General features: G+C 45.6%; 46 protein-coding genes and 1 pseudogene (1 of these 47 running past the window's edge). 17 read left to right on the forward strand and 30 right to left on the reverse strand.

What is annotated here, in order from left to right:
* Nucleotides 1-3,882 (reverse strand): hypothetical protein (locus LCF57_RS24140; protein WP_226002927.1); only part of this gene is annotated, 3,882 nt, incomplete at its 3' end.
* A gap of 188 nt (nt 3,883-4,070) precedes the next feature.
* On the opposite strand from LCF57_RS24140, the gene fabV reads away from it, so the two are divergent.
* Both fabV and LCF57_RS24150 read left to right on the forward strand, forming a co-directional pair.
* Nucleotides 4,071-5,258: an enoyl-ACP reductase FabV gene (gene fabV, locus LCF57_RS24145; protein ID WP_226002928.1), complete on the forward strand. Its 1,188-nt coding sequence runs from the start codon at nt 4,071-4,073 to the stop codon at nt 5,256-5,258.
* A 297-nt stretch (nt 5,259-5,555) separates the two neighbouring features.
* On the forward strand, nt 5,556-5,708 hold the full coding sequence (locus LCF57_RS24150) for a DUF1540 domain-containing protein (RefSeq protein ID WP_081752092.1): 153 nt from the start codon (nt 5,556-5,558) through the stop codon (nt 5,706-5,708).
* A gap of 198 nt (nt 5,709-5,906) precedes the next feature.
* Here LCF57_RS24150 and LCF57_RS24155 read toward each other — a convergent pair whose 3' ends face one another.
* The 6 genes from LCF57_RS24155 to papA all read right to left on the reverse strand — a co-directional run bounded on the left by LCF57_RS24155 (nt 5,907) and on the right by papA (nt 12,704).
* Nucleotides 5,907-6,866: a DUF5643 domain-containing protein gene (locus tag LCF57_RS24155; RefSeq protein WP_226002929.1), complete on the reverse strand. Its 960-nt coding sequence runs from the start codon at nt 6,864-6,866 to the stop codon at nt 5,907-5,909.
* Between the two features lie 30 nt (nt 6,867-6,896).
* Entirely contained in the window at nt 6,897-8,114 is a 1,218-nt protein-coding gene (locus LCF57_RS24160; RefSeq protein ID WP_226002930.1) for a DUF4179 domain-containing protein, read from the reverse strand.
* Nucleotides 8,089-8,679 (reverse strand): RNA polymerase sigma factor, encoded by a 591-nt coding sequence (locus tag LCF57_RS24165; protein WP_226002931.1) that lies wholly within the window; start codon nt 8,677-8,679, stop codon nt 8,089-8,091. The genes LCF57_RS24160 and LCF57_RS24165 overlap by 26 nt, the downstream gene beginning before the upstream one ends.
* Before the next feature lie 500 nt (nt 8,680-9,179).
* The gene (locus LCF57_RS24170) at nt 9,180-10,910 is read right to left on the reverse strand and encodes an ABC transporter ATP-binding protein (protein ID WP_226002932.1); all 1,731 of its coding nucleotides are present in this window, start codon (nt 10,908-10,910) and stop codon (nt 9,180-9,182) included.
* Nucleotides 10,911-11,012: 102 nt separating this feature from the next.
* A complete protein-coding gene (gene papB / locus LCF57_RS24175) occupies nt 11,013-12,419 on the reverse strand; it encodes a PapB family radical SAM/SPASM ranthipeptide maturase (RefSeq protein WP_226002933.1) in 1,407 nt (468 codons plus the stop codon).
* Nucleotides 12,420-12,554: 135 nt separating this feature from the next.
* The gene (gene papA, locus LCF57_RS24180; RefSeq protein WP_226002934.1) at nt 12,555-12,704 is read right to left on the reverse strand and encodes a freyrasin family ranthipeptide; all 150 of its coding nucleotides are present in this window, start codon (nt 12,702-12,704) and stop codon (nt 12,555-12,557) included.
* 432 nt (nt 12,705-13,136) lie between these two features.
* On the opposite strand from papA, the gene LCF57_RS24185 reads away from it, so the two are divergent.
* From LCF57_RS24185 to LCF57_RS24210, 7 genes and pseudogenes are all read left to right on the forward strand, one after another.
* A complete protein-coding gene (locus tag LCF57_RS24185; protein ID WP_226002987.1) occupies nt 13,137-13,439 on the forward strand; it encodes a helix-turn-helix domain-containing protein in 303 nt (100 codons plus the stop codon).
* Nucleotides 13,440-13,600: 161 nt separating this feature from the next.
* Nucleotides 13,601-13,926, forward strand: a pseudogene (locus tag LCF57_RS24190) (transposase); the annotation flags it as partial.
* A 29-nt stretch (nt 13,927-13,955) separates the two neighbouring features.
* Complete coding sequence (locus LCF57_RS27745; protein WP_264083796.1) at nt 13,956-14,084, forward strand: hypothetical protein; 129 nt, start codon at nt 13,956-13,958, stop codon at nt 14,082-14,084.
* A gap of 233 nt (nt 14,085-14,317) precedes the next feature.
* Nucleotides 14,318-15,244 carry an ABC transporter ATP-binding protein gene (locus LCF57_RS24195; RefSeq protein ID WP_226002935.1) on the forward strand — a complete coding sequence of 309 codons (927 nt, stop codon included), beginning with the start codon at nt 14,318-14,320 and terminating at the stop codon, nt 15,242-15,244.
* Nucleotides 15,237-15,947 carry an ABC transporter permease gene (locus LCF57_RS24200; protein WP_226002936.1) on the forward strand — a complete coding sequence of 237 codons (711 nt, stop codon included), beginning with the start codon at nt 15,237-15,239 and terminating at the stop codon, nt 15,945-15,947. Before LCF57_RS24195 ends, LCF57_RS24200 begins: the two co-directional genes overlap by 8 nt.
* Nucleotides 15,904-16,713 carry an ABC transporter permease gene (locus tag LCF57_RS24205; protein ID WP_226002937.1) on the forward strand — a complete coding sequence of 270 codons (810 nt, stop codon included), beginning with the start codon at nt 15,904-15,906 and terminating at the stop codon, nt 16,711-16,713. Before LCF57_RS24200 ends, LCF57_RS24205 begins: the two co-directional genes overlap by 44 nt.
* Nucleotides 16,714-16,924: 211 nt before the next feature.
* Nucleotides 16,925-17,197 carry a hypothetical protein gene (locus LCF57_RS24210; RefSeq protein WP_226002938.1) on the forward strand — a complete coding sequence of 91 codons (273 nt, stop codon included), beginning with the start codon at nt 16,925-16,927 and terminating at the stop codon, nt 17,195-17,197.
* A 154-nt stretch (nt 17,198-17,351) separates the two neighbouring features.
* Here the strand turns inward: LCF57_RS24210 and LCF57_RS24215 are convergent, their stop codons facing one another.
* Nucleotides 17,352-17,579, reverse strand: coding sequence for a hypothetical protein (locus LCF57_RS24215; RefSeq protein WP_226002939.1), 228 nt, complete (start codon nt 17,577-17,579; stop codon nt 17,352-17,354).
* A gap of 84 nt (nt 17,580-17,663) precedes the next feature.
* A complete protein-coding gene (locus LCF57_RS24220) occupies nt 17,664-18,035 on the reverse strand; it encodes a DUF4190 domain-containing protein (RefSeq protein ID WP_226002940.1) in 372 nt (123 codons plus the stop codon).
* Nucleotides 18,036-18,298: 263 nt separating this feature from the next.
* On the opposite strand from LCF57_RS24220, the gene LCF57_RS24225 reads away from it, so the two are divergent.
* The gene (locus LCF57_RS24225) at nt 18,299-18,886 is read left to right on the forward strand and encodes a hypothetical protein (RefSeq protein ID WP_226002941.1); all 588 of its coding nucleotides are present in this window, start codon (nt 18,299-18,301) and stop codon (nt 18,884-18,886) included.
* Between the two features lie 8 nt (nt 18,887-18,894).
* Here LCF57_RS24225 and LCF57_RS24230 read toward each other — a convergent pair whose 3' ends face one another.
* The 5 genes from LCF57_RS24230 to LCF57_RS24250 all read right to left on the reverse strand — a co-directional run bounded on the left by LCF57_RS24230 (nt 18,895) and on the right by LCF57_RS24250 (nt 29,758).
* Nucleotides 18,895-19,245 (reverse strand): hypothetical protein, encoded by a 351-nt coding sequence (locus LCF57_RS24230; protein ID WP_226002942.1) that lies wholly within the window; start codon nt 19,243-19,245, stop codon nt 18,895-18,897.
* A 183-nt stretch (nt 19,246-19,428) separates the two neighbouring features.
* On the reverse strand, nt 19,429-24,930 hold the full coding sequence (locus tag LCF57_RS24235; RefSeq protein WP_226002943.1) for a S8 family serine peptidase: 5,502 nt from the start codon (nt 24,928-24,930) through the stop codon (nt 19,429-19,431).
* A 521-nt stretch (nt 24,931-25,451) separates the two neighbouring features.
* Entirely contained in the window at nt 25,452-27,062 is a 1,611-nt protein-coding gene (locus tag LCF57_RS24240; protein WP_226002944.1) for a S8 family serine peptidase, read from the reverse strand.
* Nucleotides 27,063-27,581: 519 nt separating this feature from the next.
* The gene (locus LCF57_RS24245) at nt 27,582-29,399 is read right to left on the reverse strand and encodes a SulP family inorganic anion transporter (RefSeq protein WP_226002945.1); all 1,818 of its coding nucleotides are present in this window, start codon (nt 29,397-29,399) and stop codon (nt 27,582-27,584) included.
* 29 nt (nt 29,400-29,428) lie between these two features.
* Complete coding sequence (locus tag LCF57_RS24250; protein ID WP_007431533.1) at nt 29,429-29,758, reverse strand: ArsR/SmtB family transcription factor; 330 nt, start codon at nt 29,756-29,758, stop codon at nt 29,429-29,431.
* A 546-nt stretch (nt 29,759-30,304) separates the two neighbouring features.
* On the opposite strand from LCF57_RS24250, the gene LCF57_RS24255 reads away from it, so the two are divergent.
* From LCF57_RS24255 to LCF57_RS24265, 3 genes are all read left to right on the forward strand, one after another.
* On the forward strand, nt 30,305-31,762 hold the full coding sequence (locus LCF57_RS24255) for an RtcB family protein (protein WP_226002988.1): 1,458 nt from the start codon (nt 30,305-30,307) through the stop codon (nt 31,760-31,762).
* Between the two features lies 1 nt (nt 31,763).
* Nucleotides 31,764-33,044, forward strand: a complete 1,281-nt coding sequence (locus tag LCF57_RS24260) for an ATP-binding protein (RefSeq protein WP_226002946.1) — start codon at nt 31,764-31,766, stop codon at nt 33,042-33,044.
* Nucleotides 33,045-33,306: 262 nt separating this feature from the next.
* A complete protein-coding gene (locus LCF57_RS24265) occupies nt 33,307-34,464 on the forward strand; it encodes an MFS transporter (RefSeq protein ID WP_226002947.1) in 1,158 nt (385 codons plus the stop codon).
* A gap of 103 nt (nt 34,465-34,567) precedes the next feature.
* Here LCF57_RS24265 and LCF57_RS24270 read toward each other — a convergent pair whose 3' ends face one another.
* Genes LCF57_RS24270 through LCF57_RS24280 form a run of 3 tightly spaced genes read right to left on the reverse strand, consistent with a single transcriptional unit; the run spans nt 34,568 to nt 36,897 of the window.
* Complete coding sequence (locus LCF57_RS24270; protein ID WP_226002948.1) at nt 34,568-35,320, reverse strand: amino acid ABC transporter ATP-binding protein; 753 nt, start codon at nt 35,318-35,320, stop codon at nt 34,568-34,570.
* Between the two features lie 14 nt (nt 35,321-35,334).
* Complete coding sequence (locus tag LCF57_RS24275; protein ID WP_226002949.1) at nt 35,335-36,003, reverse strand: amino acid ABC transporter permease; 669 nt, start codon at nt 36,001-36,003, stop codon at nt 35,335-35,337.
* A gap of 42 nt (nt 36,004-36,045) precedes the next feature.
* On the reverse strand, nt 36,046-36,897 hold the full coding sequence (locus tag LCF57_RS24280) for an amino acid ABC transporter substrate-binding protein (protein WP_226002950.1): 852 nt from the start codon (nt 36,895-36,897) through the stop codon (nt 36,046-36,048).
* A gap of 300 nt (nt 36,898-37,197) precedes the next feature.
* Here LCF57_RS24280 and LCF57_RS24285 point away from each other — a divergent pair, with 300 nt between their 5' ends.
* Nucleotides 37,198-38,499 carry an MFS transporter gene (locus LCF57_RS24285; RefSeq protein ID WP_226002951.1) on the forward strand — a complete coding sequence of 434 codons (1,302 nt, stop codon included), beginning with the start codon at nt 37,198-37,200 and terminating at the stop codon, nt 38,497-38,499.
* A gap of 129 nt (nt 38,500-38,628) precedes the next feature.
* On the opposite strand, the gene LCF57_RS24290 is transcribed toward LCF57_RS24285, so the two are convergent.
* Nucleotides 38,629-38,886 (reverse strand): GlsB/YeaQ/YmgE family stress response membrane protein, encoded by a 258-nt coding sequence (locus LCF57_RS24290; protein ID WP_023989828.1) that lies wholly within the window; start codon nt 38,884-38,886, stop codon nt 38,629-38,631.
* Between the two features lie 297 nt (nt 38,887-39,183).
* On the opposite strand from LCF57_RS24290, the gene LCF57_RS24295 reads away from it, so the two are divergent.
* Nucleotides 39,184-39,447: a YkgJ family cysteine cluster protein gene (locus LCF57_RS24295; protein WP_226002989.1), complete on the forward strand. Its 264-nt coding sequence runs from the start codon at nt 39,184-39,186 to the stop codon at nt 39,445-39,447.
* 36 nt (nt 39,448-39,483) lie between these two features.
* Entirely contained in the window at nt 39,484-40,440 is a 957-nt protein-coding gene (locus tag LCF57_RS24300) for an acetylxylan esterase (RefSeq protein WP_226002952.1), read from the forward strand.
* Between the two features lie 154 nt (nt 40,441-40,594).
* On the opposite strand, the gene LCF57_RS24305 is transcribed toward LCF57_RS24300, so the two are convergent.
* Complete coding sequence (locus LCF57_RS24305; protein WP_226002953.1) at nt 40,595-40,918, reverse strand: DUF3817 domain-containing protein; 324 nt, start codon at nt 40,916-40,918, stop codon at nt 40,595-40,597.
* A gap of 149 nt (nt 40,919-41,067) precedes the next feature.
* Between LCF57_RS24305 and LCF57_RS24310 the strand changes: the two genes are divergently transcribed.
* Nucleotides 41,068-42,072 carry an LLM class flavin-dependent oxidoreductase gene (locus LCF57_RS24310; protein ID WP_226002954.1) on the forward strand — a complete coding sequence of 335 codons (1,005 nt, stop codon included), beginning with the start codon at nt 41,068-41,070 and terminating at the stop codon, nt 42,070-42,072.
* A 349-nt stretch (nt 42,073-42,421) separates the two neighbouring features.
* Here the strand turns inward: LCF57_RS24310 and LCF57_RS24315 are convergent, their stop codons facing one another.
* The 11 genes from LCF57_RS24315 to LCF57_RS24365 all read right to left on the reverse strand — a co-directional run.
* Nucleotides 42,422-44,008 (reverse strand): cellulase family glycosylhydrolase, encoded by a 1,587-nt coding sequence (locus tag LCF57_RS24315; RefSeq protein ID WP_226002955.1) that lies wholly within the window; start codon nt 44,006-44,008, stop codon nt 42,422-42,424.
* Between the two features lie 395 nt (nt 44,009-44,403).
* The gene (locus tag LCF57_RS24320; RefSeq protein WP_226002956.1) at nt 44,404-44,655 is read right to left on the reverse strand and encodes a hypothetical protein; all 252 of its coding nucleotides are present in this window, start codon (nt 44,653-44,655) and stop codon (nt 44,404-44,406) included.
* A gap of 189 nt (nt 44,656-44,844) precedes the next feature.
* Nucleotides 44,845-45,426, reverse strand: a complete 582-nt coding sequence (clpP, locus tag LCF57_RS24325; protein ID WP_226002957.1) for an ATP-dependent Clp endopeptidase proteolytic subunit ClpP — start codon at nt 45,424-45,426, stop codon at nt 44,845-44,847.
* Between the two features lie 20 nt (nt 45,427-45,446).
* The gene (locus LCF57_RS24330; RefSeq protein WP_226002958.1) at nt 45,447-46,220 is read right to left on the reverse strand and encodes an RNA polymerase sigma factor; all 774 of its coding nucleotides are present in this window, start codon (nt 46,218-46,220) and stop codon (nt 45,447-45,449) included.
* 207 nt (nt 46,221-46,427) lie between these two features.
* Nucleotides 46,428-47,348 carry a DUF2167 domain-containing protein gene (locus LCF57_RS24335; RefSeq protein ID WP_318840794.1) on the reverse strand — a complete coding sequence of 307 codons (921 nt, stop codon included), beginning with the start codon at nt 47,346-47,348 and terminating at the stop codon, nt 46,428-46,430.
* Nucleotides 47,349-48,117: 769 nt separating this feature from the next.
* Complete coding sequence (locus LCF57_RS24340; protein WP_226002959.1) at nt 48,118-48,471, reverse strand: hypothetical protein; 354 nt, start codon at nt 48,469-48,471, stop codon at nt 48,118-48,120.
* A gap of 57 nt (nt 48,472-48,528) precedes the next feature.
* Nucleotides 48,529-48,921, reverse strand: a complete 393-nt coding sequence (locus LCF57_RS24345; protein ID WP_226002960.1) for a hypothetical protein — start codon at nt 48,919-48,921, stop codon at nt 48,529-48,531.
* A gap of 34 nt (nt 48,922-48,955) precedes the next feature.
* The gene (locus LCF57_RS24350; RefSeq protein WP_226002961.1) at nt 48,956-49,519 is read right to left on the reverse strand and encodes a DUF4291 domain-containing protein; all 564 of its coding nucleotides are present in this window, start codon (nt 49,517-49,519) and stop codon (nt 48,956-48,958) included.
* 86 nt (nt 49,520-49,605) lie between these two features.
* The gene (locus LCF57_RS24355) at nt 49,606-57,087 is read right to left on the reverse strand and encodes an RHS repeat-associated core domain-containing protein (protein WP_226002962.1); all 7,482 of its coding nucleotides are present in this window, start codon (nt 57,085-57,087) and stop codon (nt 49,606-49,608) included.
* 32 nt (nt 57,088-57,119) lie between these two features.
* Nucleotides 57,120-57,593, reverse strand: coding sequence for a DUF4280 domain-containing protein (locus LCF57_RS24360; RefSeq protein ID WP_226002963.1), 474 nt, complete (start codon nt 57,591-57,593; stop codon nt 57,120-57,122).
* A protein-coding gene (locus tag LCF57_RS24365) for a hypothetical protein (RefSeq protein WP_226002964.1) crosses the window boundary here: on the reverse strand, nt 57,590-57,671 show its 3' portion. The gene runs 461 nt beyond the window's last position; only the last 82 of its 543 coding nucleotides appear in the window; its start codon lies off the right edge, out of view; its stop codon occupies nt 57,590-57,592. The genes LCF57_RS24360 and LCF57_RS24365 overlap by 4 nt, the downstream gene beginning before the upstream one ends.

The following is a 57,671-nucleotide window of genomic DNA, read 5'->3' on the forward strand; positions in this document are numbered from 1 at the left end:
CTTCACAGCCCCTTCTGCCAGCGCTATGTCCTGTACCGCTCCTGCTGCCAAATGCCGGGTGTGTACGGCCTGCTCCGTCAAATGTGAAGGACCGACGCTGCCTTCCACGAGATTCGTCGCTTGCACTGAGCGTGCCGCCAGTTTTTCTGAGGTGATGCTTTCCGCTTGGAGCGCACGCCCTGACACACTGTCCGGGGCAAGATGTCTCGTAAGCACCGAGGAAGCCTGTAGATGAGCCGAGGTAATTGCTTCGGCAGCCAAATGTGCCGAATCCACAGCCGCCACAGCCAGGTGACTGCCTTGTATGGCTTCATCCGCAATATGCCCGGACTGCACCGAATGGGCGGATAGCTTGGTGGAGGTTACACTTTCCTCCGCCAGTTTTTCAGACGTAACAGATTCATCTTGCAATGCGTGGGTCGATATCGTCTTTGATGCGATATGCACGCCCTGGATGGTTCCGATGTGCAGATGGTGCGGCTGGATGGCCTCCGATGCAATGTGCACAGACTTCACAGCCCCTTCTGCCAACGCTATGTCCTGTACCGCTCCTGCTGCCAAATGCCGGGGGTGTACGGCCTGCTCAGACAAATGTGAAGGGCCGACGCTTCCTTCGGCGAGATTCGTCGCTTGCACTGCGTGTGCCGCCAGCTTTTCCGAGGTGATGCTTTCCGCTTGGAGCGAACGACCGGACACACTATCCTGGGCCAGATGTCTCGCAAGCACTGAGGAAGCCTGCAAATGAACCGAGGTCACTGCTCCGGCAGCCAAATGTGCCGAATCCACAGCCGCCACAGCTAGATGGTTGCTTTGCACAGCTTCGTCCGCGATATGCCCGGACTGCACGGAATGGGCAGACAGCTTGGTGGAGGTTACACTTTCCTCCGCCAGTTTGGCAGAGGTGACCGCTTCATCCTGTAAGGCCGGGGTCCCCACAGCCTGCAATGCGATATGCTCTCCCTCAATGACCCCGTTTTGCAAGTGCTCTGATTGAATGGATTCCGGTGTGATATGCACGGATTTTACAGCCCCTTCTGCTAACGCTCTGTCCTGTACTGCTCCAGGCGCCAAATGCCGGGGGTGTACGGCCTGCGAGGATAGATGTGAAGGGCCGACGCTGTCTTCCGCGAGATTCGATGCTTGCACTGAGCGTGCCGCCAGCTTTTCCGAGGTGATGCTTTCCGCTTGGAGCGCGCGACCGGACACACTATCCTGGGCCAGATGTCTCGTAAGCACTGAGGAAGCCTGTAAATGAACCGAGGTCACTGCTCCGGCAGCCAAATGTGTCGAATCCACAGCCGCCACAACCAGATGGTTGCTTTGTACAGCTTCGTCCGCGATATGCCCGGACTGCACGGAATGGGCAGACAGCTTGGTGGAGGTTACACTTTCCTCCGCCAGTTTGGCAGAGGTGACCGCTTCATCCTGTAAGGCCGGGGTCCCCACAGCCTGCAATGCGATATGCTCTCCCTGAATGACCCCGCTTTGCAAGTGCTCTGATTGGATGGATTCCGGTGCAAGATGCGCAGATTTTACAGCATTCTGGGCCAGTGTGGTTTCCTCTACTGCTCCTGCTACCAAATGCCGGGTGTGTACGGACTGTGCAGCCAGATGCCCAGGGCCCACACTATTTTCCGCCAGATTGGAAGCTTGCACAGCCCGAGCCGCTAACTTCTTAGAGGTGACGCTTTCCGATTGAAGTGCATGACCGGATACGCTATCCGGGGCAAGATGTTTAGTCTGAACCGATGCAGATTTCAGATGGTCGGAGGTGACGGATTCAGGAGCGAGATGATTCGCCTCCACCGCTTCTACAGCCAGATGGTTACTCTGCACGGCTTTATCCGTAATGTGCCACGGCTGCACAGAGCGAGCTGACAGCTTGGAGGAAGTTACACTGCCTTCTGCTAATTTTGGGGCCGTAATCGCCAAATCATTAATTTTGTCCGTAGCCACACTTTCCGGCGATAGTTTCAACGAAGTGACAGCATGATCCTGCAAATGGTGGGAGTACACTGCTCCATTTGCCAGATGTCTGGTTTGAACCGCACCTTCACCCAAAATATCTGCGGTAACAGACTGTCCTTGCAAGGCCGAGGTTCCTACACTGCCCTCTCCAAGATGTTCGCTTAGCACAGAGCTGTGGGCCAGATGTGCCGAGTCGACCGATTGAGCCTGCAATGCCTTTCCACCCACACTGTTGTTGGCAAGGTGATTTTCTCGAATCTCTCCGGTTGCAATGTGTACGTGTGTAATGGCTTGTGGCGCAATTTTATTTCCGGTGACCGCTCCTGTACCTATTTTAGTCTCCGTCACCGCTTCTTCAGCGATTTTGTCAGACTTAATAGAGTTCGGAGCAATATGGTTTTCCTTGATAGCCTGTTTCGCCACATGGTGATCCAGAACTGCACCCTTCCCTATTTTCTCGCTCGTTACTGCCCCTGATTGCAAATGTTGCTCCGTCACTGCTTCGGCTACGATATGATGCTTACGAATAATTTCAGACTTAAGGTGTAATGAAGAGACCGCCTCCGGAGCAAGCTGAGGACCTTTAATAGCTGACGCAGCAATATGTCTGGTAAGTACCGCTTCATCGGCAATTTTGTGTGGCAAAATGCTCTGATCCGATATTTTGGAGGAAGTCACAGACTGATCGACGATTTGCAGAGAGCCTACCGACTGATCCGCCAGCTTATTGGACTGAATACTCCGGTCTGCGAGATGCCGGGCTGTCACTTCACCTGTGCCAATCTGCTCTTCTCCAATAGCGCCGGGACTCAGATGTTTTCTTTCAATTGCTTCTGCCTGTATATGCTCCCCGGTGACCGCCTCATGCTCCAGATGACGTCCACTGACGGTACCTTCCTCCAGCTGTTCCTTGCCCACAATTCCGCCTGCAAGCTGCTGACGGTTGATTGAACCGGGAGCCAGGTGCCGGGCATGAATGGCATGATCGGTCAGGTGTGCGCTCTCAATGCTGCCAGCCTGAATTTTAGAACCATCCACAGCACCATCCCGCAGTTTGGAAGTGGTCACAGACTGCTCTCCAAGCTTGGAGCTGTCGATGGCTTCATTAGCCAAATTGTTCGATTGAATTGTACCGCTGCGAATTTTATCAGAGGTAACCGCCTGATCTTGAAGCATGTCTTGAGACACAATCCAATGCTTGAAATGACGGCTCTCAATGGAGCCATTTGCAATATGATCACCGCTGATAATCTTATCAGCCAGCTTTTCCGGGGTGATGCTGCCATCACGAAGTTTCTCACCGCCAATGGAGCGATCCTGCAATTTGCTGCCTGCCACCGATGCATCAGACAAATGCTCTACCGTAATAGAATCAGGAGCAATTTTCGAAGAAGTCACTGCACCGTCGGCTATTTTAATCGTTTGAACAGCATAATCCGCCAGATATTCCGTTTGGATGCTCTCTTGTTTCAGCTTGCTGGAGTCGATGGAAGCAGGAGCAATCTTTTCACCAGTCACAGCGAAATCGCTCAAATCATCTGTATAAATGAAAGCATTGTTTACATGGGGCGCCTTCTTGTTATTCAAAATTTCCTCGACATCAATGGGATCAGGCTGAGGCTCTGGCTCGTTTGCTTCCTCCATCGAGACCTGAGTCTCTTCTTCATTTTCATTGTCATCTTCAACCTCAGTCTCCTGCACAACATCAACTTCAGGTTCGACAATAGCCTGCTCCTCCAACTCCTCTGCTATTGGGGGAGGCGGAAAAGCAACTTGATGAAGTCTTGCTTCGGTCTCCCTCTCCGCAGGCTGTGGCTTCAAGCGCTGTATCATGCTTAATTCATTCATATCCGGGTCAATTACACTATAGAGCGGCTTTTTGTTTCTGGTGGTTTTACGGCTCTTGTTCTTCAAGCAGCTCTCTCCCTTCTCGTATTTATCGTTACAGCATCATATGCAGGCTATTAGGCACTTGCCACCCTGCCCAGGGGTACTCTTTTCAGTGAAAACATACTCTCAGAAATCCACGTTTGAAAAAAAATTGTTAAAAGTTAAAATAGTAAGGGTGAAGATTGCTACAAGAAGAGAGGAAATACAATAACATGATTATCAAACCAAGAACACGTGGCTTTATCTGTACCACTGCTCATCCGGTGGGCTGCGCCCAACATGTTCAGGAGCAAATTGACTATGTGCAGGCCCGTACTGCCATTAAGGGGCCTCGTAACGTGCTTGTCATCGGGGCATCTGCCGGGTATGGGTTGGCTTCCCGTATTACTGCCGCATTCGGAGCGAAGGCCAATACAATCGGTGTATATCGCCCTAGTAATGCTACAGCCACACGTACAGCCTCGGCAGGTTGGTACAATTCTGCTGCATTTGAAAAGGCTGCTCAGGAAGCAGGGCTTACATCCTTGAGCATAACAGGTGATGCCTTTTCGGATGAAGTCAAAACCAAAACGGTGGAAGTGATTCGCGAAGAGCTGGGACAAGTCGATCTGGTGATTTACAGTGTCGCTTCTGCCCGCCGTACGAATCCCCGTACAGGTGAAACGTTTAATTCCGTACTCAAACCTATTGGTAAACCCTATACAAATAAAACCGTCAACTTCCACACCGGTGAAATCAGCAGCGTTACACTGGAACCCGCAACGGAAGAAGAAGTGCAAGCAACTGTAGAGGTCATGGGCGGTGAGGACTGGAAGTTGTGGATTAACGCCTTGCGTGAAGGCGGTGTATTGGCTGATACTGCAACCACCTTTTCTTTTTCGTATATTGGTTCAGATATTACGCAAGCCATTTACAGAGAAGGCAGTATCGGAAGTGCAAAGGATCACCTGGAGGCGACAGCACGTCAGTTGAATGATCAACTGAAAGCCACAGGTGGACGCGCCTTTGTCGCAGTCACCAAAGGACTTGTTACCCAATCCAGCTCTGCCATCCCTGTCGTTCCTCTGTATATTTCCGCTTTGTACAAGGTGATGAAGGAAAAAGGGCTGCATGAAGGGTGTATAGAACAAAGCTACCGCCTGTTTGCCGAGCGTCTGTATGCTCCTGAAACTCCTGTGGATGAAGAGGGACGGATTCGTATTGATGACTGGGAGCTGCGTGAAGACGTGCAGATAGAGGTTGCGAAAATATGGGACGAGCTGACAACAAACAATATTTACCAGCTGTCCGATCTCGATGGGTACCGTCGCGAGTTTTTCCAACTGTTTGGCTTTGAATTCGAAGGTGTAGACTACGAGGCTGACATTGATCCCATCGTAAATATTCCTCACGTTCGCTAACTCTTTTGAGTAGCGTGATGATTATGTTGGCAAAACAAAAAAACTGTTCTTCGGCAGCAGAGCATTCTACTCTGCACGAAGGACAGCTTTTGTTTTAATTAAAGGGACACCTGTGTCCGTTTTGAGCCGCAAATGAAGCAAATATTGCAATTTTAAAATTCATTTGATATTGTACAAGTACGCATAGCAAAAACCCTCTGCTTGCCAAGAGGGTGACTACAGTTGGACAAGTCCTACCTTGCCTGACCGTGATTATATTTGCTTAGCCCATCACATCCATATAAGGAGGTGAACAGCATGGCAAAAGACGTTCTGTGTGAAGTTAACTCCTGTACGTACTGGGCCCAAGACAATAAATGTAGCGCAAGCTCCATTTATATCGTGAGCAACAGACCTGCAGACACTCACAAGTCCGAAGAAACGGACTGCAAAACCTTTGAAGCAAAATAAACCTTTGTTTCCAAGCCAAACCGTAGTTTCACAATGAAGGAGCCCCTGCCCGGGTTCCTTCTTTCTTATAATATTCTAACAAGAATGATAATTATTATCAAGCTCTTTTTATAGTGAAAAATTGAATCATTTGAAGCACAAAAAGAAGCGTCGCCTGAACGATTCGCTCCGCTTCTTTCGTTTTTGATATCAGATTATTTACTCAACGGGGACTACCATTTCTAAATCTTTATGATACGTTTTAACCCATTTACCTTGGGCATCCTCCACAGGATTCCATTTCTTGTCGACGGTCAGCGTATAAGGCCTGATGGTAATGGAAGAGGGTCTGGCTGCAAACGGAGCATACATTTCAACTTCATGATATTTGAGTGCCGGAGCCTTGCTTAATATCCCCACCGCGTCTTGTTCAATAAGTTTGCCTTGGGAGTCCGCGATGTCGTAATACATCTTGGTCGCACTCCAATTTCCAGTCTGTTGAGCTGTGCTCGGCACTTTACCATTGCTGTCAATAATGATCTGGGTATTATCCGAGGCGAGCTCAATCTGCTTGACGGTATAACTGAACCCGCCGCTGCTTTTCGTTTTTTCCGGCTTCAGGACCAGCTTGTCCTTCGCGGTATTCTCCACAGGCACCTTAAATGCAAACGGTTCTTTAATACCGCTAACACTGATTTTTAATGCCATTTCAAATGTATCCGGCAAATTTTTATCTGATAATCCTTTATCTATTATGATCTCTACTGCATTATCCAGCATTTTTTTATGGTTTCCATCTTGAAATACCGCGTCTGTGACACGCATTAATTTTATTTTCTCTCCATGGATAGATATTTGGGGATCTAGTAAGTAGCCCTTTTCTAATTTCCGGGATTTGTCTTTGCTGTAAGAAGGCATCATGCCGACCTTATTGATCCCCTTACGTTCAACCTGAACGGATAGACGTATCCCGTCATATTTCACCTTTTTGATGGTCAGTGTGACGCCATCCCGGGTCAGACTGCTTGTGCTTGCTGCCGAGGCAGTTGATGTTGCAGCTGCTGCCTGAATCTGCGATGCTGTATCGGAAATCGTTACGCCTGTCCCCATAATCATGGTCGCAGAAGCCACAATAACCGATTTGAATATTATGCGCTTCAGTTTACTATGTTGCTCCATTAGATTGTCTCTCCTTTATCGTTTGTTCGTTTATTGTTCATTTTTGGGTTGAGCTGGGACTGGGATCGTCATTTCCAAATCGTTATGATACGTTTTAAGCATTTTCCCCTCTTGATCCTCGATAACTGACCAGTCCTTCTTAACCGTCATAGTGTACGGCTTGATCGTAATAGAGGTCGGTGTTTTTGCAAATGGACTGTATGCTTCATCTTCATGGTATTCGAGATCGGGACTGCGATGGGATAAGCCTAACATGTGCTGCTCCAGCTGATTTCCGTCCTGATCCACAATGTCGTAATACATTTTGGTCGCGCTTAAATTGCCTGATTGCTCCGCGGTGCTTGGCACCTGCCCCTTGCTGTCCACAATAAGGCGGGTTGTCACCGGAGTCAGCTCTATCTGCTTCACCGTGTAGCTGAACGTTCCGCTGCTCTGTGTCTTATCAGGCTTAAGCAAAATTTTGTTTTTGGATAAATTCTTCACCGGCACCTGAAATTCAAAGGGCTCCTGAAAGCCGCTCACATTCACTTTTACTGTAATCTCAAATTCATCAGGGAGATTTTTCTCCGACAGTCCTTTGGTGATTTCATACATAGCCATATTGTTGATGAGCTTGCCGTCTTCCTTTTTGCCAACCGCGTCCGTAAACGAGCCGTACACCATCTTTTGTCCTTCAATAAAGACATCAGGTATGAACAAATACCCCTTTTTTTGCTTTTCCACGGGTACCTTCTCCAATGTATTCCCCTCGACACTCACGGCATCCTCGGGTAAATAAGGGGACATAATCCTCTCGTCTTCTACCCCTTGGCGTTCAATCATGAACACCAGCCGTGTTCCGTCAAACATAACCTCTTTGATGTTCAAGGTCACTCCATCGCGGGTTACACTTAAATTAGGTGACGTGGTCAGTCCTGATTTACTGGCTTGCTGCAAGCTGCTGTCAAAATTATATTGGAGGACGCTACCGAGCAGCGGGATATTTTTCAGCGCTTCAGCCATGGCTGGGGATACAAAACCACTTCCCAATACCACCCCTCCCAACACTGCAGCAGCAGATGCACCGATAGCTATTTTTTTAGTCCATGTGTCTTTTTTGTGAATTAATTTCCTGCTCACCATGTCCATTTCCCCTAATCTCCTCATAATGTCATCCGTGTAGCTAACCTGAGGCATCTTCTTGTTTTTAACTGTGCGACGAATTTGCTCCATTTGCTCGTGTTCAGTTTGATCTGACCATGCGCTCATTCGTTAGCCCTCCCTTTTTCAGTTTTTGCTGAATCAGCTTCTTACGTAGCCGCTCATACTTTTTGCGTAAGGTTGCAGGCTTGCAATCCATAATTTGTCCGATCTCTTCAAAGCTGTATTGTTCCACAGCTTTCAACAGCACCAGATTTCTTTCTTCCGAATTCAGATTCATCAAAAGCTCATCGACTTCACGTTCATCATGAGATGGATGATAATCATCGGCATGTAGCTGTTGCTCCTTTTGGGTCGATATGAATTGATACCAGCGGCTTTTTATCCTGATTTGATCCAAGCAGTGATAATACGCGACTTTATAAAGCCAAGCTGAAAAAGAAACCTGCTGCCGATATTTCCCTATCGCCTGATATACCTTGATAAAAATGTCCTGTACCGCATCCTCCGCTTCCTCGCGGTTTTTCAGGATGTAATAGCAATACGTATATATCTGCTTTTCAAAAGTTCGTATGATGGTGGCATATGCCTGTTGATCGCCAGCTTTGACACATTCTACGACGGATTCTACATGTTCTGTATGGTCGTTGGCCCCGGGACCGAAGCGTACCATAGGATCACCTCCTTGTGTGTCCGTCATCATTTTGTATAACGAATGCCACGCGGCTGTTTGTGACATCTTCTATAAAAAACCGAAAAAACACGCACCAAAACAAAAAAAAGAAGCGTCGCTCTGAACGATTCGCTTCTTGTGCTTGACTTTTTGTAATTGTTCCTGCTTGGTCGGCCTCATCCGTACATGCTGTGATATATCGGCATAATGACCATTGGTCGCTGGAGGACCCGGCTTTGGCTCAGTCTGACATCGGCAGCAAAGATGCCGATCTGGTCGGGGGCGAACGCGGTATGCTGCGTTAACCGTATTGATCGACTCATGCTGCTATCGCGCTGCGCGGCAAGCCTTCCATTCCTGAACAATATCAACGTGACTACTGAGGCCTAAGCAACTTTACGTTGTTTTGTTTTAAAGGATTTAATTAATTATGGTCTTGTTCGCAGGTAACGAAAACTCAGTAGCTTATGTGAGAGGATTTGAACCATTCAGTCGTTCCACTATTTATATGAGTGCTCATATACATCATTTTGTAGGAAATCCTTTTGCTTGATATATGAGCTAGAATAGATGCTATTATACGACATTAGATTAGCATGGCTACCCTGCTCTATAATTTGACCGTTTTGAATAACTAAGATATGATCCGAATGTATTACGGTCTGGAATTTATGAGCAATAATAATAATGGTTCGTTCACCCTTAAGTTCATTTAAAAGGTGTAGAATCAAGGATTCAGTTTCAGCATCAAGAGCAGATGTCATCTCATCAAAAATGAGTATCTCTGCGTTATGTAGCAGTGCTCTTGCTATAGCAAGACGTTGTTTTTGACCCACAGAAAGGTCGTATTCTTCGGAAATGATGTACGTATTATATTTCTGGGGAAGTGATAAAATATAGTCATGTAACCCGACTTTTTTCGAAATATCAATGACTTCATTTAATGTTGCATTTTTATTTCCAAAAGCGATGTTCTCGAATATAGTTCCTGTTGTTAATAACTCTTCTTGTGTTACTACCGCTATATTTTTATAGAAGGAACTTTTATTTAAATCGTGTAATTTATGATTATCATAAAGAATCTCACCTTTAGTTGGAACAATTTCTCCTGTTAAAAGCTTTGCAATCGTAGTTTTACCAGATCCACTTCCTCCTACTATAGCTAACATTTGATTTTTTTTGATTTCAAACGAGATATTATCAAGAACAGAGGTTTGATTATTGTAAGAAAACGACACGTTTTTTACGTGTATTGCATTTTCTATATTTGAAAAAATGGTATTGCCGTTCCAAATATCCTTTAAATTCAAAAAGTCAAGAATCCTCTCGGCAGAAGCTATAGCTGATTGAACACCTACGTTCAACTGTGATAAGCGTGATACAGGTTGTAACAGTTTGACTATATATGTACTAAACGCGACGAGCGTGCCTAAGGTGACTTCTCCTTTAATTAATAAGAAGCCGCCAATGATTAGTAAAAGTAAAGGGAAAAAACCGCTTAAAAAGTTACTGATTATGCCTAGTAGCAGTTCACGAGAAAAAAGTTTTTTCAAAATACGAATCAGAAGGATTTGTTCTCTGCAAAATAAGGCACTACTATACCTTTGGCGGTTAAATCTAACCGAGGTCCACTTTTGCTTTAAACCTAATTGTAGTATTTCCATTACCTTTTCGTACTGTTTTTTGTAAATTATATTTAACTGATACACTTTCTTTTTGGAATTGTAGTATAAGAAAAAGTAAATGGGTATAAAAACCAAGGATATCGTTGCCAACTTCCAATCCATAAAATAAAGGACAATTACGGTTGCGATAATCGTCAAACAATCGGTAAACATAGCTATAAATGCTTGGTTTAGCAGTCCTGTGAACGCCTCGACATCATTATAGATTAAAGAAATAATCTTACCGGAAGGCTGATGGCTTCGTAGACTAAGATTTTGATTATAGATATCATTTCTTAATCGAAATTGTAACAAATTTCGAATTCTAAAAATAAGTGAATCTCTAAGTGCCGCTGTCAATCCCCCTCCGATCAGTAAGGATAAAAAAAGAATACCAAAATAACTTATTTCCTTAACAGAAAGTGCTTTAGCATTATAAGAATCTATCAATCTCTGCATTAAAATGGGTTGGTATATCATAAACAATATATTTATTATAATTATGCAGAGTGCGGTAATTTGAAGTGGCAATAGAGGTTTAATATATCCTTTTATCAATTGTATCATAAGTATGTCCTCCATAATTGAGAATTAGGAGCCAGGGTATAACAGTATCGGCATTGCTGTATTACAAAAGAAGTAGATGGGTGTACAATGCCGAAGTATAAATTATTGACCAAAAAGGATGCTTCTTTGTTCTTGGGTAAGTTTAAGGTATAAATTTATAGTAGAAGTAATGAATTTTTTGGTTACTTTGCAGAGTTTACTGACAGGTTGATTGATATTTCCATTCTCTGCAAAATTTTCTTGGTGACATCCTCCGCCACAGAGGTTTTTTGCCCAACAATTTGAACAGGTTGTTCTATTTCTTATCGTTGAATTTTCTATAAAATCATATTGTCTGCTCAATTTATCCTCATCAAACAGGTTGCCGATGGAGCATTCGTCCTCGCCTACAAACCGATGGCAAGGGAACAAATTTCCTCTAACATCAACAGCGACAGCATTCGTACCTGCGCCACAAAAGTGAATTCTAGGACCGCCGGAATGGATTTTACTTAGCATACTAAGGACATTGGACATTTTTTTGGCTGTAGCATAGTCTTCATTTTCTAATAATTCTTGAAAGCGGTCTACCAGCTTAACCATCTCTTTTGATAAAATATCATAGTGCTCGTCCGATAAGGAATAAAGCGCTGGGGACAAATATATTTTTCTAAAACCCAGTTTTACTAAATGGTCAAAAGACTTATAAAGATCAAGCTCTATAGGTGTTACTGTACCTCTTGCACCTATTTTATGATCATTTCTCATTTCTTCTGTACGTTTTAACAGTAAATCATAAGACCCTTGTCCACCTTTGAAAAAACGATTAAAATTATGTGTTTTTTCATCACCGTCAATGCTAGTTTGCACACCAAAATGATGTTTGTAAAAAAAGCTTTTGATTTTAGGAGTGATGAGTGTACCATTAGTGGTTATAGAAAAAGAAAATTTCTTATGATGAATTTGAGATTGTTCATTAACGTAGTGTACAGTCTCTTGTATTAGAGGGAAATTTAATAAGGGTTCCCCGCCAAAAAAAGTGATATTTAATTCCTCCATTTCTCCCGACTGTTGAATAAGAAAGTCTACAGCCGCTTTAGCAATTTCAGAGGTCATTTTTCCTTTCTGATTATATTCTCCCTCTTCTCCGTAACAGTAAGTACATCTAAGATTACATTCTTGAACCATAAACAAGGTCAGAGAGGATAGTCTGAAAGCTTTTTGTGATTTATTGAGTATACCAATTTTTTCAACCTCTGATTTATTGGTATCGGTGGCAATAATGTAAGCTTCTTTCATATTTTGTATGACTTCTCCGACTTTTGACAGCTCATAACATTTGGATAAATCCTCAATGACTTGATTTTCGCTCTTGCCCTTACTATTTAAAATATCAATAATCATTGAGTCGATCTCAAAGATCGCGTTGGTTATTACGTTATAGAAGTAATACTTTGAGTCGACCTCGAACAATTTATAGGGGAGAAAATCAATGATTTTATCTTCTTTATCTTGAATCAGATTACTCATCTCAAAAACCTCACTTTATATATAATGATTACGTAGGAAAAGCGGGATTAAATGAAAATTAATCCCGCTTAGAAAAGTGAAAATAAATTATCTCAAAAATAATGAAGGACAAGATATTTTGATTCTTGACATATTCTAGGTATCAGAATAGTTACACCAATCAGATCCATCACATGCGCGACAATAATCTTTAGTATCGCAAAAGTAACAATAATCGTTGACTGAACAACCATAAGCAAGTACAGGCTCTTTAACCCCTGCAATAACGTTAATTTGCTTTAACATGTCCTTCACCTCCTTCTATGTAAGCTATACGATGTATAGATATGCAAGCTGTATAGAAATCATACATCACAAAAGGAAAATCATGTGTTACAATTTCTTGAATAAATTGTGTTTTTTTATATTTTTTTAAAAATAAGTGTATATTTAATCACATATACTAATTGTAAAATGTATAATAATGGAGTTTTTTAGGCATAAAAACCATACTAGTACCTTGGCCAAAAGCGATTCTAGTTTTAAAATCTCTATAATTAAGAAGCTGAGGAGGGCTTACTCATGAACAAAAAATATGAGGTTCGACTTGAGCTAAAGGAACGTGAATGGATCTAGCAACTTCTTCATGCCGATTCTACGTCTCCTGGCATTCGCCGCCGCTGTCTCGTACTGCTGCTTTCAGACGAAAACCAAGAAGCCATCCCGAAACAGGCTGAAATTGCCCGGCGTTCGGGGGTCAGCGATGTCACGGTCTTTTACACCGTAAAAGACTACTGTACCCGCGGCCTTCACGAGACGCTGAGCTACCGCAAGCGAGCCGAACCGGCACGTCCTTCGCAGGTGACCGATGAAGTGGAAGCCCGAATCATTACGTTAGCCTGTTCCGAGCCGCCTGAGGGGTATGCTCGCTGGACTGTTCGTCTGCTCACTCGCCGGGTGATCGAGTTGAATATTCTGGAATCGGTGGGGCGGGAAACCATTCGGACGACGTTAAAAAAACAAAACTTAAACCTCAACTGAAAAAACAATGGTGCATTCTCACCAAATCCAGCAGTGAGTTCGTCGCTCGGATGGAAGACATCTTGGAAACCTATGCTCTTCCCTATGATCTGGAAATCCCGCTGATCTGTATGGATGAACAGCCAGTGCAGCTTTTGGATCATTCTCGACCTGCGCAACGGATGAAGCCGGGACAAGTCCGCCGCGAGGATTACGAGTATGTGCGCAAAGGAAGTTGTAGCCTGTTTATGTTCACGGAACCTTTGGCTGGATGGCGTCATGTCCAAGCCAGCGAGAGACGAACCAAAATCGTTTGGCCGTTACAAATCCAAGAGTTGCTGGAGGTCCATTATCCAAAGGCGAAGCGAGTTCGGCTCGTTATGGATAACTTGAACAGCATACGATTTCGTCCTTGTATGAAACGTTTGCGCCAGAGCAGGCGTTGTCCCTTGCGAAACGATTAGAAATTCATTACACCCCCAAGCATGGAAGTTGGCTCAACATGGCTGAAATGGAGCTGAGCGCACTGACCATCCAGTGTCTGAGCCGACGAATCGCCTCGATGAAGAATTGCAGCGTGAGGTCATGGCTTGGGAAGTCGAACGTAACCAGGCACAGAAATCGGTCAATTGGCAATTTACAACGGAGCAGCGAGAGGAAAATTAAAGCACCTATATCCTGAAATTTGATTCGGTCAATGTACTAGAAAGGAGAACTTCAAAGTTATCATTCACTTGTTTATACGAAGCAACTTACAGATTGCTCAAAAAGTACTTGTATCTGGTTAGGACATATTGATCTCTCTTTACATGTTATATACCAACCTATGTTATCGTGCATGTTGCTTTAACTACAAGAAAATGTATAATAATAGTATTTCATGCTTAGGAGGTTGGAAAATGGAATATATAGTCGAAACTAAAGCACTCCGAAAAAATTTTGGCCGCTTTACCGCTGTAGACGATATATCCTTGCACTTGGAGCGGGGGAGCATTTACGGTTTTCTCGGCGAGAACGGGGCCGGAAAAACAACCACAATCAGAATGCTGATGAGACTCATGGAGCCTACAAGCGGAGAGGTTTTCTTATTTGGGGAGCGGCTGGAGAAGAACTACCCGTCTATCTTTTCCAGAATAGGCACCATTATTGAAACGCCTGGGTTATACGGAAACCTCAGCGCAAGGGATAATCTGAGGATATGCTGCACATACATGGGGGTGAAAGATGAGGGCAGAATTGAACATACGCTCTCTACCGTGGGATTGGAGCATACCGGCAAGAAGAAGTTTAATGATTTTTCCTTAGGAATGAAGCAAAGGTTAGGGATTGCGAGGGCGCTTGTCCATGACCCGGAGTTGCTCATATTGGACGAGCCTACGAACGGACTGGACCCGTCAGGGATCAAGGAAATTCGTCAATTACTGAAGCGGCTATGTGAGGAAGAAGGGAAAACTATTCTCATCTCCAGCCACATCCTGAGCGAAATTCAACAGTTAGCAACACACATCGGAATCATACATAATGGAAAACTGTTGGCAGAAGATCGTTTGAACCGCTTGGAGGAAAGCTTTGAGCAATATACGGATGTAAAGGTAGACGATGCGGAGGCGGTTCGTACGTTTCTGCAAGAGCGTATGAAGCAGACTCAGTGTGATGTGAAATCCAAGCAACATTTAAGAATCTATAACCCTATCGAGAACATAGCGGCGTTAAACAAAGAGTTAATGGATCACCATTTTTCAGTCTATGAAATACACACCTCAAAGCAGACGCTGGAGGATTACTTTCTGGCGCTCATCTCAAGGGAAGGTGAGCGGCGTGATTAGAGCGGAGCTCATTAAACTCAAGGGCTCTAAAGCTTTTGTGCTGAGCTATATTATTTTACTGGCTGTTACGCTGTTATTTTTTATTTTGGATTCTATCTTTCCCCAGTATTCGATTGATCATTCTGGGTGGAACTATTATTTTCGGGACATTGTCGGCTTCATCAACATTGCGACCGGATTTATCAGCTACTTCATATTAACCGGTCATATTTTCGCGAGAGAGTACCAGGAAGATACCCATCTATTTATGTTTACGAGTCCTGTAGCCCGAACGAAATTTTATGTCAGTAAACTGATAGTAATATATGGATATATAGTGGTTTCTTTATTTTCTGTGCTGATTTTGTCTGCGTTATTAGGGACGTTGATTACCGATCGACCCTTAACGCTGGATATCTGGGTAGACCAGATTCAGGTGTTTGCTAAAATGTGTGTAATGCATGCGATGCTAATACCGTTCATCTCTTTTTTCGTCATACGGTGGAAAAGTTTTCTGATGGTCGTGCTCGTAGCTTGTACCGTCATATTTTTGAATTTCACGTACAAAAGTGAATGGAATCCGTTAGTTGTTCCGTTTCTTTTATCTCCTAATGAAGGAAGCGCGTTCAGACAGGTCGATGTTACAATAGCTTGGTTCAGTTTATCTGTTACCTTTATTCTTGGATTATTTTTATCCATGTGGACGTACAAAAGAAGATACTAAAGATAGGCTTTCTGAAAAGAGGGAGATTATGTTTAACCTGTTTAAAGCAGAGTGGCTGAAGCTTAAATGGACCAAAATTCTTATTCTGAGCGTGATTATTTTAGTATTATCTGTATTTTTAAATTTTAGTTTTTACGCTACAAGTCCCAAATTTTCCGTAGACCGTGACGGTTGGAATGCATACTTTATGGATTTGGTAAGTACTATCAATTTTCTAACCGGGTATATGAGCTATTATATTTTGACCATCTTTATCTATACGAGAGAGTATCAGGAAAACACTCATATTGCCCTGTTCACAAATCCGGTTCGTCGGACGCGTATCTACTTCAGCAAGCTACTGGTTATATATACGTATATTGCGGTTAGCTTGCTGTTGGCATTTGTCATATCTGCCGTATTGGGAACCTTGATTACAAGTAGACCTTTAACTTCTGAAATTGTTTTATATCAGCTTGGAGTATTTTCTAAAATGTTTCTTATGCACGCCATGCTCATTCCGATAATATCTTTCTTCGCCATTCGATGGGAAAAATTTATAACCGCTGTGGTCGCGATGTGCACGGTCATATGTTTAAATTTTGTTCTAATCAATGTAACTGGAAATACACTCTATCCATGGACGGTCCCAGTTTTATTTTCTCCACATGGCACGTTGGGAAGAACATATACACATGTTCCGAACGGGATCACAAGTATATGCTTCATTTTTGTGCTAGGGCTTATCCTGTCGTTGAGGAGCTTTAGCAGCATAAAAAAGAAATAAACTGTTCCAGTCAAGGAATCAACTTATCTCTATACTAACGTTGTATATAAGCAGGGCGCCTAAACGAAGTATACGCTTCGTAGAGTGCCCTCTTTTGTATTATAATGTTTGATTAGCGCAAAGGCATACATTTTCTTCATACTTGCATTTTCGTACCTGCAGTTGTTATTTGGTTAAAACTTTAACCTCCTTGGGACCGAGGGGCACGGTGATGGAGCAAGGTGCTAAAAGTTTATCAGGGGTACGTTCAATCGATATGACAGACGGAGTAATTGAAGTGTTGAAGAAACACGAAGAGAGAATTAGTGAAGAAAAAGAACTGGCTGGAGAAATGTATATGGACAATGATTTAGTGTGTTGTACCAACATCGGTAAGCCTGTATTCCAAAATACACTTTCAAGATTAATAGATAGAAAGATAAAAACATTGGGGCTACTATTTTATTGCTATTATTTTGGCTCCTTTTGGGTCGATATGAATTGATGCCAGCGGCTTTTTTTCCTGATTTGATCCAAGCAGTGATAATACGCGACTTTATAAAGCCAAGCTGAAAAAGAAACCTGCTGATAGGATCACCTCCTTGTGTGTCCGTCATCATTTTGTATAACAAATGCCACGCAGCTGTTTGTGACATCTTCTATAAAAAACCGAAAAAACACGCACCAAAACAAAAAAAAGAAGCGTCGCTCTGAACGATTCGCTTCTTGTGCTTGACTTTTTGTAATTGTTCCTGCTTGGTCGGCCTCATCCGTACATGCTGTGATATATCGGCATAATGACCATTTGTTTTGCGACTCTGTGCGGCGCAATACATTCCTGCGCGTTTCGCCTTGCTTAGTGCTTTTTGTGTTCGAGTACGTGCCATACGGCCTTCACTCTCCTTCATTAGACTCCATTTATCATAGCATCAGAAATCCAAATCGTGAAGGGTACAGGTACAAGAATGCCATTAAATGTCTGAGAAAATGTCCGTATCGCCACTTGAGGCCGCTATCACAAAAACAACGACTAAGAAAAGAATGATCAGTGCATAAATCAGTGTCCCGATAATACTACATACCAGTCCGGCAATCGCCATACCTCTGCCTTGTTCGCCATAACGATTAATTTCCTTCAGGGAAAGGCTGGACAAAATAATGCCAACTATTCCGATAATCAACCCAAGATAAGGAATGACAACCGATAAAATCCCGAGTACCATCGAGGCAACAGCCTTACTGTTAGTAGGTGGGACCACTGGGGGCTGGTTAAATGGGGCGTTATAATCGTTCGTCTCCTGAAAAGAGTCGGAAGATCGAGGCTCTTTGTATAAATCACTCATCTGTTTAATTCAACTCCAATATGTAAAATAGCAATATATACGTTCTAGGGTACCACAATCTTACAAACCAGGACAGTACTTATTTTAAAAAATAATAAACCAAGCTAATATTCATAATTTTGTCTACTTTCATATACTCGTTTATGTCAAAAAGAAGACCATCGGCTTCATACGCACCTATTGTGCGAATTGAGCATACAGTATTTTACCCATTCCAGATAAAATGCGCTCCATGAGAGCATCCTGCCAAGGAGGACGGAGCTATGTCATATCGTGCAATATCCCGCAGAAGAGGTTCACCTCACAAACGTTTAAAGGCTAACACGCTCAGAAAAATATCCGTCGCCATGCTGCCATTTTACAAAGCAATCGCGACCCGCCGTGGTTTTGCCGTTCAATGGTCACAGGCTGTGGTGCAGGGCAATTTGGATCGGATGAAATCCCTTCTCTGCTCGGTAGCGCCATTTGCCGCCAAACAAGGATTAGGCACGAACGGCATCGGCTACTTTATTTCCTTTTTGGTTCAACCACCGATGCTTTATTATACGAACGGAACGACGATTCCACCGGGAACAGTGCAATTTACGTTTGAGCCGAGAGTCCATCGCGCCATCGCCAAGGCCATTTTTCCGCTGTATCGCGAGCTGGCACACAATCGATGCTTTGCTTCTGCTCTAGCCAAAGCGATCAACAGGCAAGACCAGCATGCGGTGACTGTGATGATCCGCAGTTTGATCCCATCCTCTGCGCTAAAATCTGTACAGATTGAGGATTATGGCTTCGCCCTGCTTTTTAAGTACCCCTTCAGTAAGTATCCCTATCGTAATCTACTCATTCAGGAATTTACTTAAAGTGGTCGCTACAGGTATCTTTGCTTGAGTTCTCCAATAAGCTCTTTTCCCAATTGTATTGCCATATCTGTCAGCACTCTGATTTCTTCCTTGGTTGTATTGTCCAAATGCGCCCCACAGCAAATCGCAAAGTTGCCTGCAAACTCTTTTCGCAAGCGAACTGCAATTTCCTCGGTAATATAAAATTCCTTGTGGGATTGCAATTGCACGGTTTGAATGGGCTCCAGTCTGGCCCCCGCTGTAATCGTTCCCAGATGGGGTTGATCACCGCCTGAAATGAGTACAACTATATCCTCCCCCATAAAATAGGCATCCAGCACAAGGCGAATACGTCCGCTTTCTTTTTGCAAATGAATCATATGATCCTCTCCCGCTTAAAATAATACTTAATTGTGATTATATTCACTTTACTTGTTTCTAATTATTGTATCGCTTCCTGAACAGTTCGACAATTAAAAATGGCCCGAGCAAGCCCCGATAAACGGTGGCTTGCTTGGGCCTTCATCGCTACTTTAATAGAAACATTATCATTCCTACTTCCGTTAACGGATCGTAATTGTATGCACCGCTTTACCAGTTGCGCCAGCATTATCCGTCACCGTTAGCTCCACAGTATATGTTCCGGCTGTGGTGAATTTATGCTTCACCTTGGAGCCGATGGCTGTATCGCCATCACCAAAATCCCAGCTGTAGCTGACAATTTCACCATCTACGTCACGAGAAGCTTTTGCGTTAAATTGTACATTCTTGTTCTTCTTGGCCGAATCATTTGCCTGAATAATCGCTACGGGCTTTTCATTGGATGTAGGTGGATTCGGATCAGGGTCCTGTCCACCACCTTTCGTTACATACAATCTTCCCGGCGCTTCCGTCTTCACTTCATTCCCTGCTGCATCTCTTACCCGGATGGCGATGACTCCACCTTCCAGATTGAGAGAAGACGAAGTGAAATAAGTACCTTCATAGTGTCCTGACGAAGTTTCATTTAACGGAATTTCGTTCTGCCCTAAGGTGGACAGATTGAAGGGCAGCTCCACGTGGAAGGATGCCTCCAAGCCGGATGCACTATCGAAGGATACTCGTACCGGCTCCCCTGGAGTGATACGCACATCCTCCGCAGGCCTAATGTTTTCCAGCTTCGGCAGGGCTGTATCGACATACACCGAACGAGTAACGGTCGTTTCATTTTCGGCAAGATCCTTGGCCGTTACCGTAATCTGATTTTCTCCTTCATTAATAAGCAAACGCTTGTTAAAGCTGCCGTCACTTCCAAATTCGGCTGGCTCGCCGTTAATGCTCAATTCGGAAAGGAACTCGTCATACACCGTACCAGTTACACTGACAACACCCGCATTTGTACGGGCTCCTTCATCGGGTGAAGTCAAAATCAATCCCGGTTTCGTCTGGTCGAGCGTCACAACCACCGGCTCGGAACGATCTGTTACTTTGCCGTATACCGCCGCTTGGACACTGAGCGGATTGGCACCTGGCTGCAGATCGACCGACAGGCTGAACTGACGATCCTTCACCTTGGTTGTGCCAGCCAGTTCATTGCCGTTAAAGAGCTGAATATCGGCTCCCTCTGCCGGGGAATTACCTGTCACGGTAATCTTTTCTTCCTGCGTGTAGGTTGCCTTCGTAGGTGTCGTGATCGTTGGAGCATTCACCGGATATCTGACGATAGCCCGGATCATGTAATTGCCTTCATCTTCAGGTGATTGGCTCCATGTGCCGCTTACCCCTTGCCAGCTGCGAAGTGCATTCGGCCCACTCTCGTCTGTAGCAAGACCCGGTGACTGTGTGCCCGCAGCAGGCTGCGTATAGACAATGTAAAAGTCACCTTGAACCGTTACCGGCTCTGGGAACTGTACGGTTGTCCATTGTGTCTCATCCCGTACAGCCGTCCCGTCAAATGGACCAGCCAGCAGGCGTCCAGGTGCGCCCGCCGCACCGGAGGCATCATAGACGGAGTATTGGAATGCTGTTCCGCCCGGATTCGGGAAGGCTGAGTTCCAGAACAGAAGTGATGCGCCTGTCACTTGAGCCACCTCCGACTCAGGTGTCATTCTGACAGCCCAAGAGTTGCCGGCCGCGTTAAAGGCTCTGGCATTTTCCCCTGTGCCGTCATCATAAGCGATGCCTCCCTGGAAGCCAATGAATGGCTTCAACGTGACGTTCGCTTCCACACTTCCGTTCGGAGGAGCTGTAACGGATATACTGTCGCTATAATAATTCTCGGCTGAAATGGATAATGTATAGGATCCTTCCAGCACGTCCAGTGTAAATTCTCCAGCTTCATTCGTATCTACCGGAGCGATACGTGCATCCTCCAGCACCAGCACTTTCGCTTTTTGGATAGGTTCACCGGATTGCTTGTCGGTAATGACTCCGTGAATCGTACCATGAGGTACGGCTTGGAGACTAAAGTTCGCTCTGACTACTTTATTATTTTCAATCGTGACCTGTTTCGTTTGAGGCTCGTAGCCGTAGGCTTCAGCCTTCAGCGTATAGTCACCCGCTACGTGAATGAAGCTGTATTTACCTGTGGTCGGATCGGTTTTCACCGAACGTCCCGTTTCCAGTACAGTGACCGTGGCGCTGGCTGGAAGACTGTCGAGACCGACACGTCCACTGTCCACCGTCGTTTCCGCCGGCTTCACTTTTTCCTGGAATTCACTCTTTTCGGTGCTTGTAATTTTGTACAGCGGGAATTGTTCTTCCGCTTTTTGTGGTTTGATATTTGACTCAGGTACGATGTCCTTGGTCACTGTCGAAGCTGGAATGCCCAGCACACGGAAATCGTCAATGTACCAGCCGTTTTTATTCACACTGTTATCCGATTTCAAGCGGAAACGAACTTGAATCTCATTGCCGGTATAGCTATCAAGGTTGTAATAAACCGGAGCCCATTTCTTCCCGTTGGTGTTATGAGAGAATTTGCCCAGCTCAGTCCAAGTGTCGCCATTGTTTTTAGACACTTCTACATAACCAAAGTCATAGCCGGCTTCAATTTCAAACCAGTGGTTGAAGGTAAGTGTTGCGTTGCGCACACCATTCAAATTAATTTTTGGGGAAACTAACGAAAAGTCGGCTCCGCTCTCATAGCTGCTATCGAGATCCGTTCCCCACACGTTCGGTTTGGAGACTACGCTCTCAGGCCCGACTTTAGGAATGCCACGCTCCCATTCATCCTTGGTACCTGAATGAGTCCAGCCATTATCCGAGCTGCCGTCAAAATGATCGCTATACAGCGTATCCGGCACGTCTACTCTCAGAGAGACCTCATTCGACTTGGCTCCCTCATTGCCGCTATAATCCTCGGCCGCCACGGCATAATGATAGGTCGCACTGCCAACGGTGATCGTATCGGTGAAGGTCAGTCCTGTAGTTGTACCGATGGAAGCATAATCTTTGCCTGATTGAGTGGAACGGTACACCTTGTACTGCTTTACATCTTCATCGGATGAAGCATTCCAGGCCAGCGCAACGTTGCCGACAGTATCTGCTTCGGCAGTCAAATTACCTGGTGCTGCAGGTGCAACAGTGTCCGGCTCCTGAATCGACAGATCGTCGATGTACCAGCCATCTTTCACAATCGTATTGTCACTTGTAAAGTTGAATAGGAGGTATACCTTTTGACCGGCAAATGCTCGCAAATCAAGATACTGCGTTTTCCAGCCGTTGCTGGTGCCGGTAAACGATAAGACCTGCTCAAATGCATTCTGACTATTGGTGGTCGCTACATACACTTTGCCGAAATCAGAATTGTTTTCAAGATCGTACCAATGCTTGAAGCTAACCAGTGCCCCTTTTGGGCTTTCGGTCAGATCAATCGGAGGCGCCATAAAATAACTGTTGGAATTGGTTTGGTATTGGCCTTCGAGATTGGTCGCGAGGACCTTCGTACCCGAGTGTGCGCTTCCGGGGCCGCTTATCGGGGTCCCCCATTTCCAGACACTGCCCTGTCCGCCGATATTGATACCTGCAATGTCTTTTTCAAAATCCTGTGTGTAGCCCGGTTTAACGCCTTTGGAGACATTCACCTTGTATACTTCAGTTTCAAAACCGTTATTACCGTAATCATTTACACGGATATAGTATTCCAGACCGGCGCTGTTCACCAAAAAAGTCGGGATGGACGCTTGATATGTACCGTCTTTGTTGTCGCCGGAGGTCCGTTCCAACGGAATATATACATAGTTTGACGTACCTGCTGTTTTGGCAAATGCCTCAACTGCTGTCACACCAACATTATCCGTTACATGAGCAGTCAGAGGTATATCGATGCCCTCGAATGCCGCAGCAGGAGGTGTATGCTCAAGAACAGGCGCTTCCAGATCGTCTCCACCTGTTACAACTTTACCGGATACGGAGCCCAGGCCCTGGATGACCGACCCCACAGCATCCAACGCATTAATGACACCATGTCCATAGCCATTGTTTGGCGAAGTAGGATATGTGCTGTCTGTACGCGGTGTAGCTGTGTTCATCAAAATTTCCTCAAGCTGGTCTACGGTAAGAGAATGATTCGCCTGCAGCAACAGTGCTGCAAGACCCGCAACATGCGGACCTGCCATGGAGGTACCGTTATATCCGCCTTTATAGGCGCCGCCAGCCACGGATGACCGAATATTTACACCCGGTGCGGAGACTTCGGGCTTCACTTCGCCGTATGGCGATGGCCCCAGCAATGAGAAGCTTGCCAGTTTATCATTGATATCGGTTGCTCCGGTGGCAAAGGATTCCGGATAGTTGGCCGGATTGGCTACCGATGCAGGTCCACCCGGATTGGAAAGAGAGGTGTTACCTGCAGAGAACTCAGGGAATATTTGGGCATCACGCCATGCCTGAACCACAGGTCGGAACCATTCATCCAGACCAGGTCCACCTCCCCACGAGTTGTTCACTACATCTGGTGCAAGCTCGGGATGCAGATTGCCTTGGGCATCTTTGGGCGCAAGCAGCCACTGACCGCCGTCCAGGATAATCGCATCCGTCGTTTCCGGATTGAAAATCCGAACCGCAATCCACTTTGCACCTGGTGCAACGCCAATTCGATTCGTTCCGTTTTCCTCGGAGCCGACCATCGTACCCATTGTATGCGTACCATGGGAATCGTCTTCCTGATCGACTGGAAGCGTCGCATGACTATGCGGATCGTACCAGCTCAGCTCAGGATTCACAATATTGCCTGCCGCGTCCAGGCCACGCCATTTGCGATGCAGGGCCGGATGTGTATAATCTACGCCAGTATCCAGGTTGGCGACCACAATTCCGGTTCCGTCAATTCCTTTTTCCCAAACTTGTGGTGCGTTAATATGGGATATATTCCATTCCACCGTAGATGGGTCCACAGCATTCTTGCCTGTATTGCCGGGCTTGGCCGATGTTTTTCCATCGTCTTTATCCGGCTCCACAGCTTTCTCTGCCGTTTCAGAATTTGCCGGTGCTGCTGTCGATTTTTCAGCTGTTTTGACGTCGGTCCCCTCTGCCTGCTTGTCAACCGTCACTTTCTGCAAATAACGTGTTTCATTGGGCAAAATTTTATCGACTTCAGGCAGCTTCGAAATATGATCCAGCACTTCCTTGGTGCTTGTGACAGCCAGAGCATTCACAATAAAGTAGCTTTTATATTCCTTCACTCCACCGTCCTTCGACTGCTTATCCAAATAATTTTCAAGCCCGTATTGGGTTCTGGAAGCCGTTTCGCGTAAAGAGCTGATTACATGGCTGCGTGCAGCCATTTTGGCAGCGGAGGGTGTTATTTTCTCAAGTGAGGCCTTTTGAAGAGCATTTTTGGAAACCTTGTTGGTGTCCACCTGTTCTTTTAATTTAACCAGATAGGTGACATAGTTGTTCTCCTCAAACTGCTTGGTTAGTTTCGGAGATACTTTCGCGGTCGTAACCTTGTGCGAAGCTGATTTCAGCTCCAGCTTGGAGCCATCCGGTGTGTTATTCGCCAAAGCGGGTTGTACAAAAGAAAAGGCCATAAGTAAAGATAGTCCGATAGATAGTGGCTTCTTGAATCGTTTAGGCTTAATCAATTACTTCTCCACTCCTTTTACTAGGTTTAATGTTTCCGGAATAACCTGTACGAAAGCAAGACCTCATGCCTTGCACACCGAACACACGGGCTGCGCGACACGATGTGGTTGGCAACCACCTCCTTCATAAAATATAGAGGCACAAAAATATGTGGTTGTTCATAGATGGATGTACTTCATAGATGAATTAACGATTCAAATGCAAGTGGTGAAATTCAGTAGATACCAAGGAGAGAAAGCAGGAGTACTTCGAAGAAAAAAGCATGTTATATCATGACAATTTATATTAAAAATTGTCATATGAATATATAATATGGATAGTATAAAGTTATCAAAACAGATATACAAGTAGTTTTTTTGCATTTTTCTTGCAATTCTATGAATTTTATCTTCTATTATGTACGAAAATCCCTTTATAGCGGCTGCCTAAACGGTGCATTACACGGTTAGCAGGTGTATGCAATCTCTGTACGAGCCGCTCAAAGGGATTTTCGAAGTCTTTTTTAATTTATCCGATCCTTCTAGTTAAGTACTGAATTCACCGCAGCGAGCGCGTCGATCAGGCCATAGCCGTAGCCATTGTTCGGTGAAGTCCGATACTGGCTGTCAGTCAGCGGCGTCGCTGTTTTTGAAATCACATCCTCCAGCTGATCTACCGTCAAAGATGGCTTGGCCTGGAGAAGCAGTGCCACCAATCCGACTGTATGCGGACCTGCCATGGAAGTACCGTTCCATCCCCCCTCATACACTCCGCCAGGTACAGAAGAGCGAATGTTTACACCAGGAGCCGAAATTTCAGGCTTCACTTCGCCATAAGGAGAAGGACCTCGCAGCGAGAAGCTGGCCAGCTTGTTGTTAACGTCGGTGGCCCCTGTGGCATAAGCTTCCGGCAAATTCGCCGGATTGGCTACAGACCCGGCTCCGCCCGGATTTGACCATGTTGTGTTGCCTGCGGAGAACTCGGGGAATATCTGAGCCGCTCTCCACGCTTTGGTAACTGGACGATACCATTCATCCAGGCCAGGTCCGCCGCCCCAGGAGTTATTCACCACATCCGGTGCAAGCTCAGGGTGCTTTTTGCCGCTTTTATCTACAGGAGCAAGAATCCACTGTCCACCATCCAGCAAGATGGAGTCTGTAGTATCCGGATTAAACACTCGAACGGCAATCCATTGGGCACCGGGAGCAACACCGATCTCATTCGTACCATTACTGTCCGAGCCAACGATCGTACCCATCGTATGTGTTCCATGTCCTTCTGTATCTGCCGGCAGCGATGCTCCGTTAACCGCATCATACCAGCTCAGTTCTGGGTTAACGACTTGGCCGGAAGCATTCAAACCACGCCATTTTCTTTTCAGCGCCGGGTGCGTATAATCTACGCCTGTATCGAGATTGGCAACGACAACCCCTTTGCCATCAATGCCCTTGGCCCACACCTGTGGTGCTTTGACTTTGGAAATATTCCATTCGGCTCGGCTAGGTGTTACAGCATCCTTGTATACAGATTCCTCCACCGACTTCTGTGCATTCTCTTCCGTTACAGCCGTGTCTGCAGCAGCTTGTTCGGCTGTCGCTTCCCGGGCTGCTGGCTGGGCATCCTTGTCTATTTCAACCTTTTGCAGCTCGCGCTTTTCATCCGGTAAAATTTTATCCACCTCAGGCAGTGTAGCCAGATTATCCAGTACCTCTTTGGTACTCGTTACCGCAAGTGCGTTGACGATAAAATAGCTCTTGTACTTTTTAACGTTGCCGTTGTTGACTTCCTTTTTCAAATATTCTTCCACAGGTTGTTGCGTTTTTTCTGCTGTATCCATAAGCGAGTTCACAACTGTTGTACGTACAGACAGCTTGGCAGCAGCGGGGGAAATCTGCTCTGCAGAAGCCTTTTGAAGAGCATGCTTCGCAACCGACTCCGTGTCTACCTGATCTTTTAATTTAACCAGGTAGGTGACATACTCGCTGTTACTGAATTGCTGGTTCAGCTTGGCGGATACCTTGGCGGAAATCGTCGAAGCTCCTGCCGAGGAGGTTGAGCTCGAATCCCCATACACCGGAGAAATCAGAGAAAAAGCAAGAAGAGCGGTAAAACTGACCGACAGCGTCTTTTTGATATTTTTCGACTTAATCAATACTTTTCATCTCCCTTTGCTTGGTTTTTTGATTCTTAAGGACAACCTTCTGACAACCGCGTCAAAAGCTCACAAAATAGCCTCTGCTACTCACCTCCTTAAAAAAATATAGATGCCGGGGTGAAATCCATAGGTCTTCATTCTAAGGTGAACGAACCCTTGGTGCAGACCGCTGAGAGCGATAATAGGGTATGGAAAATGTGAATAAATCTCGAAGAAAGTAAGAGAAAAAAAAGAAGAAAAAGGTAGGGTAAAAAAACTAGAAGTTATCGAGGAGTTTAATATCCGTATATTAAAATACAATTTAAAACAAAACAATGTGAAACTTGGTATCTTTTGAATCTAGTATAGTGTCATAAAATCAGATATTCAAGCATTTTTTTGAATTTTATTCCTTTTTTTCTTTAAGCAGAAAAAAAACCTCTTCCATTCTCGAAGCAAATGCGAGTCTTGCTTGTGCATTTTATATCGGAAAATAGAAGAGGTTTTTCAGTATTCAGCAACAAATCTAGACGAGTGCTATCTGCCGCTATTTACAGATATGGGAACTGCAACGGCTCCATCCGAAAAGGACTTGGATTGTGCGGCCGGCTTATGCAATCCTGCCCCTGCTTGTTGTTCTTGCGATCTGCCACACAGTGTGGTACATTCCCGAAAAGCCATTTGCCTGCACCCGGAGCATTTCTTCTGATTCACCAGTGCAAGGGCTGCTGTAATCGCTTCTCCGGTGTGTTCGAAAAAATGCTCTTGTCCAATCATGTCGTAGCATCCGGTTTTCTGTAGTAATGCCTGCGGTTGAGGCTGAAGTCCGGACACAAGCACTGTCCCGCCAAACTGTCGGTATTTCTGAATTAATGCGGTAAAATTGGCTTCTCCCGTCATGTCCATAAAAGGGACCTTACCCATCCGCAGCAGCAAAATCCCTTGTTGGCGATCAGCCTTGCCCCCCATTCCTGAGCTTTCCAATACAGAAGCTGCGCCGAAAAACAGCGGACCTTCCACATTATAAATTGCTACCTGTGGGCAATCATGCTGCTCTGTGACCATATGTGCGCCGACTTTTTCATGTTTTACAGAAGGATCAGGCAGTACCTTATTCACCGAAAGTGTACTGCTCATACGTTTGACAAACAGCACCACCGCTAAAACCAGCCCCACCTCAACAGCTGTTGTCAGCGTCGTAAAAACCGTCAGCAGAAAGGTAACAACCAGCACGATAGAATCCGCTGTCCGTGTCTTGAGAATATGTGCAAAATGCTTGCGCTCACTCATATTCCAGGCCACGATCATCAATACCGGAGCCATACTTGCCAACGGAATATTGGATGCATAAGGAGCAAAAAGCACCAGAATGAGGAACACAACGAGCCCATGCACGATGCCTGACATAGGAGAAACAGCACCGTTGCGGATATTTGTGGCGGTGCGGGCAATTGCGCCGGTCGCAGGAATGCCACCAAACAGCGGTGTCAACAAATTAGCTATCCCTTGTCCAACCAGTTCGCGATTGCTGTTATGCTTTGTACCCGTCATTCCGTCAGCTACCACTGCTGATAGCAGAGATTCAATAGCACCCAGCATCGCAATTACGAGTGCCGGTGGCAGTAGCTTCACGATCAAGTCCCAAGTCAGCGCTGGAATATGCAGTTCAGGCAAAGAAGCAGGAATGGCCCCATAAGCAGAGCCGATCGTAGCCACCTGCCCCGGAAAAAGCCAAGCGGCCATCAATGTTGACAAGAGTAAGCCGACCAGTGAACCCGGTACCTTGGGCCACTTTTTAGGCACCCAAATCAGGGCAGCGAGACAGATACAAGCCGTCAGAATGCTATACACATTCAGTGAAGGCAAACGATGGATCAGCTCTGCCATGGAAGGCAAAAAAGTTTCATGCCGCTCTACCCCGCGCAAGCCGAGAAAGTTGGCAATCTGACCGCTGAAGATCGTTACGGCGATCCCCGCCGTAAACCCAATAGTTACCGGCTTGGGAATAAACTTGATCAATGCACCCAGCCTTAGCACGCCCATTAAGACGAGTATAATCCCCGCCATAAAACCGGCTATGAGTAAATTTTCATAACCGTATTGCATGACAATAGCGAGCAAAATGGGAATAAACGCGCCTGTAGGTCCACCAATCTGGAATTTGGACCCTCCCAGCAGCGAAACCAAAATTCCTGCCACTATGGTTGTATACAGCCCATATTCCGGCTTTACCCCTGATGCAATGGCAAACGCCATGCCAAGCGGAATCGCCACAATCGCTACAATACACCCGGAAATCAGATCCTTTCGCAAAGCCCCTGCATTATAGCCCTCGAACCTTCCTATCCACTTCATCCCTGTAACCCTTCTTTTCTGTAATAGCATTACTTCTCGTTACGTATACCTTCCAGCAACGAAATAGCCTCAACCAAATGATTGTCAAAAATCCGCCGCGCCACCGCAAGCAGCTCCGTCAAAAGCGGGTCACGCAATGAGTACACGACCGTTGTTCCTTCCTTGAAGCTGTTTACCAAATTTTTGGCCCGCAAAACGGCCAATTGCTGCGACACGGCAGAACCTTCGGAACCGAGAGCAGTCTGCAGCTCGTTCACATTCCGCTCTCCTTCACTCAGCACCTCCAAAATGCGGATGCGCAGAGGGTGAGCCAATGCTTTGAAAAAGTCGGCCTTAAACTTCTGGAGATCTCCTTCCATGCTTGCTCCATCCCCCTCATACAAATTGTCCTGTAAACAATCAACAATATCTGAATATTTGAATATTTAGTACAATAACAGCTTTGGGCCAATTGAACTATGATGTTACTCACACTTCACTATGAATAAAGTCATATCTTTCCATGCTTCTGCCTTTCAGGGTTGACAGCTTCCACAGGTTTCCATTAACATAGCAATTAACTTTAAGAAAAGGGGGCCGACAGACATGACTGTGCTTTACATGATAACGACAGTTAGACAGCATGATACAACCACATATTTGAATTTTCGTCTCATCGGCCCCGTTCGGGCGACATGATGGGTGACATTGCGCTGTCTGACGGCGTGATTAGCCAGGCTTTTTTATTTTTTATGCTATTGGAAGAATAGGTTATTTTACGTATTTATGATGTACAGATCATAAATGTAATGACACTTTCGGTGCAGGAAGCCGTAGACGACAAGTCTGCGGCTTTTTTTGTTTTTTCAAATCCATTTATGCAGGATTTTATTCATTTACATGAAGAAGGGAACTACACCAATTATATGAATATACAACATACCCAAGACTCGTCCTTCCAAGAAGGGCCATATAGCCATCTGATGAAGCTTCCGGCAGGTGATTTGACCGTATATGCTTCTCAGCAACTTTTCTCCTCACTGGATTACAAGGTGTTCGAGATGGCTAATAACAATTTACAAATTCCAGGTATCCGCTATATGGGATACACACCAGATGTACATGTAGGCGTCGGAACCTGCATCGGTACGACTGCTGTATGGGGAATGGAGGACGGCTATGTATCTCCCTCCATCGTCGGTAGCGATATTGGTTGCGGCATGCGTGTGCACCTGACCAATCTGCACAAGGATGCCCTAAAGGAAACGAAGCTGCGCCGCAAGCTGGTCAAGACCATCGACAAATACCTGCCGATGGAGGCTCACCAGCGCGGACATTATTCGGATATTCGACTGGAGCATATTGTACGCAAGGGTTTGCACGGCTTACCCAACAAATATATTCCGGATAGCTACACTCCTAAGAAATCCACCTCACTCACCCATGTAGAACACAGTAAGTTCTCCCTTGACGAAGAGGTACTGAATCTCGTCGAAGATCGTACGTGGCACCGAGCTCACCGACAGCTTGGCACGCTAGGCGGCGGCAATCATTTCGTCGAAATACAGGCGATTGAAATTGCGGAAGAAAACCGCGAAACAGCCGAAGCCTGGGGCATGTTTGACGGTCAGGTGGCCGTAATGATCCATTCCGGATCACGTGCTTGGGGTGGAGCCATCAGCCAGACCAGCTCGTCTGCCATTGCCAAGGCAATGGGCCGTCTCGGACTCGGCACCTCCGACCCAAGACTGGTATTCGCACCGCTGGATCATCCCGAGGCTGTACATTACGTTGATATGATGTATTCTGCGCTGAACTATGCCGTGGTGAATCGGCATCTGATCGCCTATTCCGTACGTGAAGCCTTCCGCGATGTCTTTGGTACAAAGTGCGAGTTGCGTACCTTGTACGATCTGATGCACAATTATGCTTGGAAGGAATCTCATCCGGAGCATGGCAGCGTGTTCGTACATCGTAAAGGTGCTACACGTGCACTCCCCGCAAGTCATCCCGACAATCCGCGAGCCTATCAGACAACCGGGCATCCCGCCCTGATTCCAGGCTCTATGGGTACAGCCTCTTATATTATGGTGGGTTTGCCGGGCGGTCAGGATAACTACCACTCCATTTGCCATGGAGCGGGCCGTATTCGTTCACGTTCTGCGACCAAACGGCTCGTTAGTGTAGATGATTTTGCCGGAGCGTTGGGTGTAGGGACAGACGATGAGATTGTGGTTAATCAGGCATCGCTGGAAAGCATTCTCGACGAATCTCCGCAAGCCTACAAAAATGTAGATGATATTATTGAAAGTGTCACCGGGGCAGGACTCGCAGCTGTTGTAGCCAAATGCAAGCCGCTGGCCGCCCTGAAAGGAGCCAAATAATTTGAGTATAGACATCCCTGCTATTTACCAATTTGATGAACATACAGATGGGCGTATTACCGGCTATGCTGCTTATGCCCGTCTGATCGACGGCATCAGCGAAGCATTATATAATCGCTATGGCGTAAAATATGAGCTGTATGCCAGCGACGATCCCAATATTGAGTATTGGGACTTGCTGGAGGAGGACATTCGTTCAGGCAGCCCGGAGCTGGAGCATGTGGCGCGGGTCTTTGATCGTTTGGAGGAACGCACCATCCAATATGACGATGACGGTCTGACTCCAGAATACGGCGTGCATCTGTCGATGCGTAATAATGTGTTCGCCTATCCCAAGTGGGGCATCGCGCTGGCGCGGGTTCCCTTCTTTCGTGAGAATGGCGTATATAATGAAGATTACGTATTTGCGATAGGCGATCAGGAGCTGCAAGGCTTCCTCGCGGGAGTACGCGGTCGTGAACGCAAGCAAAATATGAAGCGGGTGACCGTTTTTACCGATACAAGCCGTGGGCTTTCCCGGCAGGCAGAACCCATTACCCGAGCGATTACGCGGGAAGACGTTATATTAAAAGCCGAAATCAAGCGAGATATTTTCCGTTCACTCGATCAGTTTTTTGAAGCAGATCGTACCTTCTATCAGACTTTTAATATTCCTTACAAACGCGGTATTCTACTGTACGGTCATCCAGGCAATGGCAAAACGACGCTTGTAAAATCGATTGCGAGCAGTGTACCGGGACCAGCCGCCTATTGGCAAATTACGGAGTACACAACCAGTGAATCGGTCAAAGAGGTGTTCGAGGCGGCTACTCGTCTGGCTCCGATGGTGCTGGTCATTGAGGACATTGATTCCATGCCGCAAGAGGTTCGTTCCTTTTTCCTGAATACGCTTGATGGTGCTACCTCCAAGGAAGGCATTTTCCTGATCGGAACGACCAATTATCCTGAGAAAATTGATCCCGGTCTGATGAACCGGGCAGGGCGTTTCGACCGGGCCTATGAAATCAGTCTGCCTGACGAAGCGCTGCGATTAGCGTATCTCAAGCTGCGTAACTTCCTTGTTTTTACAGGAGAAGCAGGTACGCAGAAGGCAGCGGCGTTAACCGACGGCTTTTCGCTGGCTCAGCTCGGAGAGCTGTATGTCAGCGCTGCGCTGGAATGGCACGAGCATGGAAAAGCAGATATCGAGCTGATTATTAAAGACATGCGGAGCGAGTTGGATAAGAGCCGCAAGCAGGACTGGTTAAAAAATGCGGCCGAAGGGCGAGTTGGATTCTTCTGATTTATCCTTTCATTTCCTTATAAATCAATTTATGGTATGTTTATAAACAATAAAGTATCGAAAGGGTGACCTTAAGCCAATGATCTACTAATCCTATTCCACCAAAGAAAAAAATCGTAATCTTACGAATTTTCTGGATAGGATTAGTGTAGGCTTTGGGTATTAACGATAAGAGCATTGCTTCTTTGACGGGAGCAGTGTATCTTCTTGTTCGTACGTCTACCTCCTATCCAGAAATCAATGGATAAGGAGGTTTTTTTGCATGAAAAGAATACTTGGCATCCTAATGATTAATATCTTCATCGTTATGGTGGGCGTTGGTTTAATTACCCCCATCCTGCCGGAACTGATCATTGAATTTGGTGCCAGTGGGCAGGCGATCGGTTTATTGGTAGCAGCCTATGGCATAACGCAATTCCTGCTCTCTCCCCTGACTGGACAGCTGTCTGATCGATATGGGAGAAAAGTTTTTATCGTCGTAGGTGTCATTGTTTTTGCTGTGGCTAAATTTATCTTTGCTGTTGGAGATGAGCTGTGGATGCTGTATACCTCTAGACTTCTGGAAGGAGTGGCAGCAGCCCTGATTGTTCCACCCATGATGGCATATGTAGCGGATATTACAACAACCGAAGAACGCGCCAAAGGGAACAGCCTGCTCGCCGCAGCCATGTCATTCGGATTTGTTATTGGACCTGGACTGGGTGGTCTTCTTGCAGGATATGGAACGAGAGTGCCGCTTTACGCAGCGACAGGTGCTGCTATAGCTGCTGTTATTTTTTCAGTGTTTTGTTTGCCAGAAAGTTTATCGAAAGAGCAAATGAAAGCAGCGCGGGCAAGAATGATTCAGAAGGAATCTATTTATAAACAATACGCGAGATCGTTGAAGTCAAAATATACGATGCTCTTTGTACTTGTCCTGGTGATGACCTTTGGACTCGCTAACTTTGAATCTGTTCTTGGTTTATATGTAACGAACCGTTTTCAATTTTCACCGCAACATATTGCTGTCATTCTGACCGCAGGTGCTGTGATCGGAGTCGGTATGCAAGCATTAGTTGTTGCTAAGATAATCAATAAGTTTGGTGAAAAAAGGGTGATCAAAGGATCGCTTCTTTTCACCTCAGTTGCTTATATTTTATTTCTTTTCGCCAAAGATTTTTGGAGTATCTTCCTTGTCACTTCCCTTATTTTCTTTGCCACAGCTATGCTTCGTCCAGCTCTTAATACACAATTATCGAAGATGGCAGGGAATGAGCAAGGATATGTAGCCGGTATGAATAATGCCTATATGAGTGTCGGGAATATTTTAGGCCCCACTCTAGCAGGATTTTTATTTGATACAAATATGTTTGCTCCATTCATAGCAGGCTGCTGTATTCTGTTGATTATTTTTTTACTTACATTAAAATTGAATAAATGAGTAAAAGGCAGCTACTGGTGCGAGGCTTTATTTTTCAATGCCCGGCTGTAGCTGCCTTTTTATTCAGTCTAATCGCTTATATTTAATAAACACCCTAATTCCTTTATTCCGCTTCCCCGCTCAAACGATTCAAAAACTGAATAGCTCGTGGACTGGTGGGATGCTCCAGAACCTCATGCGGCGTACCCTGCTCAACGATTACACCCTGATCCATCAAAATTACATGGTCCGCGACCTCGGCTGCAAATTTCATTTCATGTGTGACAATGACCATGGTCATCCCTTCGGCAGCCAGCTGCTTCATAACCTTGAGCACCTCGCCTACCAACTCGGGATCAAGCGCGGAGGTCGGCTCGTCGAACAAGAGTACCTCAGGTTCGACCGCCATTGCCCGGGCAATACCGACACGTTGCTGCTGTCCTCCCGACAACTGATGCGGATAGGATTCCGCTTTATCAGCCAGTCCTACCTTGTTAAGCAACTCCAATGCACGTTTACGCGCCTCGTCCTTGCTCTTTTTCTGAACCGTGACTTGTCCCTCCATCACATTTTGTACTGCTGTCATATGCGGGAAGAGGTTGTAGGATTGAAATACCATCCCTGTCCGCTTACGCAGCGCCAAAATATTTTCTTGCCGGAGCTTCGTTCCTTTGGCAAAATTCAGTGCAATATCCCCTACTTGGATCTCTCCCTGGTCAGGAACCTCCAGCAAATTCAAACAGCGCAGAAGCGTTGTTTTTCCAGAGCCGGACGGGCCGATAATTACAAGCACCTTCCCTTTACCCAACGTAACGTTAACACCCTTAAGCACTTCCAGCGAGCCGAACGATTTGTGTATATTCCGAATTTGGATCACCGGTACAATCTCCTTTATCTAACGGAAAACCGGCTCAGACGCTTTTCCAGGTAATTTTGCAGCACAGTCAAAATGGTGCTAAACAGCAGGTAAATAACTCCCGCCTCGGTATATACCAATAACGGTTCATACGTGGTGGCTACAATCTGGTTAGCCGTTCTGAACATTTCCACATAAGTGATGGTCGCAGCTAGTGAAGTATCCTTCACCAAGCTGATGAATGAATTAGCCAACGGAGGTACAGACACGCGAGCCGCCTGCGGAAGCACGATACGGCGCAGCACTTGCCAGCGCGTCATCCCCAAGGAGTAGCCAGCCTCCCATTGACCTTCCTGAATGGATATAATAGCTGCACGCATAATTTCCGATCCGTAGGCCCCTACGCTGAGCGTAAAGCCGATCACTGAGGCAATGAACGGGTCCAGCGTAATACCGACGGAAGGTAAACCGTAGAAAATAATATACAATTGTACCAGTAAAGGCGTTCCCCGAATCACCCATACATAGAAGCCGGAAATCAGCTTGAGTATTCTCCATCTGGACAATCGAGCCAGCGCTGTAATCAGTGCCAGCACGAGACCCAAAGCAAAGGAGATCAGGGTAAGCGGAATCGTAAAAGAAACCCCTGCTTTTAGCAGAGGCAATAATGAATCCATAATGATTTGTATCTGGCGTTCATCCATTTGTGCAGACATCCTTTAAAAAGATAGGTTTGTGAATCATTATTACTTAGATACGTCGGCTCCAAAATATTTCTCGGAAATTTTCAGGTACGTACCATCGGCCTTCATGTCAGCCAGCGCTTTATTTACTGCCTTGATCAAATCTTCGCTGCCTTTATTGAAAACAGCTGCGCTATGTGAAGCGTCAGCAGACTCATCCACCTTTTTGATAGGAGCATCAGGCTTTTGCTTTTTCAAATCGAGATAGGATAATCCGTCATTGACGGTTGCATCCACCCGTTTGGATGTCAGCAGGTCAATAGCTTGGTTGAATCCTTCCGTTGCTACAATTTCCGCACCGTTGCTTTTCGCGATTTGAGTCAGGTTACTGGTCAGGGATTGCCCGGACTTTTTACCTTTTAGATCAGCAAATTTTTTGATGTCCGTATTATCTTCGCTCACGATCAGAACTGCCTTGGAGACAATGTATGGATCGGAGAAATCATATTTTTGCTTGCGCTCATCTGTAATGGACACTTCATTGAATACCGTGTCGAACCGCTTGGAGTTCAATCCCGCGAAGATACCGTCCCATTGTGTCTCGATAAACTCCGGTTGGACACCCAGACGTTTACTCACTTCAGTCGCAATATCGACGTCAAAGCCTGTCAATTTGCCAGCAGCATCATGGTAGGTAAACGGAGCATAGGTACCTTCTGTGCCGATTCTCAGCTTGCCGCTCGCTTTTACAGATTCAAGCGTAGCTGTAGCGGTTGTATCTGCTTTTCCATTGTTAGATCCGGTATCTCCGGTCGCTGCATTATTCGTATTAGCGCCTTTATCAGTGTTACCGCAGGCCGAAACCAGCAAAGCCATTACGATAAGTACAATCGGCAAAAAGTTAAATTTTTTCATGTTAACCACACTCTTTTCCTTTTTCTTGATCACCTAGCACGGGACTGGCTCATTGAATAGTACATCATTCATTTTTGTACGTCAATGCTTTTATCCAATAATCCCTATGCAAAAGGTAAGTTATATCATATTTGTACTCCAAAGCTCATCCTAGGTTGACTCATTCAGAAGCAAGCTATTCATGTACACAGCTAGCACAGCAACTTTCTCTGTACCTTTACGCTCGTGGTTTCGTATAATAGGTTTCAATATGACGTTTAGTCCTATTTGTATTTTACGAACCACTAATGGAGTGTGATTATGGAAACCCAAAATTCAACCCTATCCGCCGCTTCTTCTGACGGAAAGCACTCAGCCTGGGCTACCTTTACTTCGCCTTTAAGGCAATCCAAAGCGTTCACCCTGCTGTGGCTTGGACATTGGATTGCTATGCTGGGAAGCTCCGTCACAACCGTTATTTTGCCACTGGTCATCTATTCCCTGACAGGCTCGACTACGATCATGGGATTGGCGATGACTGTCTATATGCTGCCTAATGTACTTATTTTGCCCTTTGCCGGGATGATTGTCGACAGAATTGATCGAATCCGCCTCCTTTTGTTTGCGAATATTGCCCGGTTCGGACTCATGTTCGTTGCAGCGGTACTGATGTTTACTGACGGAATGAAAATGCCGTTTCTGTTCGTTGGACTTGCATTATACGGATTGATGGACGGTATCTTTAACCCGGCTTATTCAGCCTTGCGGGCTCAGGTGTTCACACCGGACATTCGCAATGCGGCCAACGCGCTCAGTCAGATCAGTATACAAGCCGTTCGTCTGCTTGGTCCCCCGTTGGGTGGCTTCATTGTATCCTTTGCCTCACCGGGCATCGGCTTCGGACTGGATTCTATCACCTATCTGATTTCTTTTGCCTGCTTTTGGATGCTGAGCGCTTATTTGGCCTCCATCATCGGTAAGCGGCAGGCAGATCCAGAGCAGCGGGATCAAGGTCGACAGCATTTTCTCAGGGACTTTATAGCAGGCTTTGCCATTCTCAAAAGTCATCCTTGGCTATGGATTACGATCCTGGCCTTTTCCTTCATTAATATTTGTTATTCAGGCATTATTGCTGTACTCATTCCGTGGCTGTTCAAGGTTCATCATAGCTTTAGTCCCGTTGTGTACGGTGTCGCAATGGCAAGCAGCGGCGTTGGTGCCATGATGGGGGCCTTTGTATATGGGTCACGCAAACATTGGAAGCATCGCGGTCTGCTCGCATACTTAGGCGCTTTGGTCAGCGGCTTTGCTCTACTCCTGTTTTCTATCGTCACCTGGATGCCCGGATTGATTATGAGCATGATGCTCGAAGGCTTCGGCATTATGATTTTTGCGATTATCTGGGAAACCAGCCTTCAGGAACTGGTGCCCGCCGAATCCTTTGGCCGTGTAGCCAGTCTGGACCTGATGTTTTCCTTTGCCCTACTGCCTGTGGGCTATCTGGCAGTAGGTGCCGTGGCGGACAAGCTTGGTGGCATCTTCACGATTGGCATGTTTGCAGCTATCGGCATGTGCATCGTACTAGGCGTTCTATGTATTCCCCATATCAGGCGCTTTCAATAAGAAACGGACACCCTTTTGCAAAATGAAAGAAGCTGCTCCCCCAGGTTCACTTGCGAACCTTGTGGAAGCAGCTTCTTTCATTTTATCCTTGTGCCTCATGGAGGCTAATCTATTCAATGATTCGTAAAGTTAGCCTCTGCTCCGTCCAACGGAACGGAAGATCAAGCTTACGATAACAACCAGCACGATCGCACCAATTAATGCAGGAACGATGTAGAATGATCCGATTTCAGGACCCCAGTTCCCCAGAATCAAGCTTCCCAACCATGCACCGATAAAACCGGCGATGATATTGCCAATTACACCACCCGGAACATCACGACCTGCGATAATTCCTGCCAACCAACCAATAATACCACCAACAATCAATGCCCATAACCAACTCATTTTACGTCACCTCGTTTTAAGTTTTTATCGTTGTGTTCTATTATTAACCACTCGAACTCTTTTTGAACACACTGAGGACAATTGGTTAATATTACCTCATGATGGTACGCTGATTTAGGGGCTTGATACCATCTTACGTGTCTCCCCGACGATTTATGCCCCTTGTGTGAAAGGTGTGTCTAAAATGCAGTTATCCTTGTATTCCTGCTTTTTTTGTGCCATCCTCACATTATGGCTTCATTGAAGTCACTTCATGCATAGGTAACAAAAATAACAGATAATAAGGAGTGACCCCAACTGGAGTGTCGAGTCGGATGTGCCGCATGTTGTATTGCTATTACGATTTCATCCCCTATTCCCGGCATGCCGGATGGAAAACCAGCTGGCGTTCCTTGCCCTCAGCTCACTTCGGATTACCGTTGTCAATTGTTTGGCAAACCTGAGCGTCCAGCCGTATGCAGTGGATTTCTTGCTGATGAAGATACGTGTGGAAACACCAACGAAAAGGCATTTGAGCTGCTGAGAGAGCTGGAGGAGTCCACTTTACCGGATAGAGCTTAAGGAATAATTCATTCTATATGAAGGAGAACTTTTATAATGAATGTTATTGAAAAAAGAATTGCCGAATTGAAGGAGTATCGACCGGACCTCACCGCCCCGAAGGATATGGATTTATTCTGGGACAAAACGCTGGAAGAAGTACGCGCTAAACCTATACGTGCGTTCAAAACACCAGTAGACACGCCGTATGCCCATATGCTTGCCTATCGGGTTACTTTTGAGGGGGTGGATGATACGCCACTGCATGCCTGGTATGTACGCCCCCGATTTGCCGGAGATCAAAAACTGCCGTGTATCGTTCTGTTTCATGGCTATACTGGCGGAAAGGGCTATCCTGAAGATTATTCCTCCTGGCTGATGCTTGGCTTCGCTGTATTAGCGGTAGATGTACGTGGTCAGGGGGGAGAAACAGGAGACCGTCTGGATGATCCTCACGGTACGGTTAAAGGCTGGATAACGAAAGGAATATTGGATAAGGATACCTGTTACTACAAAACCATTACGACCGATGCCCTTCGAGCCGTGGATTGGGTGGCAGAGCAGACCGATGTGAATCCAACCCAAATTGCAATCAGTGGCGCAAGCCAAGGCGGCGGACTTTCATTAATGGTGGCGGCGCTCAGCGATAAAGCTGCTATTACGGTGGCTGACATTCCTAATATGTGCCATATGGATTTTGGCATGATGAATTCCACCAGTTCGCTGACGGAAGCTGCTGAATTCGCCAACCGATTCCCTGAGCATTTGGAGCAGGTACTACATACATTGAGTTATTTTGACATCATGAATTTGGCCCATCGCATTCGCATTCCGGTGATGGTATCGGTTGGATTTAAAGATACTGTATGCATGCCAGAGACTATTTTCGCCGCTTATAATCGCATTGAATCACCGAAAACGATTGAAATTTACCCATTTACGGGACATTGGGTTGAAGGTTTCCAAAGACGCAAGACAGCTGAATTTTTAGTTAAAACATTAGCACTAAGTTAATTGATGTGGGTTTTCGATGTAAAAAAGAGCACTACGCCTCAAACGGGACCAGTTCAGCCATCCCAATTGCGTAATGCTCTTTTTAGTTTAACGAGGGCAGCCCCGCACTCGCAGGCAAGTCCGCGACACTGCTCACCGGATTCACCTTCAAGTGTTACGATGCAGCTCGCTGTTTGGCTGCCGAATCTCCTGTCCATTTTCGCACCCAAACAAAATCCATAATCATCAGACCAAACGGAATGAAGGATGCAAACATAATAAATAGGGGCCGCCGGATGGGCCAATGCAGCGCTGTTTTGCCATAGATCAAAGCGACGAGGAGGAGCAGAAAGCTCACCCGGTATATATTACCAATCACCATAACCGCCTGGGTCAAGCCCGCAGCTTGCAGCGGCTGGTGAGTGAAAAGTATCGCCAAATACGCTATAGCCTGAATCCAGAGCATGAGTCGGACACGCCCCAAAGGTGTTTTTAACACAAATTCGTTCCCCTCTCCAAAAGCAAGGATGTTCTCTCATCCTGCACAACCTTCATTATAACGAAAAGGGTCTGAAACTCCAACCTTCCTATTCTAAGTTTTGACCTAATGAGTTGTGTCTGATACAGTTGTGTAAGAGGTGATTGCTAATGCTTAAACTGGGTATACTGGACCAGTCTCATATTCCTGAAGGCGGTACCGCTTATGATGCATTATCCAATACAACAGATTTAGCGCGTGAAGCTGATCAACTGGGATACAGCCGTTATTGGGTATCCGAGCATCATGCGTCCAAAACACTAGCGCACTCCAGTCCCGAGGTCCTGATTGCGCATTTGGCTGCTCATACATCACGTATTCGTGTTGGTTCAGGCGGTATTATGCTTCCTCACTACAGTGCGTATAAAGTCGCCGAAAATTTCCGGCTGCTGGAGGCACTCCATCCAGGACGCATCGACCTGGGAATAGGACGTGCTCCTGGTGGTTTGCCGCTGGCTACCCGTGCTTTGCAGGAAGGCAAGTACCAATCCGTCGAGCAATATCCGCAGCAAATTCTCGATTTAATCGATTACTTCCATGATTCTGTGCCTGACAATCATCGTTTTGCCGGGCTTCATGCCTCCCCGATGATACCAACGATTCCTGAAATGTGGCTGCTTGGGTCCAGTGGGGAAAGTGCCAGATTGGCCGCTATGATGGGTGCTTCCTATGCCTTTGCCCAATTTTTCGGCACTCCGGGCGGCGTGGAAGCTACCGCGCGTTACCACGAGCAATTTCAGTCTTCCATCCTGGGCGATAAGCCCCGCTCGATGGCGGCGGTTACTGTAGCCTGTGCGGAAACTGAAGAGGAAGCCGAGCTGCTGGCGTCCAGTGCCAGTTTGTATTTCCTGTTGCTCATGCAGGGCAAAGAAATGAGCTCTCTCCCGTCAGTGAAAACGGCAATGTCCTATCCCTACACGGAGTTTGACCGCGAGCGGCTGCGTCAGTCCGCAGCATGGCGTGTTGTAGGGACACCTGAGCAATGTAAGGAACAGCTGCTAAGACTGGCTGAGCAGTATCGTACCGATGAGCTGCTGGTCGTCTCCTCCATTCATGACTTTGATAAACGTGTTCAGTCCTACCGTCTGCTGGCCAAAGCTTTTAATTTGGCATAAACACGGTTGAACGGACGCAAAGCTTCCAAGACATTAAAACCCCCGCCTGCCTGTAATAGGCAATAGCGGGCGTTTGTTGTTAAGAAACGGTCCAATGGGACCGAATCTTCTGTACTATGGAATTAGTTGAGGAAGCTCTTGAGGAGTATTTTAAGTACCACGAAAGTCGAATAGAATATGGTACTTTGGTAGTATATATACCGGAACTAAAGTGCCGATGGTTCACTCCTAAAGTTCCAGTCTCCATATACCTAAGGCGCATACGCTATACTCCAAATCCTCAAAAGATTGCAACCTAAAGTCCTATATTCTTTACTCCTTCCGAGCTAGCTGAGGCTACGGCCACATTTTAGGGCTCTATACCCCATACCAGCTTACCCTGCTGATATACAGTGGCATGATCCCAGTCTGCGAATATAGTTTGGTTAGCACCATACGAATAATCGTTGGTCTCATCAAAATTACTCCAATTCGCGGCATGAATGCGGGGCTGAATTTCTCCACTTTCCCCGCCAGGCTGAATACTTCCTGCTCCATCGGTAAAAGAAACTTCCACATATTTATCAGCCTTGGCCTTCGAATTTGACAATGTTACAAAAGTCGCTTTTACCATTTCATTGCCTAGCTTGGCCCAGTCCACAAAAAATTGCTGAGCTTGTTTGCTTTCATCTGTGTAATAGTATCGAATTTTCAGATCACTCAGCTTCACAGCTGTTGTACCTGTATTTTTGATATTAAATTCAGGTCGGATGGCGTTATCCTTAGCATTCGTATCGCCGGTACGATATTGCAGCACAATCCCTTGATTGTCACCGCCTGGTGTACTTCCTCCATTATCGCCACCATTGTTACCGCCATTGTCGCCATTTCCACCGTTATCGCCACCATGATCCCCACCATTGTTGCTGGAGCCTTCCAAAATCGCCTGCTTTACAAATTTACCGGAAGCCGATAATTGTGAATCAGGCCATCCGCCCTTACGGTCTGCGCCAGGCAGCAGGGCAGCAGAGGTCTCATTTTTGTCGGCCAGCGACCAGTTTGCCCAACTGATGCCACGGCTGGCGAGAAAATCAGTCCACACCTTGGCTTCATTCAGGAATGGACCACCGTTACCTGATGCATCACTTGTACCCCATTCGGTGGCAAATATACCCACGCCTTTATTCAGCGCATAATCGATTCGATCGCGTAAATATTGTCCATGTGTTCCCGCATAGAAATGCACGGTATACATCGTATTCTTGTCTGGAAGTGGATTGTCTGCTGCATCATGTATATCCTGGCTCCATGTGCCTGTTCCTACAATAATAATATTGTCCGGATCCTTCGCACGAATGACCTGAGAGACCTCTGCAGCATAAGGTCGAATTTGGTTATTCCAGTTCACATTCCCGTTCGGCTCATTGGCAACCTCATAGATTACGTTTGGCAAATGGCCGTACTGCGTGGCAAATTCATTAAAGAAGGCTTTAGCTTCATTTTTATGAATGTTTGGATCGCCATCCGATAGAATATGCCAGTCAATAATGACGTACAAGCCCAGTTTCTTTGCTGCCTCAATCGCTTCCTTCACTTTATTTTTTAATGAAGGATCTGAAATATAACCGTCTTCTTCAGTGTACAGTGCAACCCGGAACAAGGAAATGCCCCAATCGTCCCGTAACCATTTCATCGAATCCTCGTTAACCAGATCCCCATACCACTGCACCCCATGAGAGCTGATCCCTTTGAGCTGCACAGGCTTTCCACTTTTATCTACCAATTTACCGTTCTTCACTGAAAGTTGTCCGTAACGCTCTACAGGAGTTGTTCCAGCAGCCTCTGCTGTTTGTGTGTTCCAGTTAAATCCGTTCGTTAACGTTAACAGCAATACTGCGGTTAGCATCACTGCAACCTTTTTTGCGATCCTTGGCAGGACCCATTGCCCATTCATCATTTACACATTCCTTCCTCTTATAAAGTGTTATCAGTACGTTGTTCTCTGCTCTTCCACTCCCCCCCTTCATACAACAAGAGGATCAGGTCCAACATTCGATGTTACTTACCTGTATATGGATGCTACTACTGTTATAGTTAGTTTCATGTTACATTTCGACTTTATGGTAGAAAATGAACTAGAAGTCACGATTTCGGGATATTTATTTACTGTGTTTGCTATCCCAGCAGACTGGAGGGACAAAAGACTCATTTAACAACCGCGAAATTTGACGAATTTTAGCTGATATCCAAGAGGCTTCTACAACTTATTTAACCTAAAAAAAGACTGCATCCCGAGCCTTTGGCTCGGTATAGCAGTCTTGTACAACGTCGTGTATGTGATTGATCTCCTTATTACCCCTTAGCGGCTGCCTGAGATTCTTGGGTCGTCTGATCCTTCTTTATGTCGCCGCCATCCGTCACTTGATCTGTCAGTACAGTCTCAGATGAGTTGCCCATGACCTTGTCTATGAGTTGCAGCCAAGGTTCTTCACTGCCTCCACAGCTCTCAATATCACCGAGCAGGGACTCTAGCGTAGTTCCTTCTTCCGGCAAATCAATAACTAAACTGTCTTCGTCAACTTGGATGGTGCAGCAGGTTTTCATTATAAATCCCTCGCTTAATTCTTATTTGAGCATGCTATAAGCAAGCTCAGATGGGATCATTCCCATGGATTCGGGGATAAGCCTTTTGAATCCGTCTGAAATTATAATCCTATTGCACATCAATTGCAATGAACAAACTTTGAATTTTTGCAGAATTAGCGAGGGATCATATAAAATTTTCAAAAACAGTTAGATACGTGTAACGATCCGATCAACCAAGCCGTAGGCTACCGCTTCTTCAGCCGTAAGAAAGTGATCCCGATCCGTATCTTTTTCCACCCGCTCCAGCGGCTGCCCGGTATGATCTGCCAAAATACGGTTGAGCTGCTGTCGGCTTTTGATCAGACGCTCAGCATAAATCAACACATCAGAAGCTTGACCCTTCGCTCCGCCCAGCGGTTGATGGATCATAATCTCACTATTGGGCAAAGCCATTCGCTTGCCTTTGGTCCCCCCAGTCAGCAAAATCGTACCAAAGCTCGCTGCCATTCCTGTACATATGGTAGATATATCATTTTTCACAAATTGCATCGTATCGTAAATGGCAAATCCTGCCGAAATGGACCCACCCGGGCTATTAATATACATCTGAATATCCTTTTCGGAATCCTCAGCAGTGAGGTGCAGTAGCTGAGCTACAATGACATTGGCCATATGGTCCTCAATCTCACCTGATACCATAATGATACGATCCTTTAATAACCGGGAGTAAATATCATAGCTTCGCTCTCCTCGGCTCGTTTGCTCAATTACATAAGGAAAGGTGCTCATCCGCATAAACTCCCTTCTTGTTAAGCGACCATCATTGCCTTGATGTCATGAGACGTATGGGAATTCATTAGAGTACCGGAAGGATAAAAGCGCTGATACAGCACAGAGCCGGCAATCGCTATCGGCTCGGCAGCATCGTTCAAGCTAAGCGCAATCCAGCGCTGTACATCTCCGGCGCGAAAGGCCGCCAAATAAGCTTTAAGCCATTCTCTTTCTCTTTCAAGCCCAGGTATGGATACGGATTCCAGCTTATGGCCCTCCCTGTGCTTCTGAGCAAGTAGAGCGCGTGCTCGACTCAAAGCAGCTTTTACCGCGCCCTCCGTCGTATTCAGCAGCTCTGCCGTCTCCGGGGCCGTATAGCCCCATACATCTCTCAGCACCAGGATGGTTCGCTGCCATGGCGATACATGTGTACTTAAATATTGAAGCGCCAGCTCCAGATCTGGTGTGTAGCTTTCATTACAATACCGAGAAGGCTCCTCATGCCGCTGGGAAAACTCTTTTTCGCCAGAGACAGAGAGGCGCTTCTGGGCATTTTGCCTGCGAATATGATCAATCCATCTATTCCGCGCGGAACGGATCAAATAAGCCTCTTTATTTTCCACCTCATGCAGATTCTTCTCAGATTGCAGCATATGTAGGATGGTCGTCTGTACCAAATCCTCGGCATCCCATGCTGAACCTGTCAACGAAAGACAGTAGCGATGGAGCGCAGGAAGCACGTTTTGCAATAATTCATCTCCCTTAAGTGGGGACGATTCATTTTTCATCCGTTCGGATATCACAAAGGCCATGTTTGGGGCCCCCCTTTGCTCAGTCCATTTGTGTTCGGGTGTTTCGTTAAGGTAGACGGAATCGCATCCCCAAAGGATACGGCGGTTACAATATATTTATTGTAGCAAGTAAAACAAACTAAAAACAGATGATTCACGGGGTCTATTTCCTCCATGATCATCTGTTCAGATAAATTTGTTAATTTATTAAGTCATGTCAGCTTTGGGTTATGGCAATGTCTCTGTATGTTCGCGGTCATTCGTCTCATCCTGCGCTGCTTCTGATTTTTTTCTACGAAACAATTTTACGAAAAACTTGCCTATCACACCTAAAACACCTGCACCAGCAGCAAAAATCAGAATGCCAAACTTTTTGAAGAGTCCTGCCAGCAATAACAACAATCCTGCTTTTTTGGCTACCGCCAAGCCTGCTCCCCCCAAAATCAGTCCGGTCAGGCCATATTCGGAAATTTTGTCGGTCGAAGCATCAAACTCCTCGTATCGCTCGCCTGATTTGACTGTCAGCTTGGGTAATATTTTCTCATTCAGAAACTTCTTATCCGCGTCCAAATGCGCAGGATCGGATACTAAGATTGCAGAAATATAACCTTGACGGGTAAGCAAACGAACGTTGTAGTTAATCAGTTTCTCCTTCTTCCCATCTTCCGCCAGCATAGACCAGGTTAGATTATGAGTGGCTTCATTATAGAAAGGCTCTACATCCCAGCCCGTTACATAAAGGCGATCACTTTCCGCTTTTTCCTTGTTGCTCTCTTCTGTACCTTCTTTATAGCTATCCAGAATGGCATCTGCATCGATGTCTTCTTTTTCATCGTCCTTGATGTGCCCAAGCTCATAGTATTCAAAAACTACTTCCCAATTTTGATTTTCATCTTTAGGAAATATACTTCCAATTTCCTTGCCAGATGGCTTGTCATGATTCAGTTCGCTTACCTTTGCCGTGTTAGCCGCATCTAAAAAAAGAAGAGAAGGGTCCAAATCGACCTCAGCCACTTTTCCCAAGTCTACCTTTCTGCCGCCCTCTATCCATTTTAATTGTTCATTAGATGAAGCCCACGCGTTACCCCCACTGCATAACACCAGACTAAGCGCCACCAGCACTGCAAAGATCGTTTGGCTCCATCTCATTTTGTTGCTACCTCTGTTATCTAGTCTCTTCATCAAAACGCATTGCCCCTTTATAAATTCCAAAATCTCCCGTGCTCCCAAACCATATTAGCTACTGCTTTATATTTTGTCAATTTACAGAAGTAAAGGGAGTTTCTAAGACCTAATACTCATTTTTATACATATGTATGCAAATTTTCTAATCTAATCGAACTGATTTTAGCGTGTTGGGACGAGCAAAGAGAAAACCTGATGAAGGACAAGCACATTTGTGCAATATCCTAAATTTATCCATTTCAGTTTCCTACTTATAACTTCCTAAAAAGGACGTATTCCTTAATACAACAATCTCGTTTACTTCTAGCTTATTCTCGAACACATCCATCTAGCATACAAAATGTCGAATTCAAGCAGATTAAGGAATATATACTTCACCAAACAAGCGACTATAGTCTTAGTGACTTTATTCCTATTTTTAATCATATGTCATCTTTTTTATTTAAAAGCATGTATAGGCTTTCATAGGGGCGATTTATATTAAAATAAGCTAATTATTAAAAAAGTCTACACATAAGTTCACTGCTTGTTTTTGGGGTTAAGGAGAGCTATTCACTAGCATTTGATCTCCCTTAGTCCTCTCCCCTTCGTTTTTCTGCACGCAAAAAAAGGCTTATTCCTATCATATTTCGATTGGAATAATCCTTTGCATGTGTATTTTATCTCTTAATTAATAGACTAGCATACCCCTTAGTGGTGCCGTACCTCGTGTTACAATTCGTGATATTAAATATCATCCTAAATATTGTACATATTTACATAATAAGACGGATTCCCTATTGCCCGTCAGCAAACCATCTTCATTGTACGTATAATCATATCGCGTATGCTCGTTAGTCGCCGTTTGCAGCAAACCGTCTTCCCGGTACATGTAGGATTCTTCCATACCACTCGACATCTCACGCCGCTTGATCAACCGGTCATTGAAGTTATATGCATACTCTATGACCTTGCCGTTACGGTCCGTTTGGCGGGCCAAGCAGCCTTCGGTGTCATACTGGTACAACATCTTCTGCTGGCCCGGGTCTTGTATAGCAGACCAGACAACATTGATATTTCCACTTATAAGCGCTTTAAATAGAAGCAAGATATATCTACAGATACAAAGTAAAAGACCCACTCTATTCACACTTTGATCAAGTTTTCATGTGTTTAATAAATTTTTAAGATGATATTCAAGTGCAACTGCTTCCCAATGTAACTTTGGAGCTATTTTATTCTCTAAAAGGAACCTTAATCCTCTTGTGGATTGAATTTTTCCGAGCGCCACCAGCGCGTGAACTGAAATACTATTTAATTCATACTGCTGGAGAACCAATAAATTTTCTTCGATACCACGAAGTAAGTCCTCAGAAAATTGGGATATCCAATATGAAGCCGTCATTGAAGCATCAGTTGAGTAATCATCAAGGGCAAATTCTACCAATAAATCCAGTAGCAACTTGTCATCAAGCCTCTCTTCGAAATATGCTTTAGCCTTCTGTTTACCATGTGTTGAATCGATCAATAATTCTCTTACAACATTTTTTTCATACATAAATTGTCCCTCCCTATCTTACATCCCAATTTTATCACCGAACTGTTATATTGTATTCCTTCTCCAAGGGTAATAACTCGCTGTTAAACTGACCAGTATTAATTAGTAGTTTCCAATCATGCACGGTATTTGTTATGTCATTAATATCAACTATCCATTCATTTATATACTTCTCAACTGCATCTCCTCTCAAACCAAGTTGAATAGCCTTTCTATCCAGTTTATTCCCATAAACATCTCTATCAGGATCAAATTGGAATATTATATCAGACTCATTCAGCATTTCTTTCCATTTGACAGATGAACCGTGAATCTTAGGTTTATACTTGGTTAATACCGCTTTTGATAAGATATAATCAAATCCCTCCTTTGAGATATTTATAGAGAATATTCTTTCCTGGTCGCTTTTATTTCCCCAACCACATCTATACATCATCCATAAAAATGATGGCTTTATCCATGTCATTCTATCTAGTTTAAAGGAAGGGCCAAATGTTCCCCCTTCTAAAATTTCATTTGCAATAAGATGATTAAACGCTTGATAGACAGTTACGCATTTGTCGGTGTATTTTGCATTAAAACCCTTGTAGACTGACATTTCTCCATCCTTTCTACAATTGAAAAGGAAAATCTGTATAAAATGAATTATATAGATTTTCCTTTACCAAATAAATTAATTAGATACTATTTTGTTTTAATTGTTTCTTCCATAACTCTTACTTTCAACAAGTTTCCAGGTTCATTGAACTTGCCTAACTCAGAAGGTGTAATACCATAATTAATATGAGTTCCCTTTTTAGGTAATCCTTCATAATGGTATCTAATATTAGGCGATTTCTTCGATCCTCTTTGCTTAACTGCTGAATTTTGAATATATTTGAAATAATCCTGGGATACTATAAATTCAACAACACCCTCTTGTGTCCCTTTAGGGACCCCAAGATTTTCAAACCCGCCTTGTTTGGGCGAACTAACCAATTTTTCTAGGCTTGTTGTAACCCATTTTTCAGGATTCATTCCCGGTAATGCAGGTTGTAGTTTTCCTTGCTCAATAGTCGGATTTATTTCTTCCATACTCATTTTTCTGAATAAGGAAACCCCGTCTACAGGAATTGTCTGAGTATCATAAACATTCCCTTTTTCCTCACACATGTACCCGCTCGGGTCCACGTAGCGGATCGGGTTATTCCCTACATACGCATACAGATTCAATCCATCCCCGCGATACGTATCTTCTTGGGTAAAGCGGGCAATGACCGGATTGTAGAAACGCGCTCGCAGGTAATACTGCTGGGTTACACTATCCCACGCCTCTCCCGCATAGCGGAAGCGGTTTTCGATCTGCTCTGCCATCGACAACGTATTCCCGAACGCATCGTATTCGTAGCTGTTCTGAATTCCGCCCTTGCGGTCGGTCAGATGCAGGGCATCTCCGTGTGGGTTATTTACATAATAAGACGGATTCCCTACCTCGTCCACCCGGGCCAACCACTCATGTCCGCGTACAAATGAGGTCTGGACTCGAGCTTCCTCATCCAGTTCGTTCACCATATGCCAACCGTCATACACAAAGTGGTTGAACTTTCCATTCTCTTCTACACCATTGCGAAGTCCTTCCGGATCATACAGGTGGCGGATATAGCTACCGTCGGACTTCTCTGCCTGCACCGTTCGGTTAAAGGCATCGTAAGCATACGAGATACTTTCCTGTCCGCTTCGCTCTCGCAGCAGGTTCCCCTGTGCATCATATTCGTATCGCGTCTGCTGTCCTCGCGATCCCGTTTTCTGATCCGAACCTTCACCCAGCGCCTCTTCCAAAACCGACAGCAAACGGTTCAGGGAATCGTACGTATAGCTCGCTTTATGGTCGTTCCACATTCGACTTAGCCGATTTCCCACCGCATCATAGGATAAGCGTTCCGTACCCCAGCCCGGGTATTCGGCTTCCACCAGTTGCCCTATGGCGTCGTAGCGATACTTCGTTCGTTTTCCATTTTCGTCCCGGGCGATCTGGTGACCGTTGTTATCATATTCATAACGATGCTGTAGGAGCGGACTTCCGTCCGGCGATTGCGCTAACAGCTTCGAGACATTTCCTTCTGTATCATAGTCATATGCCATCTCGATACCGTTGCCATACAGAATGGAGGCTACACGGTTGCCGTGTACGTATCCATACTTCGCCAGCAGTTCTTCATCCTGTCGGATCTCGGAGACACGTCCAGCCAGATCGTAGCGGTATTCCGTGGTCCGGTCCCCCGCATCGGTCTGAGCAATCCGGTTGCCTTCCGCATCATATTCGTAAGCCAGTATTTTATGGCCCGGCCTGCGATCTTCTGCCGCATTGGTACTCATCAGGCTGGCAAACGCTGCGCTCATATTCCCACTGCTGCTCATATATTTGCCCGTCAGCAAACCATCTTCATTGTACGTATAATCATATCGCGTATGCTCGTTAGTCGCCGTTTGCAGCAAACCGTCTTCCCGGTACATGTAGGATTCTTCCATACCACTTGACATCTCACGCCGCTTGATCAACCGGTCATTGAAGTTATATGCATACTCTATGACCTTGCCGTTGCGGTCCGTTTGGCGGGCCAAGCGGCCTTCGGTGTCATACTGGTACAGCATCTTCTGCTGATCCGTGTCCTGTATAGCAGACAGCTTGCCTAAGCTGTTGTAATCATACTGCGTCGTTTGACCGTTTCCATCCGTTGAGCTGACGATATTCCCCGCATAGTCGTAGCGGTAATGCTCCGTGCTACCGTCCGCTTTGTGAAGGGCCGTGATCTTACCCCAACCGTCTACGGTATGGCGAGTCAGATGGCCTTCACCATCCCGAATGCCTATAATGTTACCTGCCGCATCGTATATATATTCTTGCTTTACGATGCCTTGTCCTGCCATCCCTGGTGCCATCACTTGCTTCACTCGGCCACCAAGGGTGTACGTGTATTCTACTCCAACGCCACCCTCCATTTTGCTGACCAGTTCACCGAATTCATTATATCGGCTACGTTCCATGATCTGGCCATATGAGTCAGCCACCTCAATTAACCGGCTCAGACGGTCATAGGTGAAGGTCATCCCCGGTCCATCGTCAGTAGCCGGATCATACTGATTCGGCGTAACTTGCTTCACGATATTCCCCGTCTTGTCATAGAACAGACGGGTGGTACCCCCGCGTTTTCCGATCATGCGGATACGCCGGTTCATCGAGTCATACGCATAGGTTACCTTGCTGCCGTTCGTATCCGTCTCTTCGATCACGTTACCCGTGCGGTCGTATTTCAAATAGACGCTGCTGGCCCGTGCATCTTTACCCTCTCGGCGGCTGATCTGAACCATTCGATCCACGGCATCGTAGCTAATCTCGGTTTGATACCCTTCCGGAGTCACAATCTCGACCACATTGCCGTTACGGTCATAACCGTAAGAAGTAACAGCATCCACCAATCCCGGTACACGATCAGTCAAATCTTCAGCATTCAGCACTTCCACGCGCCGTTGCAGCCATCCGGCTTTGTTATATTCGTAGCGGATGAACCGATCCTTTTGCTCATTCAGTTTCTGTCTTTCCGACGTTTTCTGGTTTAGGCAATCGTACGTATAACGAATTTCCGCTCCTGTATCATCCTCAATGGCGATCACCCGATTATTCCGGTCATAGCTGTAACGAACACTTTGATAGTTCTCCGCGTAACCCGTTTCGCTAACATACTCCTGTGTCCGCTTCTCTTCCAGCAGGTTTCCGGCTTGGTCATAACGGTACAAGGTCAGGCGATAACGAATGGGACCCGCGCTGATAGCTTCTCCCGAGCTTTCTTCCCCGGCTTCTTCCACAGGCTCACGCTTTTCAATCAGCCAGCCTGCCGTATTGTACACATAAAGCGTGCCAAAGCGTTCACTATCGTTCGTTCCACGAGCATAGCCTTTGGCATCAATGGCTTTTATTACACGCCCTGCATGATCATACACGAATCGGCGGCTGACATGACCTTCTGCATCGGTAATCTGAACCAAACGATTCATGACATCATATGCATACTCGGTGCCCGGTCCATCATCAACAATCGGATCATAATGTTCCGGTAAGATCATTTTGCTTATATTCCCGGCAGCATCGTATTTCATGCGAGCGATACTGCCCTCCGGATACATCGCCTTGATCCTGCGCCCCCGGTGGTCGTACTCGTACTCTGTTCCGAGTCCATCATCTTCCGCGTGGTTATAGTAATTCGGTTCAATCTCTTTTAAAATGTTATCGTTAATGTCGTACCGAGTACGGGATACGTTCTGCGCCAGATCCGTCATCCGAACCAGACGATCCATCGCATCGTAACGATACTCGGTGCCTTTGCCATTGTCTATACGGGCGACATAATCGTTAGGGAGCACTTTTTTGACCAAATTGCCCATCTTATCATAGAACATTAATGTAGTGTTGCCTTCAGCATCTACGATGCGTGTACGCTTGTTCAAATGGTTATATTCGAACTCTACCGTACCATAGTCCGTGGTAATGCTCATCATCCGCGCGGCCTCATCAAACGTATATCGGTACTCATTGCCTTCCGCATCTTGCACCTGAGTCGGTGCATCCGTATGATCTGTTCCATACGAATAAACTGTCGTGTGACCGAGCGCATCCGTGCTGCTCAGTACTCGGCCGTGTGAATCATACGTATAAGAAATGACCGCCTGATTTCCATCTCCAATGCTGGTCTTCTCTTCGATCAGCCTTCCCATGGCATCATACGTGAACCATTTCTCTGTTACGCCGTTAACAGCAACCTGAGTCAGATTTTGATCCTGATCGTATTGATGCTCAGTACGTGTTCCGTCTGGACGTATTTCTTCCACAAGATTACCAAAGATATTATATGCCCATTTTGTGGTGTGCCCCATAGTATCCGTATGACTTGATTTATTTTGGTACGCATCATACGTAAAGGACTCGCGAGTTCCATCACTGTAGATCGTATCCGTCACCAAATCATCGGCATTGTATTCAAAATTCTCAACGACTCCTGTGGCATGATACGTAAAAATAGTTCTCCGTTTCGCATCATCGTATTCAATATCCGTGACATGATCGTCTGCATCCCACTGGCTGATTACCCGACCATGATGATCATATTGATTTCGAACATACCTATGCCCATTCTGGTCCGTGATCGCCTCAATTCTTCCTTCGGCATCATAAGCATATGAGGTCACTCCCTCATTCGGATACGTTACACGAGTCAGAAAATCTCCTTCATATTCGTACTTTACTGTTCTGCCTATATTATCAGTGATGCTGTAAAGTTTGCCACCTGAATAGGTAAAGGTTATTTCCTTACCACCCGGGGTCGTTAACTTGCACAATCCTTCCACATCGTATTCCAGCAACGTTTCATTGTTAGAGCGATCCTTGATTTTCAGTAGTCGTCCATCCTGATCATATATATAAGTTCGACGCTCTTTATCGGTTAAGCGATACACTTTGGTAACCGAATCCTCCGAGAGGTTATAATCCTGTTTCCCTCCCATCTCGTTAACCCACTGGTCGTCTTGCAGGATAAAACGTTCATAGTGTCCATCCGTGCATATGACCAGGATATGATCTTCCACCCGCCGAATGCAGCTCTCATAGGTAAAGGTAAAGCCACGCCCCGTGCTGCCGGTCATAGAATTGGTGGAAGTATAACTGCGGACCATCTCAATCGCCTGACCAATATCCTGAACCACCATATCTGTAGCCGTAAAATAAAATCTACCTTTCACTACATCAATCGGATCTCCGCGTGTAACGAGGTTTCCTATACTGGATATCAGTGACTTTTGTAAATTCTGTATCGTTAGTGACTCTTTGACATTTCCATGCTTTCGGTAATCATCCGCCATAGAGCCTGCCATATCACCTACCACTGAGGATAGATAAGAGCCGATCTTGTTATTACCTGCAAAAGAAAATGCTCCTCCTACAAGGCTTCGGGTCAAGTTAGATTTAAGATCTGTTTGTCCGGTATTCATCACATCTTGAACCGTTCCCGCTGCAACTCCACCTGCCACTAGACGTGAATAGATATTGAGAGCACCTGTACCGCATTTTACCCCCGCCATAAATTTCCCGGCTACAGTTGCACTGATAAATCCATTACTAAAGCTGCTCATATAATGTCCAATCAGCGTCTCGCCTGGACGGGCATTTGGATCAAATATAGCCGTAATCCCTGTATTAATTCCTCCACCTATGGAAGGGACGATGAGAGCACTTGCACCTCCAGTGAGAAATGCTACTCCAGCTACTGAAACCGTTACCGCCCCATATTTAACCACATCGTATAACTCTTGGTTCCCTCCCAGAACAGTATCTCGCATGAAGTTGTACGATTGAGAGAGATCATCTGCTCTGGCCTTGGCGATATCCTGCTGTCCCTCACTGGACTCACTGGCAGCGACTACCATCGTCGTAGCTCCTGCAGCGAGTGTGGCACTGGCAGCAGCCACAACTAAAGGAGCGGCTGCACCCGCTGTTAGAACAGTTACCGCAACACCCACAGCCACTGCTCCAATAATCATGGCTATTTTTCCAAAACCTACTTTTTGCTTGCCTGCCTCCAACTTATTCACGAGGGCCTGACGTTTAGCTGCCGCATTATTATTTACCTGTTTCATCACCTGCTGATCCTGAGCAATTAGAGCACTATCATCGTATTGTACTGCTGGAGCTTTACCAGGTTTGCCCTCATAAAAGATCGTGGTAGCTTGAGCATTGCTTGTGTCCTCGATCCAGATCACCTGTTCCGGATTTACCCCTTCTACCGGACTGCGGGAAATAGCTACAAGTTCACCAGCTGTCAATTGAATTTGCTTTGGGGCCGGTATTTCACCAGCAAGATCAATAATGAAATCTGTGGTGGCCTTAACACACATATCCGTATCAGAGAGGATTTCAACCTTTCCGTCGCCTGTAAGCTGGAGCTTAATGCTCTCCTGGCTATTAGCCGCAAATATAACATCCTGACCAGTGAGCCTCATTTCCTTATCCGAGTCATTCGTTAATGACTTTATAACAGGATCGGAAGATTTCTGACTATATTTGCTTTGTTCAGCCCCTCTTCGAACAGAGCTTATCGCAATAGCTCCTGTTTCCAAAGCCGTTGGAAAATGAAGCTTGACCGGTGAGCCCGGCTTGGGCATCATGTAGGCACTTTGATTGTCCATACCCGTGGAATAGGGGAACCAGCAAGTACCTGCATCGTCATTTGTGGAGTCAATATCCAAATGCAGTTTGATCTGATTACGCGATATCTGTGTAATCCGTCCCTCCAAAGAAAGTCCCTGAATGGCAGCGTTCATTATTTTATTGGTTTTGATAGTACTTCGCGAAGTTAACGTATATGTATATAGCAGTTCCCCTTTGACAACAGATGCTGCTACTTCACATACAACATACGGTTTATGCTGAAAATCAACTTGTGCTCCCAGTCCTAATGCCGCTCTGCTCTCCACTTTAAACAAAGTATGATCAGCCACGTATTCCATTTGGGAAGATGATTCAAAACGACTTTGCATCGTATAAGAATCATTTTCCAACTTAGCCGTCTCCTGCCCCTCTGGTATACCCAGTAAAAGTGACGGAGCCTCTTCGGACATAACCGGAATCACTACGGTATGTAGATGAGAGGCCATACGCTTGATGAATTGCCAATCCGTCTCTTCATATTGTAAAAGTAACTGCCCTGTCTTGATATTTCCTGTCGTTTCATCCGAGCAATGTGCTCCAGGATAATCTTCCAATAGGTTGTCTACAATTTGCCCGTACGTTTTTTGCTTGTTTTGAAACGATCGCTTTTTCCACTCCAAATCCAACTGGTACGTGAATGATACAGCTTCGATCTCTAGATAATTCACCCCCTGTACATGCTGCACAACCGCTTGTTTGATGATTCCTTTAAAAATTGATTTTTCCTTTTTGGCATCTATCGGATGGGCTTTAAAAAGTGAAACCTTATCATCAACACTCATTCTCTGCAGGCTCTCGCCATGATGTTCAGGGATAACGGCTTTAAAACGAAGAACCGCATGTTCATTTATTTTTTGTAATAAGCTTAATTGTTCTACCCTCTGAATGTTATAGGGGAAATCAAGTATTAATCCGGCATAAAAAGTTTCCATATCGATTTACCTCCCTTCTTTAATGACTTAACTTATTTACGTTGTCCATTATCAACTATGGAAATGTTGCCGCCAAACAAGCAAGAATTGCAGCAACTGCTTAACATTGCATCCGCGAGGCCCACTTTGACATCCTCTTTTCCAAAATCCCAGGGTCTGACTATTTTAGGAGTACACATAGCCACACATTCCGGCGGGGGGAGTTGCTCAAGAGGAATATCTTCTTCTTTCATAAATAGAGAGTTAAACCAGCCGACATCCTGTTTAGGAGCCTTTACGGCTTCTTCCACCTTTTTCATTTCAGCTTGTACTGCCGGGTTCTTGAGGCTCTTGCACACCCCAAAGGGACGAACATTTCGCTCAGGAAAAAAGTCATGAATATTCAGTTGAGGCTGTTCATGTATGTATTCTCCATGACTCGCAGGCACGATAATTCTCGCTGGCCTTGACCCCTGGTCACAAATTGCGAAGGCACCGTGCACCACAAAACTCTTGTCACCACTCATAGCGTCAGCCTCCCACTGTAAGTTTCTACCTTCTCTATTCTAATTCCAAACAGCTCCCTCCTTAATATGCTTTCGGTT

It is taken from the genome of Paenibacillus sp. BJ-4 (assembly GCF_020404765.1).
Taxonomy (GTDB): Bacteria; Bacillota; Bacilli; order Paenibacillales; family Paenibacillaceae; genus Paenibacillus.

Bases quoted from the DNA above. Each gene is read 5' to 3' on its own strand.
- fabV (WP_226002928.1), top strand. From the start codon at position 4,071: ATGATTATCAAACCAAGAACACGTGGCTTTATCTGTACCACTGCTCAT.
- LCF57_RS24150 (WP_081752092.1), top strand. From the start codon at position 5,556: ATGGCAAAAGACGTTCTGTGTGAAGTTAACTCCTGTACGTACTGGGCC.
- LCF57_RS24155 (WP_226002929.1), bottom strand. From the start codon at position 6,866: ATGGAGCAACATAGTAAACTGAAGCGCATAATATTCAAATCGGTTATT.
- LCF57_RS24160 (WP_226002930.1), bottom strand. From the start codon at position 8,114: ATGAGCGCATGGTCAGATCAAACTGAACACGAGCAAATGGAGCAAATT.
- LCF57_RS24165 (WP_226002931.1), bottom strand. From the start codon at position 8,679: ATGGTACGCTTCGGTCCCGGGGCCAACGACCATACAGAACATGTAGAA.
- LCF57_RS24170 (WP_226002932.1), bottom strand. From the start codon at position 10,910: ATGATACAATTGATAAAAGGATATATTAAACCTCTATTGCCACTTCAA.
- papB (WP_226002933.1), bottom strand. From the start codon at position 12,419: ATGAGTAATCTGATTCAAGATAAAGAAGATAAAATCATTGATTTTCTC.
- papA (WP_226002934.1), bottom strand. From the start codon at position 12,704: ATGTTAAAGCAAATTAACGTTATTGCAGGGGTTAAAGAGCCTGTACTT.
- LCF57_RS24195 (WP_226002935.1), top strand. From the start codon at position 14,318: ATGGAATATATAGTCGAAACTAAAGCACTCCGAAAAAATTTTGGCCGC.
- LCF57_RS24210 (WP_226002938.1), top strand. From the start codon at position 16,925: ATGGAGCAAGGTGCTAAAAGTTTATCAGGGGTACGTTCAATCGATATG.
- LCF57_RS24215 (WP_226002939.1), bottom strand. From the start codon at position 17,579: ATGGCACGTACTCGAACACAAAAAGCACTAAGCAAGGCGAAACGCGCA.
- LCF57_RS24220 (WP_226002940.1), bottom strand. From the start codon at position 18,035: ATGAGTGATTTATACAAAGAGCCTCGATCTTCCGACTCTTTTCAGGAG.
- LCF57_RS24225 (WP_226002941.1), top strand. From the start codon at position 18,299: ATGTCATATCGTGCAATATCCCGCAGAAGAGGTTCACCTCACAAACGT.
- LCF57_RS24230 (WP_226002942.1), bottom strand. From the start codon at position 19,245: ATGATTCATTTGCAAAAAGAAAGCGGACGTATTCGCCTTGTGCTGGAT.
- LCF57_RS24245 (WP_226002945.1), bottom strand. From the start codon at position 29,399: ATGAAGTGGATAGGAAGGTTCGAGGGCTATAATGCAGGGGCTTTGCGA.
- LCF57_RS24250 (WP_007431533.1), bottom strand. From the start codon at position 29,758: ATGGAAGGAGATCTCCAGAAGTTTAAGGCCGACTTTTTCAAAGCATTG.
- LCF57_RS24255 (WP_226002988.1), top strand. From the start codon at position 30,305: ATGAATATACAACATACCCAAGACTCGTCCTTCCAAGAAGGGCCATAT.
- LCF57_RS24265 (WP_226002947.1), top strand. From the start codon at position 33,307: ATGAAAAGAATACTTGGCATCCTAATGATTAATATCTTCATCGTTATG.
- LCF57_RS24275 (WP_226002949.1), bottom strand. From the start codon at position 36,003: ATGGATGAACGCCAGATACAAATCATTATGGATTCATTATTGCCTCTG.
- LCF57_RS24280 (WP_226002950.1), bottom strand. From the start codon at position 36,897: ATGAAAAAATTTAACTTTTTGCCGATTGTACTTATCGTAATGGCTTTG.
- LCF57_RS24285 (WP_226002951.1), top strand. From the start codon at position 37,198: ATGGAAACCCAAAATTCAACCCTATCCGCCGCTTCTTCTGACGGAAAG.
- LCF57_RS24290 (WP_023989828.1), bottom strand. From the start codon at position 38,886: ATGAGTTGGTTATGGGCATTGATTGTTGGTGGTATTATTGGTTGGTTG.
- LCF57_RS24300 (WP_226002952.1), top strand. From the start codon at position 39,484: ATGAATGTTATTGAAAAAAGAATTGCCGAATTGAAGGAGTATCGACCG.
- LCF57_RS24310 (WP_226002954.1), top strand. From the start codon at position 41,068: ATGCTTAAACTGGGTATACTGGACCAGTCTCATATTCCTGAAGGCGGT.
- LCF57_RS24315 (WP_226002955.1), bottom strand. From the start codon at position 44,008: ATGATGAATGGGCAATGGGTCCTGCCAAGGATCGCAAAAAAGGTTGCA.
- LCF57_RS24320 (WP_226002956.1), bottom strand. From the start codon at position 44,655: ATGAAAACCTGCTGCACCATCCAAGTTGACGAAGACAGTTTAGTTATT.
- clpP (WP_226002957.1), bottom strand. From the start codon at position 45,426: ATGAGCACCTTTCCTTATGTAATTGAGCAAACGAGCCGAGGAGAGCGA.
- LCF57_RS24330 (WP_226002958.1), bottom strand. From the start codon at position 46,220: ATGGCCTTTGTGATATCCGAACGGATGAAAAATGAATCGTCCCCACTT.
- LCF57_RS24335 (WP_318840794.1), bottom strand. From the start codon at position 47,348: ATGAGATGGAGCCAAACGATCTTTGCAGTGCTGGTGGCGCTTAGTCTG.
- LCF57_RS24345 (WP_226002960.1), bottom strand. From the start codon at position 48,921: ATGTATGAAAAAAATGTTGTAAGAGAATTATTGATCGATTCAACACAT.
- LCF57_RS24350 (WP_226002961.1), bottom strand. From the start codon at position 49,519: ATGTCAGTCTACAAGGGTTTTAATGCAAAATACACCGACAAATGCGTA.
- LCF57_RS24355 (WP_226002962.1), bottom strand. From the start codon at position 57,087: ATGGAAACTTTTTATGCCGGATTAATACTTGATTTCCCCTATAACATT.
- LCF57_RS24360 (WP_226002963.1), bottom strand. From the start codon at position 57,593: ATGAGTGGTGACAAGAGTTTTGTGGTGCACGGTGCCTTCGCAATTTGT.